Origin of the sequence: Herbaspirillum sp. AP02, from assembly GCF_015767275.1 — a bacterium.
GTDB lineage: Bacteria > Pseudomonadota > Gammaproteobacteria > Burkholderiales > Burkholderiaceae_D > Herbaspirillum.
In genome coordinates this window covers 57,672-113,381 of the sequence record NZ_JADWMY010000011.1, presented here as the reverse complement: position 1 = coordinate 113,381, position 55,710 = coordinate 57,672, and the positions used below count along the sequence as shown (strand labels likewise).

At 64.2% G+C, this 55,710-nt stretch carries 55 protein-coding genes (1 of these 55 cut by a window edge); 25 read left to right on the top strand and 30 right to left on the bottom strand.

What is annotated here, in order from left to right; genetic code table 11:
- On the bottom strand, window positions 1-491 hold the 5' portion of the coding sequence (locus I5R65_RS20015) for an exodeoxyribonuclease III (protein WP_180666904.1). The gene continues 286 nt to the left of window position 1, outside the view; 491 of the gene's 777 nt are visible here — the first part of the coding sequence; the start codon lies at window positions 489-491; the stop codon falls past the left edge of the window.
- A 173-nt stretch (window positions 492-664) separates the two neighbouring features.
- Here I5R65_RS20015 and pyrE point away from each other — a divergent pair, with 173 nt between their 5' ends.
- Entirely contained in the window at window positions 665-1,324 is a 660-nt protein-coding gene (gene pyrE / locus I5R65_RS20010) for an orotate phosphoribosyltransferase (RefSeq protein ID WP_180666902.1), read from the top strand.
- 68 nt (window positions 1,325-1,392) lie between these two features.
- Here the strand turns inward: pyrE and I5R65_RS20005 are convergent, their stop codons facing one another.
- From I5R65_RS20005 to I5R65_RS19980, 6 genes are all read right to left on the bottom strand, one after another.
- Window positions 1,393-1,890, bottom strand: a complete 498-nt coding sequence (locus I5R65_RS20005) for a LapA family protein (RefSeq protein ID WP_180666900.1) — start codon at window positions 1,888-1,890, stop codon at window positions 1,393-1,395.
- Window positions 1,891-2,095: 205 nt separating this feature from the next.
- Window positions 2,096-2,623 (bottom strand): peroxiredoxin, encoded by a 528-nt coding sequence (locus I5R65_RS20000; RefSeq protein ID WP_180666898.1) that lies wholly within the window; start codon window positions 2,621-2,623, stop codon window positions 2,096-2,098.
- Between the two features lie 158 nt (window positions 2,624-2,781).
- On the bottom strand, window positions 2,782-3,441 hold the full coding sequence (locus tag I5R65_RS19995; RefSeq protein ID WP_180666896.1) for a BON domain-containing protein: 660 nt from the start codon (window positions 3,439-3,441) through the stop codon (window positions 2,782-2,784).
- On the bottom strand, window positions 3,434-4,030 hold the full coding sequence (locus I5R65_RS19990; protein ID WP_180666894.1) for a phosphoheptose isomerase: 597 nt from the start codon (window positions 4,028-4,030) through the stop codon (window positions 3,434-3,436). The genes I5R65_RS19995 and I5R65_RS19990 overlap by 8 nt, the downstream gene beginning before the upstream one ends.
- Window positions 4,031-4,148: 118 nt before the next feature.
- Entirely contained in the window at window positions 4,149-4,517 is a 369-nt protein-coding gene (locus I5R65_RS19985) for a YraN family protein (RefSeq protein WP_180666892.1), read from the bottom strand.
- Window positions 4,518-4,524: 7 nt separating this feature from the next.
- A complete protein-coding gene (locus tag I5R65_RS19980; RefSeq protein WP_180666890.1) occupies window positions 4,525-5,805 on the bottom strand; it encodes a penicillin-binding protein activator in 1,281 nt (426 codons plus the stop codon).
- Between the two features lie 13 nt (window positions 5,806-5,818).
- Here I5R65_RS19980 and rsmI point away from each other — a divergent pair, with 13 nt between their 5' ends.
- On the top strand, window positions 5,819-6,724 hold the full coding sequence (gene rsmI, locus I5R65_RS19975; protein ID WP_180666888.1) for a 16S rRNA (cytidine(1402)-2'-O)-methyltransferase: 906 nt from the start codon (window positions 5,819-5,821) through the stop codon (window positions 6,722-6,724).
- 18 nt (window positions 6,725-6,742) lie between these two features.
- On the opposite strand, the gene I5R65_RS19970 is transcribed toward rsmI, so the two are convergent.
- The 6 genes from I5R65_RS19970 to I5R65_RS19945 form a co-directional block, all read right to left on the bottom strand.
- Window positions 6,743-7,984: a septal ring lytic transglycosylase RlpA family protein gene (locus tag I5R65_RS19970; RefSeq protein WP_370460925.1), complete on the bottom strand. Its 1,242-nt coding sequence runs from the start codon at window positions 7,982-7,984 to the stop codon at window positions 6,743-6,745.
- A gap of 175 nt (window positions 7,985-8,159) precedes the next feature.
- Entirely contained in the window at window positions 8,160-9,269 is a 1,110-nt protein-coding gene (gene rodA / locus I5R65_RS19965; protein WP_180666886.1) for a rod shape-determining protein RodA, read from the bottom strand.
- A 94-nt stretch (window positions 9,270-9,363) separates the two neighbouring features.
- A complete protein-coding gene (mrdA, locus tag I5R65_RS19960) occupies window positions 9,364-11,337 on the bottom strand; it encodes a penicillin-binding protein 2 (RefSeq protein WP_180666884.1) in 1,974 nt (657 codons plus the stop codon).
- Window positions 11,338-11,356: 19 nt separating this feature from the next.
- Window positions 11,357-11,866, bottom strand: a complete 510-nt coding sequence (gene mreD, locus I5R65_RS19955; protein ID WP_077234836.1) for a rod shape-determining protein MreD — start codon at window positions 11,864-11,866, stop codon at window positions 11,357-11,359.
- Window positions 11,863-12,960, bottom strand: a complete 1,098-nt coding sequence (gene mreC / locus I5R65_RS19950; RefSeq protein WP_180666882.1) for a rod shape-determining protein MreC — start codon at window positions 12,958-12,960, stop codon at window positions 11,863-11,865. The genes mreD and mreC overlap by 4 nt, the downstream gene beginning before the upstream one ends.
- A gap of 298 nt (window positions 12,961-13,258) precedes the next feature.
- On the bottom strand, window positions 13,259-14,302 hold the full coding sequence (locus I5R65_RS19945; protein ID WP_180666880.1) for a rod shape-determining protein: 1,044 nt from the start codon (window positions 14,300-14,302) through the stop codon (window positions 13,259-13,261).
- A gap of 367 nt (window positions 14,303-14,669) precedes the next feature.
- On the opposite strand from I5R65_RS19945, the gene gatC reads away from it, so the two are divergent.
- From gatC to gatB, 3 genes are all read left to right on the top strand, one after another.
- Entirely contained in the window at window positions 14,670-14,972 is a 303-nt protein-coding gene (gatC, locus tag I5R65_RS19940; RefSeq protein WP_180666878.1) for an Asp-tRNA(Asn)/Glu-tRNA(Gln) amidotransferase subunit GatC, read from the top strand.
- Window positions 14,973-15,056: 84 nt separating this feature from the next.
- Window positions 15,057-16,523 (top strand): Asp-tRNA(Asn)/Glu-tRNA(Gln) amidotransferase subunit GatA, encoded by a 1,467-nt coding sequence (gatA, locus tag I5R65_RS19935; RefSeq protein ID WP_180666876.1) that lies wholly within the window; start codon window positions 15,057-15,059, stop codon window positions 16,521-16,523.
- Between the two features lie 57 nt (window positions 16,524-16,580).
- On the top strand, window positions 16,581-18,044 hold the full coding sequence (gene gatB, locus I5R65_RS19930; RefSeq protein WP_370460928.1) for an Asp-tRNA(Asn)/Glu-tRNA(Gln) amidotransferase subunit GatB: 1,464 nt from the start codon (window positions 16,581-16,583) through the stop codon (window positions 18,042-18,044).
- Between the two features lie 60 nt (window positions 18,045-18,104).
- Here gatB and I5R65_RS19925 read toward each other — a convergent pair whose 3' ends face one another.
- Window positions 18,105-19,031, bottom strand: a complete 927-nt coding sequence (locus I5R65_RS19925; protein ID WP_180666873.1) for a cupin-like domain-containing protein — start codon at window positions 19,029-19,031, stop codon at window positions 18,105-18,107.
- Between the two features lie 156 nt (window positions 19,032-19,187).
- On the opposite strand from I5R65_RS19925, the gene I5R65_RS19920 reads away from it, so the two are divergent.
- Window positions 19,188-20,078, top strand: a complete 891-nt coding sequence (locus tag I5R65_RS19920) for a TauD/TfdA family dioxygenase (protein WP_180666871.1) — start codon at window positions 19,188-19,190, stop codon at window positions 20,076-20,078.
- Here the strand turns inward: I5R65_RS19920 and I5R65_RS19915 are convergent.
- The 10 genes from I5R65_RS19915 to I5R65_RS19865 all read right to left on the bottom strand — a co-directional run bounded on the left by I5R65_RS19915 (window position 20,042) and on the right by I5R65_RS19865 (window position 32,836).
- The gene (locus I5R65_RS19915; RefSeq protein ID WP_180666869.1) at window positions 20,042-21,637 is read right to left on the bottom strand and encodes a methyl-accepting chemotaxis protein; all 1,596 of its coding nucleotides are present in this window, start codon (window positions 21,635-21,637) and stop codon (window positions 20,042-20,044) included. The two genes, I5R65_RS19920 and I5R65_RS19915, sit on opposite strands and share 37 nt — an antisense overlap.
- A 280-nt stretch (window positions 21,638-21,917) precedes the next feature.
- Window positions 21,918-23,411 (bottom strand): M81 family metallopeptidase, encoded by a 1,494-nt coding sequence (locus tag I5R65_RS19905; RefSeq protein ID WP_180666867.1) that lies wholly within the window; start codon window positions 23,409-23,411, stop codon window positions 21,918-21,920.
- A 15-nt stretch (window positions 23,412-23,426) separates the two neighbouring features.
- Window positions 23,427-24,686, bottom strand: coding sequence for a Zn-dependent hydrolase (locus I5R65_RS19900; RefSeq protein ID WP_180666865.1), 1,260 nt, complete (start codon window positions 24,684-24,686; stop codon window positions 23,427-23,429).
- 39 nt (window positions 24,687-24,725) lie between these two features.
- Window positions 24,726-25,430 carry an ABC transporter ATP-binding protein gene (locus I5R65_RS19895; protein WP_180666863.1) on the bottom strand — a complete coding sequence of 235 codons (705 nt, stop codon included), beginning with the start codon at window positions 25,428-25,430 and terminating at the stop codon, window positions 24,726-24,728.
- Complete coding sequence (locus I5R65_RS19890; protein WP_180666861.1) at window positions 25,427-26,194, bottom strand: ABC transporter ATP-binding protein; 768 nt, start codon at window positions 26,192-26,194, stop codon at window positions 25,427-25,429. The genes I5R65_RS19895 and I5R65_RS19890 overlap by 4 nt, the downstream gene beginning before the upstream one ends.
- Window positions 26,191-27,192 carry a branched-chain amino acid ABC transporter permease gene (locus tag I5R65_RS19885; RefSeq protein WP_180666859.1) on the bottom strand — a complete coding sequence of 334 codons (1,002 nt, stop codon included), beginning with the start codon at window positions 27,190-27,192 and terminating at the stop codon, window positions 26,191-26,193. Before I5R65_RS19885 ends, I5R65_RS19890 begins: the two co-directional genes overlap by 4 nt.
- Before the next feature lie 22 nt (window positions 27,193-27,214).
- Complete coding sequence (locus I5R65_RS19880; protein ID WP_180666857.1) at window positions 27,215-28,081, bottom strand: branched-chain amino acid ABC transporter permease; 867 nt, start codon at window positions 28,079-28,081, stop codon at window positions 27,215-27,217.
- Between the two features lie 84 nt (window positions 28,082-28,165).
- Window positions 28,166-29,359, bottom strand: a complete 1,194-nt coding sequence (locus I5R65_RS19875; protein ID WP_180666855.1) for an ABC transporter substrate-binding protein — start codon at window positions 29,357-29,359, stop codon at window positions 28,166-28,168.
- A 627-nt stretch (window positions 29,360-29,986) separates the two neighbouring features.
- Window positions 29,987-31,480: a CoA-acylating methylmalonate-semialdehyde dehydrogenase gene (locus I5R65_RS19870; RefSeq protein WP_180666853.1), complete on the bottom strand. Its 1,494-nt coding sequence runs from the start codon at window positions 31,478-31,480 to the stop codon at window positions 29,987-29,989.
- A 27-nt stretch (window positions 31,481-31,507) separates the two neighbouring features.
- Entirely contained in the window at window positions 31,508-32,836 is a 1,329-nt protein-coding gene (locus tag I5R65_RS19865) for an aspartate aminotransferase family protein (RefSeq protein WP_180666851.1), read from the bottom strand.
- A 346-nt stretch (window positions 32,837-33,182) separates the two neighbouring features.
- Between I5R65_RS19865 and I5R65_RS19860 the strand changes: the two genes are divergently transcribed.
- The 4 genes from I5R65_RS19860 to I5R65_RS19845 all read left to right on the top strand — a co-directional run bounded on the left by I5R65_RS19860 (window position 33,183) and on the right by I5R65_RS19845 (window position 36,329).
- Entirely contained in the window at window positions 33,183-34,601 is a 1,419-nt protein-coding gene (locus I5R65_RS19860) for a PLP-dependent aminotransferase family protein (protein ID WP_180666849.1), read from the top strand.
- A gap of 139 nt (window positions 34,602-34,740) precedes the next feature.
- Window positions 34,741-35,277, top strand: a complete 537-nt coding sequence (locus tag I5R65_RS19855) for a hypothetical protein (RefSeq protein ID WP_180666847.1) — start codon at window positions 34,741-34,743, stop codon at window positions 35,275-35,277.
- A 171-nt stretch (window positions 35,278-35,448) separates the two neighbouring features.
- Complete coding sequence (locus tag I5R65_RS24495) at window positions 35,449-35,691, top strand: hypothetical protein (RefSeq protein WP_370460924.1); 243 nt, start codon at window positions 35,449-35,451, stop codon at window positions 35,689-35,691.
- A gap of 65 nt (window positions 35,692-35,756) precedes the next feature.
- Window positions 35,757-36,329, top strand: a complete 573-nt coding sequence (locus I5R65_RS19845; RefSeq protein WP_231395264.1) for a GNAT family N-acetyltransferase — start codon at window positions 35,757-35,759, stop codon at window positions 36,327-36,329.
- On the opposite strand, the gene I5R65_RS19840 is transcribed toward I5R65_RS19845, so the two are convergent.
- Complete coding sequence (locus I5R65_RS19840) at window positions 36,326-37,246, bottom strand: LysR substrate-binding domain-containing protein (RefSeq protein ID WP_180666843.1); 921 nt, start codon at window positions 37,244-37,246, stop codon at window positions 36,326-36,328. The genes I5R65_RS19845 and I5R65_RS19840 overlap by 4 nt on opposite strands.
- A 265-nt stretch (window positions 37,247-37,511) precedes the next feature.
- Here I5R65_RS19840 and I5R65_RS19835 point away from each other — a divergent pair, with 265 nt between their 5' ends.
- The 12 genes from I5R65_RS19835 (at window position 37,512) to I5R65_RS19780 (ending at window position 48,313) form a co-directional block, all read left to right on the top strand.
- A complete protein-coding gene (locus I5R65_RS19835; RefSeq protein ID WP_231395262.1) occupies window positions 37,512-38,540 on the top strand; it encodes an ABC transporter substrate-binding protein in 1,029 nt (342 codons plus the stop codon).
- 24 nt (window positions 38,541-38,564) lie between these two features.
- Complete coding sequence (locus I5R65_RS19830; RefSeq protein WP_180666841.1) at window positions 38,565-39,611, top strand: ABC transporter ATP-binding protein; 1,047 nt, start codon at window positions 38,565-38,567, stop codon at window positions 39,609-39,611.
- 1 nt (window position 39,612) lies between these two features.
- A complete protein-coding gene (locus I5R65_RS19825; protein WP_180666839.1) occupies window positions 39,613-40,473 on the top strand; it encodes an ABC transporter permease in 861 nt (286 codons plus the stop codon).
- On the top strand, window positions 40,470-41,270 hold the full coding sequence (locus I5R65_RS19820; RefSeq protein WP_180666837.1) for an ABC transporter permease: 801 nt from the start codon (window positions 40,470-40,472) through the stop codon (window positions 41,268-41,270). The genes I5R65_RS19825 and I5R65_RS19820 overlap by 4 nt, the downstream gene beginning before the upstream one ends.
- Complete coding sequence (locus I5R65_RS19815) at window positions 41,267-42,373, top strand: FAD-binding oxidoreductase (protein WP_180666835.1); 1,107 nt, start codon at window positions 41,267-41,269, stop codon at window positions 42,371-42,373. The genes I5R65_RS19820 and I5R65_RS19815 overlap by 4 nt, the downstream gene beginning before the upstream one ends.
- A complete protein-coding gene (locus I5R65_RS19810; RefSeq protein WP_180666833.1) occupies window positions 42,366-42,677 on the top strand; it encodes a (2Fe-2S)-binding protein in 312 nt (103 codons plus the stop codon). The genes I5R65_RS19815 and I5R65_RS19810 overlap by 8 nt, the downstream gene beginning before the upstream one ends.
- On the top strand, window positions 42,674-44,083 hold the full coding sequence (locus I5R65_RS19805; RefSeq protein ID WP_180666831.1) for an NAD(P)/FAD-dependent oxidoreductase: 1,410 nt from the start codon (window positions 42,674-42,676) through the stop codon (window positions 44,081-44,083). Before I5R65_RS19810 ends, I5R65_RS19805 begins: the two co-directional genes overlap by 4 nt.
- A gap of 113 nt (window positions 44,084-44,196) precedes the next feature.
- The gene (locus tag I5R65_RS19800) at window positions 44,197-44,523 is read left to right on the top strand and encodes a RidA family protein (RefSeq protein WP_180667065.1); all 327 of its coding nucleotides are present in this window, start codon (window positions 44,197-44,199) and stop codon (window positions 44,521-44,523) included.
- A gap of 121 nt (window positions 44,524-44,644) precedes the next feature.
- Window positions 44,645-45,019, top strand: coding sequence for a (2Fe-2S)-binding protein (locus tag I5R65_RS19795; protein WP_180666829.1), 375 nt, complete (start codon window positions 44,645-44,647; stop codon window positions 45,017-45,019).
- Window positions 45,009-46,421 (top strand): NAD(P)/FAD-dependent oxidoreductase, encoded by a 1,413-nt coding sequence (locus tag I5R65_RS19790; RefSeq protein WP_180666827.1) that lies wholly within the window; start codon window positions 45,009-45,011, stop codon window positions 46,419-46,421. The genes I5R65_RS19795 and I5R65_RS19790 overlap by 11 nt, the downstream gene beginning before the upstream one ends.
- Window positions 46,408-47,559 (top strand): FAD-binding oxidoreductase, encoded by a 1,152-nt coding sequence (locus I5R65_RS19785; protein ID WP_180666825.1) that lies wholly within the window; start codon window positions 46,408-46,410, stop codon window positions 47,557-47,559. Before I5R65_RS19790 ends, I5R65_RS19785 begins: the two co-directional genes overlap by 14 nt.
- Window positions 47,560-47,671: 112 nt before the next feature.
- Window positions 47,672-48,313, top strand: coding sequence for an HAD family phosphatase (locus I5R65_RS19780; protein WP_180666823.1), 642 nt, complete (start codon window positions 47,672-47,674; stop codon window positions 48,311-48,313).
- Window positions 48,314-48,322: 9 nt separating this feature from the next.
- On the opposite strand, the gene I5R65_RS19775 is transcribed toward I5R65_RS19780, so the two are convergent.
- The 3 genes from I5R65_RS19775 to I5R65_RS19765 all read right to left on the bottom strand — a co-directional run bounded on the left by I5R65_RS19775 (window position 48,323) and on the right by I5R65_RS19765 (window position 50,684).
- A complete protein-coding gene (locus I5R65_RS19775; RefSeq protein ID WP_180666821.1) occupies window positions 48,323-49,045 on the bottom strand; it encodes a DsbA family protein in 723 nt (240 codons plus the stop codon).
- A 75-nt stretch (window positions 49,046-49,120) separates the two neighbouring features.
- Window positions 49,121-49,732: an NAD(P)-dependent oxidoreductase gene (locus I5R65_RS19770; protein WP_180666819.1), complete on the bottom strand. Its 612-nt coding sequence runs from the start codon at window positions 49,730-49,732 to the stop codon at window positions 49,121-49,123.
- A gap of 52 nt (window positions 49,733-49,784) precedes the next feature.
- Window positions 49,785-50,684: an MBL fold metallo-hydrolase gene (locus I5R65_RS19765; protein ID WP_180666817.1), complete on the bottom strand. Its 900-nt coding sequence runs from the start codon at window positions 50,682-50,684 to the stop codon at window positions 49,785-49,787.
- A 123-nt stretch (window positions 50,685-50,807) separates the two neighbouring features.
- Here I5R65_RS19765 and I5R65_RS19760 point away from each other — a divergent pair, with 123 nt between their 5' ends.
- Window positions 50,808-51,734 (top strand): LysR family transcriptional regulator, encoded by a 927-nt coding sequence (locus I5R65_RS19760; protein WP_180666815.1) that lies wholly within the window; start codon window positions 50,808-50,810, stop codon window positions 51,732-51,734.
- 31 nt (window positions 51,735-51,765) lie between these two features.
- Here the strand turns inward: I5R65_RS19760 and I5R65_RS19755 are convergent, their stop codons facing one another.
- Window positions 51,766-52,326, bottom strand: coding sequence for a PAS and helix-turn-helix domain-containing protein (locus I5R65_RS19755; protein ID WP_180666813.1), 561 nt, complete (start codon window positions 52,324-52,326; stop codon window positions 51,766-51,768).
- A gap of 256 nt (window positions 52,327-52,582) precedes the next feature.
- On the opposite strand from I5R65_RS19755, the gene I5R65_RS19750 reads away from it, so the two are divergent.
- Both I5R65_RS19750 and I5R65_RS19745 read left to right on the top strand, forming a co-directional pair.
- Entirely contained in the window at window positions 52,583-53,278 is a 696-nt protein-coding gene (locus I5R65_RS19750; protein ID WP_006461144.1) for a CoA transferase subunit A, read from the top strand.
- A gap of 16 nt (window positions 53,279-53,294) precedes the next feature.
- Entirely contained in the window at window positions 53,295-53,945 is a 651-nt protein-coding gene (locus tag I5R65_RS19745) for a 3-oxoacid CoA-transferase subunit B (RefSeq protein ID WP_180666811.1), read from the top strand.
- 132 nt (window positions 53,946-54,077) lie between these two features.
- Here I5R65_RS19745 and I5R65_RS19740 read toward each other — a convergent pair whose 3' ends face one another.
- A complete protein-coding gene (locus tag I5R65_RS19740; protein ID WP_180666809.1) occupies window positions 54,078-55,631 on the bottom strand; it encodes a sensor domain-containing diguanylate cyclase in 1,554 nt (517 codons plus the stop codon).
- Window positions 55,632-55,710: the final 79 nt, after the last annotated feature.

Sequence of the window (55,710 nt, the reverse complement as noted above, 5' to 3'; positions counted from 1 at the left end):
CTCTTCCAGTTCTTCAGGTCGATTTCCTTGTGGGCGATGTTCCAGTCGCCGCAGATGACGACCTCGCGGCCGCTCTTTTCCAGCGCCATCAGGTGCGGCAGGAAGGCTTCCATGAAGCGGAACTTAGCCTCCTGGCGTTCCTCGCTGGACGAGCCCGAGGGCGCGTAGAGGGAAATCACGGTCAGGTCGCCGTAGTCGCATTCCACATAGCGGCCTTCGTCATCGAACTCGGTATTGCCAAAGCCGATGCGCACCGAGTCAGGCTGGCGGCGGCTGTACACGCCTACGCCTGAATAACCCTTCTTCTGGGCGTAGTGGAAATGGCCGACATAGCCGGCCGGGCTCAGGAAGTCATCGGTCATGTCGGCCGCCTGGGCCTTCAGTTCCTGCACGCAGACGAAGTCCGGCGCTTCCTTCTGCAGCCATTCGAAGAAGCCCTTCTTGGCGGCCGAACGGATTCCGTTGAGGTTGGCGGAGACGATTTTTGGCATGGGATTCCTGTTTGCTTGCTGCGGGAGAGTGTTCAATCAGGCCGGTAGCATAACCGATAGGATGAATCATTTAAAATGGCGGCCTGATGAAGGCTTTGCCACCTCCTTCGCCTTGCCTTCTGGCAAGCGGACAGGCCGGCCCTTCCGTTTTGACTCTTCCCGGGAAATGCATTGTGAGCAACTTGAGACAGGAATTCATTGAATTCGCGGTGTCGGCCGGCGTGCTGCGCTTTGGCGAATTCGTCACCAAGGCCGGTCGTACCTCGCCTTACTTCTTCAACGCCGGTCTGTTCAGCGAAGGCGCGACGCTGGCCCAGGTGGCGCGTTTCTACGCCCAGACCCTGCAGGATTCCGGCATCGAATATGACATGTTGTTCGGTCCCGCCTACAAGGGCATCACGCTGGCCAGCGCCACCGCCGTGGCGCTGGCCGGCATGGGGCGCAACGTGCCGTTCGCCTTCAACCGCAAGGAAGCCAAGGATCACGGCGAAGGTGGCACCATCGTTGGCGCCAAGCTGCAGGGCAAGGTCGTCATCATCGACGACGTGATCTCGGCCGGCACCTCGGTGCGCGAATCGGTGGACATGATCCGCGCCGCCGGCGCCACCCCCTGTGCGGTGCTGATCGCGCTGGACCGCATGGAGCGCTCGGGCAAGGATGGCGCCCTGTCTGAATTGTCGGCCGTGCAGGAAGTGGCCCGCGAATATGGCATGCCGGTCATTTCGATCGGCAACCTGGACGACCTGTTCGAGTACATCTCGACCGGTGGCGATGCGCGCCTGGCCCAGTACAAGGATGCAGTGGCGGCCTATCGCACGCGTTACGGCATCTAAACTGCATTAAAAAACGCCAAAAGGTTGCATCTTTGCGGATCCAGCCTTTTTGTATTGACGCCAGCTGATCACAGCGGCTTGATCACTCCCGCCACCTGCTGGCGCTGCAGCCGGTCATCAAGCTCGCCGACCTGGGCGGCCACCGCGTTCTCGGTCTGCTCCACCCGATGGTGAATGTCACGCTGCAAGGCATCCAGGCGTTGCCCCAGCAGGGTTTGCTGCTCGGTCTGGCGGCGCTGCAACTGTTCCAGCTCGGTCTTCAGGTAACTACGCAGGTCGTTGAAGCGCGAATGCTCGGCCTGGTCGGCCAGGGTACGCTGGGCTTCCAGCTGCTTGGTCAGGCGCCGGCTTTCCAGCATCACGCTGGTTTGCAGGGCCAGGATGTAGAGCAGGAAGAAGGCGGTCAAAACGATCACCACCGCCAGCATCACCGCACCCAGCGGCGCCTGGAACTCGGTGTAAATCAGCGAGAGGGTGGTAGTGGCCGTGAAGGCCGTCCAGTTGACGGCGGCGAAGATGGCGACCAGCGCCAGCAGCACGATCAGGAAAACGGTCCGGAATCTCATTGCAGCCTCCTGTTATGTTCTCGGTCATTGGGCAGGCATGAACGTTCAGCACGGCCGGGCCGCAGCGGAACGATGACAAATCGCTTGTCATGCCGACAAGGTGAATCTTTTGGACTTCCCGGGTAGAGGGGATGTTCCTTGGAGTTGTTCGCCGGAATTAAAAAAGCCGACCCATGGTCGGCTTTCGGGAAGGGGTGAGGCCCGCTCAGGCTGCTGCCAACGCCTTCTCCAGCAGCTGATGCAATTCAGCAAACTGCGGCTCGCCGACATAGCGCTTGATGATGTTGCCATCCTTGCCGATGACGAAGGTGGTCGGGGTCAGCTTGACGTCACCAAAGGCCTTGGCCAGCGTATCCTGCGGGTCGAGGGCGACCTTGAAGGGCAGCTTGCGGGTCTCGGTGTAGTTCACCACGTAGTTGGGCGGGTCATAGCTCATGGCCACGGCCACGAAGTCCAGGCCGCGATCCTTGAACTTGTTGTAGGTCTCGATCATCTGCGGCATCTCGCCCACGCAGGTGGTGCAGCTGGTGGCCCAGAAGTTGACCATCACCACCTTGCCGCGCAGGTCCTTGAGGGCCACCTGCTGGCCATCGAGCTTGGTAAAGGTGACATCGGGCGCGGCGTTGCCGGCGTTGACCTTGAAATAGGCGAAGGCGGCGATGGCAGCCACGCCGACCAGGGTTGCCAGCTTGATCATGAGGCCGCGTTTGGACGCATTTGCCGGTGCTTGCATGGAAAACTCCGTATTCCGGATTCGATGAGCGGGGCCAGGCCCCGGGACTGATCCGGCCATTATAGACCGCGGCGTCCAATCCTGCGGACCGCGCTCCAATGGAAAACCGCCGGACAGGCCGGCGGTTTGACTTGCATCAGAGACCTTGGTGCCACCGATCAGCTGGTGGATTTGTTCTCGCTGGCCGGCTTGCGCTGGTATTCCTTCAGTTCGTCTTCGCTGATGTATTCGAACAGCGTGACGACCTTGGTCACATCCGACACACCGCTGGCGATCTGGGCGGCGCGCTGGCCTTCGCGTTGGGTCACGCGGCCCATCATGTAGACGATGCCGCGCTCGGTCGTGATCTTGAAGGCGCTGGAATAGAGGGTCTTGTCGTCCACCAGGCTGGCCAGCACCTTGCTGGTGATGAGCGCGTCGCTGGAACGCGAGCCGAAGCTGGAGGATGGGCCGACCTGCAGCTCGTTGTACACCGTATCGACATTCTGCAAGGCCTTGATCTCGCGCTCGGCGGCAGCCTTGGAGGCTTCGTCAGGCACTTCACCGGACAACAGCACCTTGCGGTTGAAGGCAGTCACGTTGACATGTGAGCCGGCGGCCACGACTTCGGGAATACGGGCTTCGCCCTTGACCACGATCGATTTGTCCTCCGTCTGCGCGCCCAGGGTACGGCGGTCGGTGGCGGCGAAGGTGGTGGCCAGCGCACCGCCGGCCAATACCGCGAAACAACCCTGCAGGCTCAGGGCCAGCATGCCGCCCAGTGCGACTGCCGCCAACGGGCGGCGCAGCCGTGTGAACATCGATCGTGCATCACTCATTCGCATCATCTCCAAAAAGCGCGACGTCGATACCATCGCAAATGCAGTGCAGGGATACCAGATGCACTTCCTGGATGCGCGCGGTACGGTCATGCGGCACACAGATATGCACATCGGCATCGGTCAGGATCTTGCCGATCTTGCCGCCGCCCTTGCCGGTCAGCGCCACCACGCGCATGTCGCGCTCGTGGGCCACGTCGATGGCGGCCAGGATGTTGCCCGAATTGCCCGAGGTCGAGAAGACCAGCAGGATGTCACCCGCCTGGCCGAAGGCCTGGACCTGCTTCGAGAAGATTTCCTGGTAGCTGTAATCGTTGCCCACTGCGGTGAGGATGGAGGTGTCCGTGGTCAGCGCCAGGGCCGGCAGCGGCAGGCGCTCGCGTTCGAAGCGCCCCACCAGTTCGGCCGCGAAGTGCTGGCTGTCGGCAGCCGATCCACCATTGCCGCAGGCAAGAATCTTGTTGCCATTCGACAGCGCGGTGAACATAAGTTCAGTCGCCTGTTCAATCGGTTGCGCCAGTACGCTGGCTGCCTTGATCTTCAGGTCGGCACTTTCCTGGAAATGGGCGAGGATACGGGGATTTGTCATAGTGGCTGCGATTATAGAAGACTTGAACGGCGCCAAGTCCTGGCAATGGGTAAAGAGAAGTTTCCGCAATTCGGTGGCACATGATACGCCAGGACCCTCCGGCTGCAAATCCGCCCGTTCAGGTCTCGATGACGTTGCGCAGCCATTGTAACTGGCCGCCATCGACCGCGATGACGTCGAAACGGCAGGCCGGCATCTCCCGCTGACCCTGCAGCCAGACCTGGGCCGCCACCAGCAGGCGTCGCTGCTTGGCCGGTGTCACGCTGGCCGCCGCACCGCCAAAGGCCGCACTGGCGCGGGCGCGCACTTCCACGAAGACCACCGTGGCGCCGTCCTGCAGGATCAGGTCGATCTCGCCACCCTTGCAGCGGAAATTGCGTTCCACCAAGCGCAGGCCCTGGCGCTGCAGATGCTCCAGGGCCTGGTCCTCGGCAGCATCGCCGGTGCGCTGGCGCGAGGTACGGCGCAACAGGTCGCGCAGCGCCATGGTGGCGTCAGTACTGGTCCGCCATCGGCACCGGCCAGCCATCCTGATAGATGGCCTGGGTCTCCTGGCGCTGGAAATAGGTGGTGCCGCCACCGATCATGTTCACCGTCAGGCGCCCGGTGACGCCATCGATATCGAAGCCCGATTGCCGCTGCGCAATGCCATAGGCAACCCGGTAAGCATCGATGCCCAGCGCATACAGGCGCGCCAGGTCCGGGCTGGGACGCTCGTTGTCATTGATTGCCGGGCGTGGATAGCGGGCCACCGCCACGTTGTCGGGCTGCAGTTGCCAGGGGATGTCGACCAGGCGCACCCCGTCCAGCTCGGGCAGCTTGTCGTTGGGGTTGTCGCGCTTGAGGGTGTAGGGATTGATCTGCGAGGTACCGTACAGCGGCAGCTCGTTGCCCACGGCGCTGCGCAGTTGCACGGTTTGCGCCGCGTCCAGGGCGACGAAGATCAGGGCCGGTTTTTCCTGCTCCACGCGCTTGGCCAGCTGCGCCAGTCCAGGGGCCGAGAGGGCGTTGGCGGGGGTGCTCAGTTCCAGCGTCTCGACCTGCAGGCCGAGCTGGCGGGCACGCAGCTGGAAGGAGCGGGCGGCACGCTTTTGCCAGGCGATATTGGTCGAGATGGCGAAGATCTTGCCGGGCGCTTTTTCCTTTTCGACCCAGTTGGCCACCTGGCGTGCCTCTTCATCGATGGACAGGCCCACGGCCAGCATCTGCGCGGGCAGTTGCAGATCGGTCTCGCCATTCATGTCCGGCTGCGCCAATGCGACGGTGGGTTTGCTCACGCGACCGCTCTGGGCCACGGCGGTCACGGCGCTGCGCGAGAGCGGGCCGATCACGATGTCGTACTTGCCGGCCGCCTCGTCGTAGGCACGCTGCATGTCCGGTGCCGAATCCCCGGTCTCGACGATGGCCAGCTGGATGTTCTCCTTCTGGCGCGAATAGGCCGTCAGGAAGCCCGTGCGCACCGCGTCCGCGGCAGCTCCAAAGGCGCCGGTGCGGGAGGGCAGCAGCAAGGCCATGCGGATCGGGGCGGCGGCCGCAGGCGCTGCCGAGGGTGTCGTCAATACGCCGCTGGCGGCCGACTGCATCTCCGGCGAGGTCCCCGGCGGCAGCGCCAGCGGGGCCGGATCGGAGGTGGCCGAGGGCAGCGTGGGGGTAGCGGCCTGCGCCAGCAGGGGTACACTGTCGGCTGCTGCGGCCGGCAGCGCCACCATCCAGGGGGCCAGCAAACCGGCCAGCAGGGCCGCGTATGCGGTCATTTTCTTCGAACCTGTGAACATCCCGCCTCCTCCAATGAATCAGAATTCCAGCGTAGCTGCCTCCATCCTGCAGGATGCCGCCCAGCAAACCTATCCGGTGTCGGCATTATATGTGCTGGCCACGCCCATCGGGAATGTCTGCGACATCAGCCTGCGCGGCCTGCACCTGCTAGGTATCGCCGATGCGGTGGCCTGCGAGGATACGCGCAATACCAGCCAGTTGTTGCAGCGCTATGGCCTCTCCCGGCCCCTGTTGGCGACTCACGAGCACAACGAGCGCGAGGCCGCCGACAAGATCATCGAGCGCCTGCGCGCCGGACAGCGGGTGGCGCTGGTATCCGACGCCGGCACGCCGGCTGTTTCCGACCCCGGTGCCAAGGTGGTCGACGCGGTGCGTGCCGCCGGGTTCCGGGTGATTCCCATGCCCGGCGCATCGGCGGCGATTACCGCGCTGTCGGCATCGGGGCTGACCGATGCCCGTTTCCACTTCGTCGGCTTCCTGCCCAGCAAGACCCGCCAGCGCGAGACCGCGCTGCAGGAGTTGACCGGTCTGCAGGCGGCGCTGGTGTTCTATGAAGCCCCGCACCGTATCGTCGAGACCGTGCAGTCCCTGCTGCAGGTGTTCGGCCCGCAGCGCCAGGTGGTGCTGGCGCGCGAGCTGACCAAGCTGTTCGAGGACATCCACCGCTGCCCGCTGGGCGAGGCACCGGCCTGGCTGGAGCAGGACGCCAACCGCCAGCGCGGTGAGTTCGTGGTCTTGCTGGAAGGTGCGCAGTCGGTGCCGGACGAGGATGCGGAGGGCGAGCGCGTCCTGCGTATCCTGCTGGAAGAACTACCGTTGAAACAGGCCGCCGCCCTGGCCGCGCAGATCACCGGCCAGAAAAAGAACGCCTTGTATGAACGCGCCCTGCAACTCAGGCAGGACGCGCAAGAGGGATAGCGATAGTGGCCCGGCCGATCAGCGTTCGACGATGAAGGGCGTGCCGGCGCTGCGCTGGCGCACCAGCATGGCCGCATTCTGCGCCGCCGGGCGGGTCGGATAGGGGCCGGCATACAGGCGATAGAGCCCGTTGACCTGCACCGCCTGCATGTTGTCGACGATGCCGGACAGGCTGGGCAGCAGCTTGTCACGCGCCACCAGCGCATTGGCTTCTTGCGAATAGGCGCCGAACTGAAGGTAATAACCTGCCGTCAGCGGTACCGCCTGCGGCATTGCAGGGGAGGGGGCCGAACCGCTGGCCACGGCGTTGATGATCCCGCCGCCACCGGCCAGACCGGCGCCACCGGCAGCACTGCTGGTGCTGGCATTGATCGGCTGCACCGCTGCCACGGTGGGCTGGGGCGGCAGGCCTTGTGCGCTCACCGTATTGATTTCCACCGCGCCGGTGGAGACGCCGGCCCCATTGTCGGCAGCCCGGTTGATCGGATCGGCCACTGCCAGCGTGCTGCCGTTGCGGCGCGCATCGGCCATCCGCTGTGCTTCTTCCGGCAGGATGCGTTCGACTTCCAGCTCGCTGCTGCCCGTCCCCAGATAACCCAGCTTCAGGGCGGCCGTGTAGGACAGGTCGATGATGCGGCTGGAGTGGAAGGGGCCGCGATCATTGATGCGCACGATGACCTGCTTGCCGGTCTTCAGGTTGGTCACCCGCGCATAGGAAGGAATGGGCAGCGTGGGGTGCGCGGCCGTCATCTTGTACATGTCGTAGAGCTCGCCCGAGGACGTCTTCTGCCCGTGGAATTTCTTGCCGTACCAGCTACCGATGCCGCGCTGGATGAAAGGCTGGTTGCTGTCGGTAATGGGCACGTAGGTCTTGCCGAACACCGCATAGGGCCGACTGGCCGCCCGGGAGACCGGTTCCACCTGCGGTTCGGCATCGGCCACGTCGAGCAGGCCATCGGGGATGTGGTCACCCGGGCCGTCGTCCTTGTAGTAGCCGCCCCGTCCGGAGCCTGCCGCCGGCAGGGCCGGAGCGTTGGAGGGGCGACCGCCAGCGGCCTTGACCGGGGTCGAAGGCGCCTGTGCAGTCTGGCGCGGCGCCTGCTGGGTGGTGCCGCAAGCGACCAGCAGCAGCGGTAGCAGCAGGCTGCTCCAGCGCAGGGCAGCACCCAGGGAGGATGATCGGATAGCGCGGCCGGATGGCGCGCGCCGCGCCGCTCGGGACGCCGTCCCGCCGTGATGTTCGTAAGAAGATGTGCCCATGGCCGGTCCTTGGTCAAGAGTCGATGCGCCCTGCCTGGCAGAAGGCTTGTGCAGGCCGGAATGTCCGCCACGATACCAGAGTGCAATGCACCGAGGCTGACAACGCGTCAGCGCCGCAAGTTCAACCGCGGCGTCCGACTTGTCGGATGGATAATGAAAACAGCAGCTGGCAGCCTCAGCTCTGTACCAGCTTGCGATGGCGCTGGATGCTCATGAGGATGCCCGCCCCCAGCCCCAGCGTCACCAGCGCCGTGCCGCCATAACTCATGAAGGGCAGCGGCACGCCCACCACCGGCAGGATGCCGCTGACCATGCCCATGTTCACGAAGGCGTAGGTGAAGAAGATCATCGTGATGGCTCCACCCAGCAGACGCGTGAAGAGCGTCGGCGCATTGGCCGTGATCATCAGCCCGCGTCCGATCAGCAGCAGGTACAGCACCAGCAGGACGACATTGCCGATCAGCCCGAACTCTTCAGAGTAGACCGAGAAGATGAAGTCGGTGGTGCGTTCGGGAATGAATTCCAGGTGCGTCTGCGTCCCCATCAGCCAGCCCTTGCCGGTCACCCCGCCGGAACCGATGGCGATGGTGGACTGGATGATGTGGAAGCCCTTGCCCAACGGGTCGGAGGTCGGGTCGATGAGCATCATCACGCGCTGGCGCTGGTAATCGTGCATGAAGGACCACACCACCGGCAGGCTGGCCGCCCCGGCCACGCACAGGCCCAGCAGGATCTTCCACGGCAGCCCGGCAAAGAAGATCACGTAGAAGCCGGCCGCCAACACCAAGAGGCCAGTGCCCAGGTCGGGCTGGCGGATGATCAGGAAGCCCGGAATCAGCAGCAGGATCGCCGCCACCATGAAGGCATCCCAGCGCAGCATGCCCTCCCGCTTCTGGAAGTACCAGGCCAGCATCAGCGGCATGGCGATCTTCATGATTTCCGAGGGTTGCACCACCATGCCGATATTGAGCCAGCGACGTGAACCCTTCTTGATGATGCCGAACAGCGCCACTGCGATCAGCAGCGTCACCCCCACCGTATAGACCGGCACCGCCAGCCGCAGCAGCAGTTGCGGCGAGACGTTGGCGGCGGCCCACATGACGATGAAGGCCACCAGGATATTGCGCAACTGGTCTTCGACCCGGCCAGGGAAGTTCATCCCCGCCGAATACAGGGTGACGATGCCCACCGACAGGATCAGGAAGACGATCAGCGACAGCGCGCCGTCGAACACCGTCAGGTGCGGCTTGATGCTTTGCCAAAGGGGCGGACGTTGCAGGCTCATGCCGGCTCCTGGTGCTTGCTGCTCTGTTGCGATGTCGGGCCGTGCGCGCCGGGTGAACCCGCGCGCAGGCGTTCGGTGCGGATGCGGCCCGGCCTCATTCCTGCACGTCCGGCTGGACCGTGGGGGTATTGCTGGCGCCGCTGTCCTCGGAGGTGGGGCCCTCAACCGGGGTATCCGGGCTCACCACCTCGGGCGCGACCGACTTGATCGGTTCGTTGGGGCGCTTGCCCAGCATGAAGTAATCCATGGCCTTGCGCACCAGCGGCGCGGCTACGCCCGCACCCCAGCCGCCGTTCTCGACCACCGCCGCAATGGCGATGCGTGGTGCGTCGGCCGGCGCGAAGCCGATATACAGGCCGTTGTCATGATAGATGCGGGAGAGCTTCCTGGAATCATACTTCTGGTTCTTGGCGATGTTGACCACCTGCGCCGTACCGGTCTTGCCGCCTGAGTCGTAGGGGGCGCCACGGAAGGCGGCCGCGCCGGTGCCTTCCTTGACCACGCCGACCATGGCGCGCTTGATGAAGTCGATGTTTTCCTGCTTTAGCGGGATGCGGTAGCTTTCCTTGGGTACGGTCTCGGTGCGCTCGTGGGTCACGCCGTCCTCGACGATCTTGACCAGGTGTGGCTTCATCACCACGCCATTGTTGGCCAGGATGGCGGTGGCCTGGGCCATCTGCAGCGGCGTGAAGCTGTTGTAGCCCTGGCCGATGCCCAGCGACACCGTATCCCCGGCGATCCAGCGCTTCTGCTCGGGTTTGCGGAAGGCGTTGCGTTTCCACTCGGTGGAGGGCAGGATGCCGCGCTTTTCGTGTTCCAGGTCGATGCCGGTGATCTGGCCGAAGCCGAAGGGCTTCATGAAGTCATGGATGGCATTGACCCCCATGTCATTGGCCAGCATGTAGTAGTAGGTGTCGCAGGAGATCACCACCGAGCGATACATGTCGACCACGCCGTGGCCGCCTTCCTTGTCATCGCGGAAACGGTGGTTGCCCAGGATGAAATAGCCCGGATCGCGGATGGCGTCCTGCGGGCGACGGCGGCCCAGCTCCAGCGCGGCCAGCGCCATGAATGGCTTGTAGGTCGAACCGGGCGAATAGACCCCCGACAGCGGCCGGTTCAGCAGTGGCCGGTCGGGCGACTTGTTGAGCTCATCCCAGCTCTGCTGGTCGATGCCTTCGACGAACAGGTTGGGATCATAGGAGGGCTGCGAGACATAGGCCAGGATATCGCCAGTGGCCGGATTGATGGCCACCAGCGCGCCCTTCTGGTCGCCGAAGGCCTCTTCCACCACCTTCTGCAGCTCGATGTCGATGGACAGGATCAGGTTCTTGCCCGGCGTGGCCGGGGTGCGCGAGAGCGAGCGCACGGCCCGGCCGCTGGCGGAGATTTCCACTTCCTCGTAGCCGGTGGTGCCGTGCAACTGGTTTTCGTAGCTCTTTTCCAGGCCTTCCTTGCCGATGTAGTCGGTGCCGTTGTAGTTGGCTTCGTCGTCCGAATCGGCGATGCGCTCGGCGTCGCGCTGGCTGATGCGGCCGATATAGCCGATCACGTGTGCAGCGGTCTTGCCGTACGGATACTGGCGGAACAGGCGGGCCTGCACCTCCACGCCGGGGAAGCGATAGCGCTGGGCCGTGAACTTGGCCACTTCCTCGTCGGTCAGGCGGGTGCGGATGGGCACGCTTTCGAAGTTCTTGGATTCTTCCTGCAGGCGGCGGAAGCGGCGCCGGTCGCGCGGCTGGATTTCCACCAGCGTACCCAGCTCGTCGATCAGGTCATCGATGTTGGTCCGTATCTTGGAGGGGGTAATTTCCAGCGTATAGGCCGAATAGTTGCGTGCCAGCACCACGCCGTTGCGATCCATGATCAGGCCGCGATTGGGCACGATGGGCACCACCGAGATGCGGTTTTCCTCGGCCTGGGCGGCATAGGCATCGTGGCGCACCACCTGCAGCCACAGGAAGCGTGCCAGCAGCAGGCTGAAACAGACCAGCACCATGACGCTGGCCGCCAGCAGGCGCATGCGGAACAGCCTCAGCTCATGCGCGGTATTCTTGAATTCGGTCATGCTGCTTGCACCTGGCCCCTCAGATGGGGCGATTCTCGTCGCGATTCACGGCGCGGCGCTGCGGCGCCAGCAGCAGCAGGCTCACCACCGGCCACAGCAGGGCCGACACCAGGCTCTCGCTGAAATAGAACCAGTCGGGCGACTTGCCCGTGACCAGCAGCTGGATCACCAGTTGCACCGCCTGCGCCAGCAGCATCAGCGGCAGCACATGCAGCGCCTGGGTGCGCAGCGGGAACCACAGCACGCGGCGGTGGATCATGATGGCGAAATAGGACAGCAGGGTATAGGCCAGCGCGTTTTCGCCCAGCAGAGTGGCTTCGTTGACGTCCATCAGCAGGCCCATCAGGAAGGCCACGCTGATGCCGACCTTGCGCGGCTGGTGGATGTTCCAGAACACCAGCGCCAGTGCCACGAAGTCAGGCACCCCCACCATCTGCCCCCAGGGCATCAGGTTGAGCACGAAGGCCACGATCAGGCTGAACGCGATGAACAGCGGGCTGGCCGGCAGGAGGATGTATTGATTGTTCATCGTGCGGATTCCTTGGCGGCAGGCTTGGCGCTGCTGGCGGCCGGTTTGGTGGGCGCGGTGGCTGCAGTAGTGGCCGCTGCCGTGGACTTGGCGGCAGGCGTGGCGGCGGTGCCGTCGGCAGCACCCTTGCGTTCCTCGGCCGGCTTGTCCTTGGGGGTGGCATTGGCCTCGTCGGCGCTGTTGTCGCGGGTGCTGTCACGCAGGCGGCGCTTGAACAGCTTGGCCGACTTCTCGTCGATGACGTCAGGCTCCGGGCGCGGCGGCAGGTTCTGCTCCACCAGCAGGATCAGCAGCTGGCGGTGGCGGTCGATCCCGGCCAGGGGGCGGCAGACGATGCGGGCGAAGGAGTCTGCCGAACGCGTCTCCACCAGCGCCACGCTGGCCACCGACAGGCCCGGGGGATAGATGCCGTCGATACCCGAGGTCACCAGCACGTCGCCCTTCTGGATATCGGCGTTGGCTGGCATGAAGCGCAGGTCCAGCGCACCGGTCTGACCGCGACCATAGGCCACGCTGCGCAAGCCATTGCGCAGGACCTGGACCGGGATGGCCTGGTCCTTGTCGGTCAGCAGCGTCACCTCAGAGGTGAACGGGAACACCCGGGTCACCTGGCCCACGATGCCGACCTCGTCGATCACCGGCTGGCCCGCCGTCACGCCCTGCTGCGACCCGCGGTTGAGAATGATCTTGCGGGTGAACGGGTCGCGCGCGTCGTACAGGATTTCGCCGACGATGGACTTGACCGGTACCTTCTGCTGCATGTCCAGCAGCTTGCGCAACTGGGCGTTCTCCGCCGCCAGCAGGCGCTCCTGCTGCATCAGCTGGGCGTTGACGATCTGTTGCTGGCGCAGCGCGTGGTTTTCCCGCTGCAGCGAGGTCAGCGAGGAAAAGTAATCGCTCGAATTGGTGACGGCGTCACGCGGGATCATGGCAACCGACTGGAACGGATAGAGTGCGGTGCCCAGCGCCTGACGCAGCGTACCCAGTACGTGCATGCGGGCGTCGACCACCAGCATCACGACCGACAGCAATGCGAAGACGGTCACGCGCACCCGGGCCGAGGCGCCCTGCTTGAAAAGTGGTGGGATTTCCATGGCGTCAGGCCGCCGGCAGGGCCGCGTGGCGCGGCCGTCTGCAGGCGGAGAACTCACTTCCTGCGTCGAAAACGATAACAAAAAGGGGAGCCGAGGCGTTCACCCGACCCCGTTCCAGCCGTACCTGCCCCGGATGCGCGCGTGCTGTGCGCAGAGGGTGGCAAGTCGGTGTGGACTGGGTCATATCGAACGTATCGGTTCCCCGCTCATCCGGCGGTACATCGCCGCCGGTTCATGCTGATACTGCCAGTGGCCCGCCAGGCCTGAAGCTGCCGGGGCAGCCGTGGGCCAGGCCAGGTTATTCGGACGAGAAGATCGAACCCAGCTTGTCCATGCGGTCCAGCGCCATGCCCGAGCCGCGCACCACGCAGGTCAGCGGGTCTTCGGCCACGATCACCGGCAGGCCGGTTTCTTCCATCAGCAGGCGATCCAGGTCGCGCAGCAGGGCGCCACCACCGGTGAGCATCATGCCCTTTTCGGCGATGTCGGCGCCCAGCTCCGGCGGCGTCTGTTCCAGCGCGTTCTTCACGGCCGAGACGATGTTGTTCAGCGGATCGGTCAGGGCTTCCAGGATTTCATTGCTGGAGATGGTGAAGGAGCGCGGGATGCCTTCGGACAGGTTGCGGCCCTTGACTTCCATTTCCTTGACTTCCGAACCCGGGAAGGCCGAGCCGATTTCCTTCTTGATCGCTTCGGCAGTCTGCTCGCCGATCAGCATGCCGTAGTTGCGGCGGATGTAGTTGACGATGGCTTCGTCGAACTTGTCGCCGCCCACGCGCACCGAACCCTTGTAGACCATGCCGCCCAGCGAGATGATGCCCACTTCGGTGGTGCCGCCGCCGATGTCCACCACCATCGAGCCGGTAGCGTCGGAGACCGGCAGCCCCGAGCCGATGGCGGCCGCCATCGGTTCCTCGATCAGGTAGACCTGGGAAGCACCGGCGCCCAGGGCCGATTCACGGATGGCGCGGCGTTCCACCTGGGTCGAGCCGCAGGGCACGCAGATGATGATGCGGGGCGAGGGGCGGAACAGCTTGGAGTCGTGCACCATGCGGATGAACTGCTTGAGCATCTGCTCGGTGACGGTGAAATCGGCGATCACGCCGTCCTTCATCGGGCGGATCGCCTCGATGTTGCCGGGCACCTTGCCCAGCATCTGCTTGGCTTCCTTGCCGACTGCCTGGATGGTCTTCTTGCCGTTGGGACCGCCCTGCTGGCGGATGGCCACGACCGACGGCTCGTCCAGCACGATGCCATGGCCGCGCGCGTAGATCAGCGTGTTCGCGGTACCCAGGTCGATGGCCAGATCGTTAGAAAAGTAACTGCGGAGAAATCCAAACATGAGTTGTCCTGATGCGCCCGCCACGGGGCGCCTAGCTTTTTGATAGGGGGAGGGTGTCCGTTCATGCTGCGGCGACGCGAAAATCAGGCGCCTGCAAGGCATTAATCCGACATTCTACCTTATAATTCCAGAGAAACCAGCAAGCCGACCCGCCAAAAATATCCGCATCGCGAGACCTTCCGACCGCCATCTGGCGCGGGTTTGCCGTTTTTCACGCGATACATGCCATGACCCGGCCGGGTCGCTGCGCAAGCGGACCCGCCGGCGGCGCAGAAGCCCGGAAAACCGGAAAACCGCTTCTGGCCTCACTGGCTACGGGTCTTCCAATTTCAACATCATGCGGCGCGCCCGGCGCGTCCTTTCGACCATGTCACTAGCCCTTTCCGACGTCAAACGCATCGCCAACCTGTCCCGACTGGAGCTCACCGAGGCCCAGGCCGGGGAAACGCTGGAAAAGCTCAATGGCATCTTCACCCTGGTGGAACAGATGCGTGCCGTCGACACTTCCGGCGTGGAACCGCTGTCGCACCCGATCGCCGCCATCGAGCCGATGCTGGCGCTGCGCCTGCGCGAGGACGCGGTGACCGAGTCCAATCGCCGCGATGACTACCAGCAGCCGGCGCCGGCCACCCAGGATGGCCTGTATCTGGTGCCCAAGGTGATCGAATAGGCCCGGCACGCACCTCGCGCCCATCACCGAACCTGAACGTTCCCGGCCCAGCCGGCCATGCAAGACCGCAGCGTAACCAATTCCATGCACAAGCTCACCCTCAAAGAACTGTCCGCGCAACTGCAGGCGCGCAAGATTTCCGCCACCGAACTGGCGACCCTGTTCCTGGACCGCATCGAGGCCAGCGACCTCAATGCCTTCCTGCACGTGGATCGCGCCCTGACGCTGGCCCAGGCGCAGGCCGCCGATGTCCGCCTGGCGGGCAATGAGGCCGGCCCCCTGACCGGCATCCCGATCGCCCACAAGGATATCTTCGTCACCCGCAACTGGCGCACCACGGCCGGTTCGCGCATGCTGCAGGACTATGTGAGCCCCTTCGACGCAACTGTAGTGGAACAGTTCAACGCCGCCGGCACCGTCACCCTGGGCAAGCTCAACTGTGACGAGTTCGCCATGGGCTCCAGCAACGAGAACTCCTTCTATGGTCCGGTGAAGAACCCCTGGGACAAGACCGCCATCCCCGGCGGCTCCTCGGGCGGCTCGGCCGCCGCCGTGGCCGCGCGCCTGGCACCGGCCGCCACCGCCACCGACACCGGCGGCTCGATCCGCCAGCCGGCCTCGCTGTGCGGCGTCACCGGCATCAAGCCGACCTATGGCAGCGTCTCGCGCTACGGCATGATCGCCTTCGCCTCCTCGCTGGACCAGGGTGGCCCGATCGCCAAGACCGCCGAGGATTGCGGCCTGTTGTTGAACGCCATGACCGGCTTCGACGAGCGCGATTCCACCAGCCTGCAGCGCCCCAGGGAAGACTTCACCCGTTCGCTCCACCAGAGCCTGCAAGGCCTGCGCATCGGCGTGCCCAAGGAATTCTTCGGCGCCGGCCTGGCCGCCGACGTCGAAGTGGCCGTGCGCGGCGCGCTGGCCGAATTCGAAAAGCTCGGCGCCACGCTGGTCGACATCTCCCTGCCCAAGACCGAACTGTCGATCCCCGTGTATTACGTGATCGCCCCGGCCGAGGCCTCGTCCAACCTGTCGCGCTTCGACGGGGTGCGCTACGGCCACCGCGCCGCCGACTACAAGGACCTGGCCGACATGTACAAGAAGTCGCGCGCCGAAGGCTTCGGCGAAGAGGTCAAGCGCCGTATCCTGGTGGGCTCCTACGTGCTCTCGCACGGCTACTACGACGCCTACTACCTGCAGGCCCAGAAGATCCGCCGCCTGATCGCCCAGGACTTCCAGAACGCCCTGGCCGGTCCCGACCGCCAGTGCGACGTCATCATGGGCCCGGTCTCGCCCACCGTCGCCTGGGACCTCGGTGACAAGACCGACGACCCGGTGGCCAACTACCTGGCCGACATCTTCACGCTCTCCACCAGCCTGGCCGGCCTGCCGGGCATGTCGATTCCCTGCGGCTTCGGTCAGGGCGAAAAGAACGGCAAGCGCCCGGTCGGCCTGCAGATCATCGGCAACTACTTCGACGAGGCGCGCCTGTTGAACGTGGCGCACCAGTTCCAGCAGGCCACCGACTGGCACCTGCGCCAACCGGCCTGACCTGGCCTGAGCGGCCCCGCAGCCACCGTCACCAACAACAGCATTCGCAAGGACAACATCATGCAGTGGGAAGTCGTCATCGGCCTCGAAACGCACACCCAGCTTTCGACCCAATCCAAGATCTTCAGCGGTAGTTCGACCCGCTTCGGCGCCGAGCCCAACACCCAGGCCAGTCCGGTGGACCTGGCCCTGCCCGGCGTGCTGCCGGTCCTGAACAAGGGCGCCGTGGAACGCGCCATCCAGTTCGGCCTGGCCATCGGCGCCACCATCGCGCCGCGCTCGGTGTTCGCGCGCAAGAATTACTTCTACCCTGACCTGCCCAAGGGCTACCAGATCAGCCAGTTCGAGATCCCCGTGGTGCAAGGCGGCACCATGACGTTTGCCGTGGAGAAGGACGGCAAGACCGAGATCAAGACCATCAACCTGACCCGCGCCCACCTCGAAGAAGACGCCGGCAAGTCCCTGCACGAGGACTACCAGGGCATGACCGGCATCGACCTGAACCGCGCCGGCACGCCGCTGCTGGAAATCGTCACTGAACCCGAGATGCGCAGCGCCGCCGAAGCGGTCGGCTACGCCAAGGCCCTGCACTCGCTGGTGGTGTGGCTGGGCATCTGCGACGGCAACATGCAGGAAGGCTCCTTCCGCTGCGACGCCAACGTCTCGGTGCGCCCGGTCGGCCAGGAAAAATTCGGCACCCGCTGCGAGGTCAAGAACCTGAACTCCTTCCGCTTCCTGGAAGAGGCCATCAACTACGAAGTGCGTCGCCAGATCGAGCTGATCGAAGACGGCGGCACCGTGGTCCAGGAAACCCGCCTCTACGACCCGGACAAGAAGGAAACCCGTTCCATGCGCAGCAAGGAAGACGCGCAGGATTACCGTTACTTCCCCGACCCCGACCTGCCGCCGCTGGCCATCTCGCAGGAGTGGACCGACCGCGTCAAGACCACCATGCCGGAGCTGCCCGCCGCCATGCGCGAGCGTTTCGTGGCCGACTATGCGCTGCCCGAATACGATGCCATGGTGCTGACCCAGTCCAAGGGCATGGCTTCCTACTTCGAAGCCGTGGTCGCCGCCGCCGGGAAGGATCAGTCCAAGCCGGCCGCCAACTGGCTCATGGGCGACGTCGCCTCGACCCTGAACCGCGAAGATACCGACATCGCCGACGCCCCCGTCAAGGCCGCGCAACTGGCCCTGCTGCTGAAGCGCATCGCCGACGGCACCATCTCCAACAAGATCGCCAAGGAAGTCTTCGCCGCCATGTGGGAAGCCCGCTCCGACAAGGACGGCCTGGCCGACGACATCATCGAGGCCAAGGGCCTCAAGCAGATTTCCGACAGCGGCGCGCTGGAAGCCATCGTCGACCAGGTGCTGGCCGCCAACGAGAAATCGGTCGCCGAATTCCGCGCCGGCAAGGAGCAAGCCATCAACGCCCTGATCGGCCAGGCCATGAAGGCCACCCGTGGCAAGGCCAACCCGGCGCAGCTGACCGAATTGCTGCGCAAGAAGCTGGCAGGCTGATCCTTCATCACTGCGCTGCCCATGAACGGACCCCACCCCTGGCAACAGGCGTGGGGTTTTTCATGCGCCCGACAACACCAGCGGCCGCCCCCGCGCCCAGCGGTTGCTGGACAGCGAAAACGTCAGCGAACTGACCTGGTGATACCAGCCGGCCGGGATGTAGAGCATCTCCCCCGCTTGCACTTCGCAGCACACCAGCGCCGCCTGGCGCGCCAGCGGGAAGCGCTCCAGATCCGGGTGATCGGGATCGAAGGGCGAGCCGAACAGGATGGCGTTGGCCTCCTTCGGATACAGATACTGGTCGTGATGCGGCGGCGCCAGCCAGACCCGTTTGCGGCCCCACAACTGGGCAAAGACATTGTCGTCATAGTCGCAATGCAGCGGCGTGATGCAGCCGGCCGGGCCGATCCAGAAGCGTGGCGGCCCCATCTTCTCGAAGAAGGCGGGCCAGTGGCACAGGGCATTCAATGCCCGCAATTCCAGATTGCCGAGATAGGGCGGAAGGCCGCTCTCGTCCCGCAACGCCTGCTCCAGGTAGTCGACCAGCGTCATGTCCTGCATGGCCCGGTCCGGCGCGAAGGCGGTGTTGATGTAGTCCCCCACTCTTGCCCGCACCGGCAGGGCGCCGAAATGCTGGCGTAGCGTATCCATGTCCATCGCCGCCAGTGGCCAGCGGCTGGCCATGCCGGTCATGATGAAGGGCAGGCCGGCGCGGGCCCGCGCGCGGAATGCCGCGGTCTTCTGCGGACCGATGCGCGGGATCTCCTGCACCGTGGGCAGCACGGCACTGGCCTCGCGGATGGCCTGGCGCATCCCGGCCACGGAGGCCACGCCCCGTATCTGCGCATCACGCTGGTCACGCGCCTGTTTGCGCGCCGCCACTTCCTCGGCGCTCAGCCCGGCGACAGCGGTACGCGGCGGCAGCCTGCGCGTTTTTGACGGGGCCAATTCAGGGGAATGTGAAGGAAAGGGCGGACGCTGTTTCATCCGGGCTATTGTAGCGGCATGCCGTATCTCGCTCGGCGCATAAGGATATGAATTATTCTTCCTTGCTGGGTAGGAGCCCCGGGGGGTGTAATGACGACTTTCCTGCCCGGGCAGCCGCGTCCGGGATCGTCAGGCCAGAGCGCAAGAGGAGCCCCCATGTCGGTCGCCACACCGGAACGCACGCAGCAGACCCGTCAGCAATTCGAGATTCGTCCCATCGACGCCCCGCTGGGCGCGGAAATCCTCGGTCTCGACCTCAAGCTGCCCCTCTCCGACCCGGAACTGGCGCGCATCCGCAGCGCCCTGGTACAACACGGCGTGGTGGTATTCCGCGACCAGCGCATCACGCCGCAGCAGCACATCGACTTCAGCCGCCGCTTCGGCCCGCTGCAGGTGCATGTGCTGAACCGCTTCCACCTGGCCGGCCATCCGGAAATCCTGATCGTCTCCAACGTGGTCGAGGACGGCAAGCCCATCGGTCTGGTCGATGCCGGCGCCGACTGGCATTCCGACCTCTCCTACATGCCTCGTCCCAGCCTGGGTGCCTTGCTGCATTCGCAGGAGCTGCCGGCCGAGCGGGGCGACACGCTCTATGCCAACACCGCCGCCGCCTGGGACAGCCTGCCTGCCGCGCTGAAGACCTTGCTCGACGGCAAGCGTGCCGTGCACTCCTACGTCTATCGCTACGAGCGCCTGCGCAAGCTTTCGCCCTGGCGCGCGCCGCTGACGCAACAGCAGATCGACGAAGTGCCGCCGGTCGAGCATCCGGTGGTGATCACCCACCCCGAGAGCGGGCGCAAGATCCTCTTCGTCAGCGAAGGCTTCACCTCGCACATCGTCGGCATCCCGCGTGACGAAAGCGATGCCCTCCTGAAGGAACTGCACGCCCACATCACGCGCCCGGCCAATGTCTACACCCACCACTGGCAGGCGCATGACCTGGTGTTCTGGGACAACCGCAGCACCCAGCACTACGCCGCGATCACCCCGCAGCACCTGCGTCGCACGCTCTATCGCACCACGGTCGAGGGCAACGTCCCGCGCTGATCGATCACCACCAGTGCCGTCGCATCCAGGCGGAACACGCTGACCGCCTGCGTCAGCGCGCTCGCCTGGTCCTGCATGGAGCGCGCCGCGGCCGCGGCCTCTTCCACCAGCGCCGCGTTCTGCTGCGTGGCCTCGTCGATATGGGTGATGGCCAGGTTCACCTGTTCGATGCCGTCGCTCTGCTCCTGGCTGGCCAGGGTGATCTCGCGCACGATCTCGCTCACCCGCACCACGCTCTGCACCACTTCCTGCATGGTGCCGCCGGCCTGTTCCACCAGGCGGCTGCCATCGTCGACCTTCTGCACCGACTCGTCGATGAGCACCTTGATTTCCTTGGCCGCCGCTGCCGCGCGCTGCGCCAGCGAACGCACCTCCGAGGCCACCACCGCAAAACCGCGCCCCTGCTCACCGGCGCGGGCCGCTTCCACTGCTGCGTTGAGCGCCAGGATATTGGTCTGGAAGGCGATGCCGTCGATCACGCCGATGATGTCGGCAATCTTTTGCGACGAGGCATGGATCGCCCCCATGGTCTGCACCACCTGATCCACCACCGCGCCACCCCGGCTGGCGACCTGTGATGCCTGCGCAGCCAGTGCGTTGGCCTGGCGCGCGTTGTCGGCATTCTGCTTGACGGTGGAAGTCAGCTGTTCCATGGCCGAGGCGGTTTCTTCCAGCGAGCCGGCCTGCTGCTCGGTGCGCGCCGACAGGTCGAGGTTGCCGCTGGCGATCTGGGTCGAGGCGGTGCTGATGGTATCGGTCCCGCTACGCACGCGTGCCACGATGTCGCGCAGGTTGCCGTTCATGCGCTTGAGCGCGGAGAGCAGCTTGCCGGTCTCGTCGCGGCTGCTGCTGTCGATGCGCGAGGTGAGATCACCCGCCGCCACCGTCTCGGCCACCGCGATGGCCTGTGTCAGCGGCCGCGTGATGCTCAGCGTCAGCACCCAGGCCAGCAGCGCCCCCAGCGCGATCTCGATGGCGCCCAGGACGAGCAGCATGCTGCGTCCGGCGCGGTAGTTGTGATGGATCTCCAATGCCGCCGCGTCGATCGACTTCTTCTGGAATTCGGCATAGCGCAGCACGCTGTCGGCATAGTCATCCATCATCTTGACCAGCGTGGTATCGGTCATCACGCGTGCCCCGGCATCGTCACCGGCGGTCTTGATATCGAAGATCTTCTGCCGCGTGGCACGATAGGCGGCGCGCAGCCGGCCTACCTCGTCGAACAGCCGTTTTTCCTCGGGGTCCACGATGGCTGCCTCGACCCGCTTCTGCAGCTGGCTGATCTGGGCCGACTGGGCATCGATCTGTTTCTGGAAGTAAGCCTGGAAGGCATCGTCGTCGGACTTCATCACCGCCAGGGTGCGCACCCCGTTTTCCTTGATGGCGGCATGCCATTGCACGGAGTCGCGCTCCTTGGCCAGCGCCACGCGGGTCATGTCGTCGGAAGCGTCCCCGATGCTGCCCAGGCGCCACACACCCAGCCCCACCATCACCGCCATCAGCATCAGCAAGGAAATGAAGCCGATGCTCAGGCGCACGCCGATCTTGAGGTTCTTCATGTCTTCCTCCCAAGGTTGCCGCAACGGGCTGGCGTTGGTGAATAGTTGTCGTCGTGAGCGCCGCTGCGGAGATGCAATAAAGATATAAACGATTTCCCTGTCTGCGCACCCGGTCGTCAGAATCCGCGGGCAGATCGGGTCAGCCTACCATGGGCGGCGGGGATTGCACCATGTACTTTTGGGGGACTGTTGCGAGATGCCATTGCAGCATGGCAGGCACGGGTAGGCAGGCGGGCGGAACGGCAAGCAGCCTGCCAGGCCGCCTGCACGCTCAGAGGGGTTACCAGTCCATCCGCGCGTCCAGCGGATAGATGGGACGCCGTATCTTCTTGATGGGGAACAGCCTGAAATTGGCACTGGTCGGCCCGCCGCTGTCGGAATCGCATTCCACCAGCGCCCGGCTGATCGGCACGAATACCGGGCGGCAATACATGCGCGACTTCAGGATCAGGAAGGCCTGTTGTGCCGGGTCCAGCCCCAGGCTGGTGAACACGCCCAGGTCATAGGGCTCCACCCGCTCCTCGGTGACGACGATGCACGCCGCACCGATGTCCAAGAGCACACTGCGTCCCATCTGCAGGGTCGAGCCCGTATAGATAGGACCGGTGACCGTCACCCGGCCGTCGGTGATAGCCAGCACCTTGCCGGTATAGACCGGCGGAACCTTGTTGATGCCCTGGGCGGTCAGCGCGACCTTGTTGCCCACCGCCAGCGTGAGCTGTGCGCCGACGCCGGCGGCGACCAGCTGCGCCACCGCCTCGGGGTCGCTGATGGGGCCGACGGCAATGCCTTCCAGGCCCGCCGCCAGTGCCGCTTCCAGCACGTCCATGGTGTTGCAGGTGCCGCCGGACATGACGTTGTCGCTGTGATCCAGCAACAGCACGGGACCGCTGCCGGCTGCCTCGGCGAGCTGCCTGGCCTGCGCCAGCGATTGCGCCAGCGGCAGGCTGTCATAGACGAAGTCATCGCGTTCGGCCCAGATCTGGCGGGCGATTTCTTCCGCCACGGCATCGGCCAGCGCAGCATCGTTCTCGGCCACCACCACCACCGACATGCCGGCATCGTGGAAGTCCGACAGGGGGAAGCCTGCCAGCACCGAGACTGCCAGCACGCCCGGCCGCTGCTCGGCCTGCTTGGCCGCCTCCACCGCACGCTGCATGGCCGAGGCCGAGGTATTGCTGGTCAGCGTGGCCGACAGCACCGGCACCTGGCGCCAGCCCAGGCGCGGGCGTGATTTCTCCTGCAGCAGGGCCACCAGCAGACGACCGGCATGCTCACCGGTCTCGTACATGTCCACATGCGGATAGGTCTTGAAGCTGACGATCACGTCGGCATTGGCCACCATCCTGGGCGTGACGTTGCCGTGCAGGTCCAGCGCCACCGCCAGTGGCGTATGCGGGGCGATGCGGCGGATGCGTTCCAGCAGCACGCCTTCGCCATCGTCGGCGTTCTCCGCCACCATGGCACCATGCAGGTCCAGCAGGATGGCGTCGCAGCCGGCTTCGATGGCACGCACGATGCCGTCGCACATCACGGTATAGGCATCGGCCGCCACGGCGGCACTGGGATTGGCCCAGGCCGCCAGCGGCGTGACGATCTCCGCGCCCAATCCCTCGGCGATATCGATGAAGGCGCCCATGGCCGTGCGCGCTCCTTTCTGGTCACGGTAGGCCGCCTCGTCCCATTGCGGGGCGAAGGCGTCCAGGGGAGTGGGAATCGGCGAGAAGGTATTGGTCTCGTGATTCATGCGTGCAATGACGATTTTCGATTTCATGATCACTTTCCTGCATCAATCCCTGACCACGCCGGCACTGGCCAGCATGGCCTGCAGCAGCACGTTGCAGCCGGCTTCGAGGTGCTCGGGGCGGGCATCCTCGATCTCGTTGTGGGACACGCCGTCCTTGCACGGCACGAAGATCATCCCGGCCGGTGCCAGGCGCGCCGCGTAGATGGCGTCATGGCCGGCGCCGGAGACCACGTCCATGGTCTTGTAGCCCAGCGCCGCAGAGGCGGCGCGCACATTGTCCACGCAATCCGGATGGAAGGGGCAGGGCGGGAAGTAGGACACCCGCTCCAGCTCGATGGACAGCCCGGTCTTCTGGCGCATCGCCTCCAGGTAGGCCACCAGGTCTTCATGCATGCGGTTGAGCGATTCGTCGCTCACGTTGCGCAGGTCGATGGAAAACTTCACCTGCCCCGGGATCACGTTGCGGCTGTTGGGCATCACCTGCACCTGGCCCACCGTGCCACGGCCATAAGGCGGGTAGCGGTGGGCGATGGCCACCACCTCCTGCATGATGTAGGTAGATACCTGCAGCGCATCCTTGCGGATTTCCATCGGTGTCGGACCGGCGTGCGATTCGAAGCCGGTCACCGTGCAGTCGTACCAGGACAGCCCCAGCACCGCCGGCACCACGCCGATGACGGTATCGGCGTTTTCCAGCACCGGCCCCTGTTCAATGTGCGCCTCGTAATAGGCGCCGATGGGATGGTCGCCGCAGACCTGGTCGCCGATGTAGCCGATGCGCTCCAGTTCATCGCGCACCTTCTTGCCGTCGATATCGGTGGCGTTGTAGGCATGCTCCAGCGTGAAGGCGCCGCAGAAGACGCCCGAGCCCATCATCACCGGCACGAAGCGCGAGCCTTCCTCGTTGGTCCAGACCGCCACCTCGATGGGCGCCTCGGTCTGGATGCCGTGCTGGTTCAGCGTGCGGATCACCTCGATGCCTGACAGCACGCCATAGTTGCCGTCGAACTTGCCGCCGGTCGGCTGGGTATCGATGTGCGAACCGGTCATCACCGGCGGCAAGGTATTGTTGCGGCCGGGCCGGCGCATGAAGATGTTGCCGATCTGGTCCACCACCACGCTCATGCCCTCGGCCCGTGCCCAGGCGGTGACCAGGTCACGGCCCTGTTTGTCCAGGTCGGTCAGCGCCAGGCGGCACACGCCCCCCTTTTGCGTGCCGCCGATCCTGGCCAGCTCCATCAGTGAATCCCACAGACGCGCGCCATCGACGCGCAGGGTGGTGACTTCGGTCTTCGTTTCCATCATGGATTCCTTGTTTGGGTTTGACGCCTGCTCCTGCTGTCAGGCAGCAAGATTCACGCCAAGATAACGGTCCTTGACGCCATCGTCGGCCAGGAATGCCTCGTTGCTGCCGCTATAGACGATGCGTCCTTGTTCGACGATGTAATGGCGGTCCGCCAGTTGCGTACATACTTCCAGGTTCTGCTCGATCAGGATGATGGACATCCCGGTGGCCTTGATCTCCTTGATCTGTGCCACGATCTCGTCCACGATCACCGGCGCCAGACCTTCCACCGGCTCATCGAGCATCAGCACGCGGGGATGCGTCATCAGCGCCCGTGCAATGGCCAGCATCTGCTGCTCGCCGCCGGAGAGTTGGCCGCCGCCATTGCGGCGTCGTTCCTTCAGGCGCGGGAAGATGGTGTAGATTTCTTCCAGCCCCCAGGCCGACTCCTTGCGCGCCGCCATGGTCAGGTTTTCTTCCACGGTCAGCAGCTTGAAGATGCCGCGATGCTCCGGCACCAGGCACACCCCGCGCGCGGCGATCTTGTACGAAGGCAGGCCACTGATGCGCTGGCCCTCGAACAGCACCTGCCCCTGCGCCGGTGGCACCACGCCGACGATGCTCTTCAAGGTGGTGGTCTTGCCGGCGCCATTGCGCCCCAGCAGCGTCACCACTTCTCCGGCATCGACCTCCAGCGAAATGCCCTGCAGGATGTGGCTCTTGCCATAGTAGCCGTGAACGTCTTGTACTTGCAGGATCATGCCTTGCCTCCGGTGATCATGCTGCCCAGGTAGGCCAGCCTTACCCGTTCGTCGTTGCGGATCTCGGCCGGCTTGCCCTGCGCCAGGATCTGGCCCAGCTGCATCACGGTGATGCGGTCGGAAATATCCATCACGATGTCCATGTTGTGTTCGATCAGCACCACCGTATAGTCGCGGCGCAAACCGTGGATGAGCTGCTTCATCTCGGCGATGTCGTCGATGCCCATGCCCGAGGTCGGTTCATCCAGGAAGATCACCTTGGGTCGCCCGGCCATGGCCATGCCCACTTCCAGGCGGCGCTGCTGGCCGTGCGACAGTTCGGCGCAGGCGCGCTCGGCGACTGCCTGCAACGACAGACGCGTCACCAGTTCATCGGCCAGGGCGCAGGCCGACTCGAACTGCTCGGCCCGCTTCCACGGATTGAGCGCGGCCAGCGGGGCGCGTCCTTGCGCCGCCAGCCGCAGGTTTTCGCGCACGCTCAGGTTGGGGAACAGGCTGGTCACCTGGAACGAGCGCGCCAGTCCCTTCTGCACGCGCCGGTTACCCGGCAGGAGCGACACTTCCTCACCCTCCACCAGGATGCTGCCCTCGGTGATGGGCGTGGTGCCGGTCAGGGTATGGAACAGCGTGGTCTTGCCCGCGCCGTTGGGACCGATCACCGAATGCACGGTGCCACCCTCGATATCGAGCGTGATGCCGTTCACGGCGGTGAACTTGCCGTAGCGCTTGGTCACGTTGACCGCTTGCAGGATGGGGCGGCTCATGGGTGCTTCTCCTGGGTGACGGCGGCCTGCGGCTCGGCCTCCTTGGTCCTGGTGCCACGCACGCTGTCGATGATCTTCACGGCCAGCCCGAACAGGCCCTTCTGCATGTACAGGCTCACTGCGATCAGCAGCAGGCCCAGCAACATCAGCCAGCGCGGCCACAGGCTCGACAGCCAGTTACCCGCCAGCACGTAGAAGCTGGCCCCCAGCAGCGAGGCGAACAGGTTGCCGGTGCCGCCGATGACGGTCATCACCAGGATCGCTTCGCTGGTGTGGTACTCGATGTTGGACAGCGGCGCCACCCCGGTCATCATCGCGTGCAGGCCGCCAGCCAGCCCCGTGACTGCACCCGAGATGACGAAGGCCGCCAGCTTCAGCAGCCGCACGTCATAGCCCAGCGCCGAGGCGCGTGCCTCGTTCTCGCGCACCGCCAGCAAGGTCTTGCCCAGCACCGAATCGACCACCCGCTGCAACAGCCAGAACACCAGCACGAACAGGATGGCCACCACCGTGTAGTACTGCCACGACGAGGTGGTCGGCAACAGCGTCAGGCCGAACAGCGACAGCGGGGGACGCGGGATATCCAGCAGGCCGTTGTCGCCGCCGGTGACGTCCTTGAGCGTATAGGCCAGGAAATAGAACATCTGGGCGAAGGCCAGCGTCAGCATCACGAAGTAGGTGCCGCGCTGGCGGATCGAGAACCAGCCCACCAGCAGCGCCACCAGGGCGCCGCCCAGTGCGGCCAGCGCCAGCGAGGGCAGCAGTGCCAGCTTCAACTGCAGCAGCACCACCCCGGCGGTGTAGCTGCCCACGCCGAAGAAGATGCCCTGGCCGAAGGACATCAGCCCGGTGTAGCCCAGCAGCAGGTTGCAGCCCAGCGCGGCCAGTGCGAACACCAGCACTTCGGTGGCCAGCGTGCCGGAACTGAGCAGCAGCGGCAACAGCAGCACCACGGCGGCGGCCAGCAGGGTGTAACGGAAATGCGCAATCTGTTTCATGGAAACTCCCGTGCAGAAAAGCTCAAGCCGCGCCCGGCCGGCCCAGCAGGCCATTCGGACGCAGCAGCATGACGGCCGCCATGGCGACATAGATCATCAGGTGCGCGCCCTCGGACCAGACCGTGCTCATCACGCTCTGCACGATGCCCACCAGGATGCCGCCGATCAGCGCCCCCCAGAAGCTGCCCAGCCCACCGACCACCACCACCACGAAGGCAATCCCCAGGGCCTCCACTCCCATGAAGGGATCGGCACCGCGGATGGGCGCTGCCAGCGCGCCCGCCAGGCCGGCGGTGGCCGCCCCCAGCGCAAACACCAGGCTGAAGATGCGGTTGATGTTCAGGCCCAGCAGCGACACCATCTCGGTCGATTCCGAACCGGCGCGCACGATCGAGCCCAGGCGCGTGCCTTCCAGCAGCCACCACAGCAGCAGCGCCATCACGGCGGTCAGGCCGATGACGAACAGGCGGTACTTGGGATAGACAAAACCGCCCCACATCACCACCCCCTGCAGCAGGTCGGGCGGCGAGACATTGTTGCCCAGCGGCCCCCAGACGGAAATCACCGCTTCCTGGATCACCAGTGCCATGCCGACCGTGAAGAGAATGTGGAAGTGGTGTGGCAGCGCATACACGTGGCGCAGCACGAAGCGCTCCACCACCCAGGCGAACAGGCCCACGGCCAGCGGCGCCAGCAGCAGCGACCACCAGAAGTTCAGCCCCAGGTCGGTGACCTGGAAGCACAGGTAGGCGCCCAGCAGGAAGAAGGCGCCATGCGAGAAATTGACGAAGCGCAGCAGGCCGAAGACGATCGACAGGCCCACCGCCAGCAGGAAGTAGAGCATACCGATGCCTACGCCATTGGCGATCTGCAGCAGATAGATGTTCATGTAACCTCGTGACGAAGATGCAGCAAATGCGGTCCGTCCGCCATGCCAGCCTGCGCACGGACCGTCGATCTCAAACCGGCGACATCACAGCTTGCACTGCGTCTTTTCCAGCGCCAGGAAGGACTTGCCGGAGGAGACGATATCCGCATAGTCGTTCTTGTTGGCCATCTTGGACTTGGCCTTGCCCTTGAGCAGGTAGTAGTTCTTGATCACCTGGTGGTCGCCCTTGCGGATTTCCTCGGTGCCGGTCAGGCCCTCGTACTTCATGCCTTCCATGGCGGCGATGACCGCCTTGGGGTCGGTGCTGTTGGCCTTGATGATGGCGTCCAGGATGATCTTGGTACAGATGTAGGAACCGGCCAGGCTGTAGTTGGGATCGATCTTCAGGTTGTCGTTGACCAGCTTGACGAATTCCTTGTTGAAGGGCGCATCGATGGCATGCCAATACTGCGCGCCGAAGTAGACGCCGTCGCAGATGTCCGCACCCAGGGTCTCGAACTGTTCCAGCCCCGAGGCCCAGGCCATGAGGATGGTGCAGTTGTTCTTCATGCCGAAGCTGACCGCCTGGCGCAGCGTGTCCGAGGACTGGGAGCCGAAGTTCAGCAGCAGCAGCACATCCGGCTTGGCCGCCATGGCATTGGTGAGGTAACCCGAGAATTCCTTCTCGGTCAGCGAGTGGTAGCTGTTGCCGACGTGTTCGATGCCCTTTTCCTTGAAGATGTTCTTGGCCGCCGACAACAGGCCTTCGCCGAACACGTATTGCGGCGTGATGGTGTACCAGCGCTTGGCATTGGGCATCTTTTCCAGCAGCGGGCGCACGGTCTGTTCGATGGCACCGAAGGTCGGCACCGACCAGCGGAAGGTGGAGCGGTTGCAGTCGCTGCCGGTGATCTCGTCGGCACCGGCGGTGGTGATGAAGACCGCGCCGGCCTTGTCGGCTTCCTTGCCCATGGCCAGCGCCTCGCCGGAGAGGATGCCGCCGGCGAAGAAGCGCGTGCCCTTCTCGATGGTTTCCTGCATCTTGCGCACCGCCGTGGCCGGCTTGCCTTCGGTATCGAGGTTGGTATAGCTGGTGCTCTTGCCCAGCACCTTGCCGTATTTCTGCAGCGCCAGCTTCATGCCCATGTCGGCGAACTTGCCGTTGGCGGCGAAGGGACCGGACATCGGCACCGGGCAACCGAAGGCGATGCTCTCGGCCTGGGCAAACACATCGTGGTAGGTCAGTGCGCCGGGTGCGGCCAGGGCGGACAGTTTCAGGAAATTGCGACGGCTGATCATGCTTGATTCTCCCTCGAAGCTAACGATTGACAGATGACATCCATGGAAATGCGCAACACTGCATTACTGATGCGTCAACGCAAGTTCCATGCCCATCGCTCCCTTGAAACTTAGGAAACCTTGGACATCGATGGATTGCGTGGACGTGAAAAAGCCGCCGCCGCGAACGGGCGGAAAAGGCCGGGACCATAGGGGAAAGCTGCCTTCCGACAATGCCGGAAAGCAGAAACAGTGACTGCCAAAACGCTGTAACGGCGCGCATTTGCGCCGCGTGGCGTGAGCCTGCATGAGGGCTCCTCCTGCCGCTCCGATGAGCGTGTCTCCAGATGGATTGCCGTTCTCCCGTGCTGCCGGTGTGTGCCCACCGATCCGCCACGACGGTCTGTATTTTCTAAGATTTTCGCCAGCGTATCTGCTTTTGGTGCAGTCCGCGTTGACGATTCTTATCCTGCGGGTTCAGGGTCTCCTTGTTTGCACCAGCGGCTGACGTTTTCTGCACCATCGCCTGCGTAAGCAGGCATCATGCGTGCGCTGCATCATGCCATTTCCGGACGCTGCCCCAGCATACCTTCGCCAACGTCCGCACAAAAGAAAAACGGCATGAAAATTTCATGCCGTTGATCCTCTTTATTTCATCTGCGGGAAAGCGAATTCCGCACCTGCGCTGGCCGTATTGGGCCAGCGCTGCATCACCGCCTTGGCCCGGGTGTAGAAGCGCACGCCTTCCGGTCCATACATGTGATGGTCGCCGAAGAGACTGCGCTTCCAGCCGCCGAAGCTGCTGAAGGCCATCGGCACCGGCAGCGGCACGTTCACCCCCACCATGCCGACCTCGATCTGGCGCACGAACTCACGCGCCACGCCGCCATCGCGGGTGTAGACCGCCACGCCATTGCCATACTCGTGGGCGTTGATCAGTTCCACCGCGCTGGCGATGTCGGGGCAGCGCAGCACGCACAGCACCGGGCCGAAGATTTCTTCCTTGTACACCGTCATTTCCGGCGTGACGTGGTCGAGCAGGGTGCCGCCCACGAAGAAGCCCTTTTCGAATCCCGGCACCTGATAGCCACGGCCATCCACCACCAGCGTGGCGCCTTCTTCGACGCCACGGCCGATCAGGCCTTCGATGCGTTCCTTGGCGGCAGCCGTCACCACCGGACCCATCTCGGCACCGGCGGCCATGCCTTCGTTGATCTTCAGGCTGCGCGCGCGTTCGGCCAGGGCCGCCACCAGTTCGTCACCGGCGCTGCCGACGGCGACCGCCACCGAGATCGCCATGCAGCGCTCGCCGGCCGAGCCATAGGCCGCACCCATGAGTGCATCCACGGCCAGCTGCATGTCGGCGTCGGGCATGACCACCATGTGGTTCTTGGCGCCGCCCAGGGCTTGCACGCGCTTGCCCTTGGCCGAGCCACGGGCATAGATGTATTCGGCAATCGGGGTCGAACCGACGAAGCTGATGGCCTTGACCTGCGGGTGGTCCAGCAGCGCATCCACGGTGACCTTGTCGCCTTGCACCACGTTGAAGACGCCGTCAGGCAGGCCGGCTTCCTGCAACAGTTCGGCGATCAGCAGCGAGACCGACGGGTCACGTTCGGAAGGCTTCAGCACGAAGCAGTTGCCACAGGCGATGGCGATGGGGAACATCCACATCGGCACCATGGCCGGGAAGTTGAACGGCGTAATGCCGGCCACCACGCCCAGCGCCTGGCGCATCGACCAGGCGTCGATGCCACGGGCGATCTGGTCGGTGTATTCCCCCTTGAGCATCTGCGGAATGCCGGCGGCGAACTCGACGATCTCGATGCCGCGCGCCACTTCACCCTGGGCGTCCGAGAAGGTCTTGCCGTGCTCGCGCACGATCAGGCGGGCGAAGTCGTCGGCCCGTTGCTGGATCAGGTGCAGGAAGCGGAACATCACCCGCGCCCGGGTCAGCGGCGGGGTGTTGGACCAGGCCGGGAAGGCCGCCACGCCCGCCTTGACGGCAGCATCGACCTCATCGGCGGTACCCAGCGCGACCTGCGCCACCGGCACGCCCTGCGCCGGGTTGAAGACATCGGCGTAGCGCCCGCTCTTGGTATCGACGCGCTGGCCGCCGATGTAGTGTGCAATCTTTTCCATGAATCTTTCTTGCGTCGTAGTGAGGGATCAGGCCAGGGTCTTGAGGATGGCCGCGAGCTTGCCGAACAGTTCGTCGATCTGCTGCTTGTTGATGACCAGCGGCGGCGACAGGGCGATGATGTCGCCCGTCACGCGGATCAGGATGCCGTCGTTGAAGGCGCGCACGAAGGCGTCATAGGCACGGGCGCCGACGCGGCCCGGGATGGATGACAACTCGATACCGGCGATCAGGCCGATGGTACGCACGTCGATCACATGCGGCAGGCCGCGCAGCGCGTGCGCCGCTTCCTGGAAGTAGCCGGCCACGGCCTGGGCATTGTCCAGCACGCCCTCGGTCTCGAACACATCCAGCGAAGCCAGGCCGGCGGCGCAGGCCAGCGGGTGGCCGGAATAGGTGTAGCCATGGAACAGCTCGATGCCGTCCGGGCCGTTCATGAAGGCGTCGTGGATTTCCTTCTTCACGAACACCGCACCCATCGGCACCACGCCGTTGGTCAGGCCCTTGGCGGTGGTGAAGATGTCCGGTTCGACGTCGAAGTAGTCGGACGCGAAAGGCGTACCCAGGCGGCCGAAGCCGGTGATCACTTCATCGAAGATCAGCAGGATGCCGTGCTTGGTGCACAGTTCGCGCAGGCGCTTGAGGTAACCCTTGGGCGGGATCAGCACGCCGGTGGAACCGGCCACCGGCTCGACGATGACGGCCGCGATGTTGGAGGCGTCATGCAGGGCGACGATGCGTTCCAGCTCGTCGGCCAGGTGCGCGCCGTATTCCGGCTCGCCCTTGGTGAAGGCGTTCTTTTCCAGGTCATGGGTGTGCGGCAGGTGGTCCACACCCTGCAGCAGCGCGGTGCTGAAGGTCTTGCGATTGCCGCCGATGCCGCCCACCGACATGCCGCCGAAGCCCACGCCGTGATAGCCACGCTCGCGACCGATCAGGCGGGTGCGGGTGGCATTGCCCTTGGCGCGGTGATAGGCCAGGGCGATCTTGAGCGCCGTATCCACCGCTTCCGAACCGGAGCCGGTATAGAACACGTTGGCGAAGCGGTTGCCGGTGTAGGCCTTGAGGCGTTCGGCCAGTTCGAAGGCGCTGGGGTGACCCAGCTGGAAGGAGGGCGCGTAGTCCAGCGTGGCCACCGACTTTTGCACGGCCGAGACGATCTTGGGGTGGGCGTGGCCCAGCGGCACGCACCACAGGCCGGCGGTGCCGTCCAGGATGGCATTGCCGGCGTCATCGCGGTAATGCATGCCCTCGGCCGAGACCAGCATGCGCGGTGCGGCCTTGAAGTTGCGGTTGGCGGTAAAGGGCATCCAGTAGGCCGACAGGCTGGAAGGATGCGAATGGTCTTGACTGGACATGGCAGGCACCGATGGAAAAGGTAAAAGGAGAAACCAGCAGGGAGTGCTTGATTATTGCCAGACACTGGCAGTATTGTTAGCTACACTTTTGATTTTGATCTGAAACTGTATTGATAAAGGCAATAAACTGTATTGGGTTATCCGCCGGGAGCGTCATCGCGCAGGCGGCCGGTGCAGATGGCTCAGCAGCCTTTATCCAGCGGAGAATAGGGACGGAGAGGGCGGAAAACACGCTGGTCCGGCCGCCGTCATAAGAGCAATACAGTTCAGGTTTTCACAACACACATCCTCCGATTGCAGCAATGCAGTGGACATCATGGGCGATACTTCACCCGAAAGGATCAGCATGGCCAAGCTCCCGCGAGCGCCCCTGCAACTCGATCTGCAACGCAATACCGCGGCTCGCCTGGTCGAGCAGGTCGCCGACGGTCTGGCCGGGCTGATCGAAGCCGGCGAACTGCGCTCCGGCGAACGCCTGCCCTCGGTCCGCCAGTTCGCCCAAAGCCACGCCATCGGCGCCTCCACCGTGGTCGAGGCCTATGAACAACTGGTGGCACGCGGCATGTTGCTGGCACGCCGTGGCGCCGGCTTCTTCGTGGCCGCACGGGCTGGTCAGAGCGGCGCCCGTGCGGTGTTCGTCCCGCATGAACCGGTGATCGACTCGGCCTGGCTGCTCTCGGAAATGTTTGCCGACGAACGCGTGCCCATCAAGGCCGGTTGCGGCTGGCTACCCGGCAAGTGGCTCAACGACGAAGGCCTGCACCAGGCCGAGCGCCGCATCATCCGCTCGCCCGGCGCGCAGCAGGTGGGCTATGGCCACCCCTACGGCTATGCCCCGCTGCGCCAGCTGATCACGCAGTTCCTCGGCCACTGGGCGCTGGAGCTGGGCATCGAACAGGTGCTCACCACCCATGGCGCCACCCAGGCCCTGGACCTGGTCATCCGCACCATGACCCAGCCCGGCGACACGGTCATGATCGACGACCCCGGCTACTGCAACCTGATCGCCATGCTGCGCCTGGCCGGCCTGAACGTGATCGGCGTGCCGCGCACTCCGGGCGGGGTCGATACCGAGCAGCTGGAAACGCTGGCCCGGGCACACCGGCCCAAGATGTTCTTCACCACCAGCGTGCTGCAGAACCCGACCGGCACCTCCTACACCCCGGCCTGCGCCATGCGCGTGCTGCAGGCGGCTGAACGGCATGGCTTCTGGGTGGTGGAAGACGACATCTTCCGCGAACTTGGCCAGGCCACCGACCCCATGCTGGCAGCGCTGGATGGCCTGCAGCGGGTGATCTACGTGGGCAGCTATTCCAAGACCATCGCCCCCTCGCTGCGGGTGGGCTACATCGCCTGCCAGCGCGAACTGGCGCGGCAGATCGTGCATACCAAGATGGTATTGACCCTGACCAATTCGGAGATCAATGAAAGACTGGTGCATAACGTCCTGACCGACGGCCATCACCGGCGCCATGTGCAGACCCTCAATGCCACCCTGCTCAACGCCCAGGCCACCCTCAATGCCAAGTTGAGCGAAGCCGGCCTGACACCCTTCACGCCGGCCCGCGGCGGCATGTTCACCTGGGCCACCCTCGAAGGCTGCGCACTGTCGGCCCGCGAGATCGCCGACCGCGCCAGGCAGAAAGGCATCTGGCTGGCGCCGGGGGATTTCTTCCATCTGTCGGCACCGGACAAGACCAGCTTCCGTTTCAATGTGGGCTATGCGGATGTGCCGGAGTTGTTTGATTTCCTGCGGGGCTTGTAGGAGGGAGGGGCTCCGCACTGGAACCACGCCAGAAGATTTTTCCCATGCAGTGAGGTAGGATGAGCAGCGCTGGACAAAGCGCGGTAGCGATTATTGCGCATGCCACAAACATAAAAACAGGGGTGGAAAAAAGGTGGAAATGAAGAGCATCACTGCGGGGGGAGCGCCGACAAGGCATGTGCGTACGGTATTGATGATGTTCTGTCTGAGCTTGCTGGCCGCGTGTTCCGCCACCGGGCCACTTTTCAGCGAGGCGGGTCCGATTTCCTCGGACAAGGGGCGACTGTATGTATTCCGCCCCGACCTGCGTTACATGGGGGTGGTGAGCGCCGAGTTCAGGGTCGACGCCGTGCCGGCGATGCAGCTGGACAACAACGGTTATTCCTTTGTTGATCTCACGCCGGGGCCGCACGTCGTTGCACAGGAGTGGGGCAAGAAGTTCTATACCACTGGCGCCATCGTCAACAAGCCGATTTTTCTGATCGTCAAGGTCGAAGCGGGAAAGTCTTCGTATGTGATGCTGTCTTCCCAGGTTCAACAGCACAGCGATGGCGTCACACGCGAGATAAGGTATGGCTGGCGGTTGATTGAACTCTCAACGGTCGAAGGGCGCCGTCTTATTGATCAAACACGCTACCAACCCGCCGTGTCGGCGACCGCATCTACCACCGACTGAGGGATCGAGACTCTCACGGAGCGGTTTCGCCGCGCCCGTATCGCACTGGCATTCAACATCCGGCATGGCTCGCGTCAGGTTGACACGTGTCGCCCACCAGGCTGGACTACCTAGGACGACGATGATGGTTTCTCTACGATATGCGGCGGCATCCTTGCTCTGCTTCGCAACATGGATGTGCCTCTCGCCCTGCCGCTGCCGCCACCTCCTGACGAAGACATCCTGATGGCCACGCAAGTGCTACAGCTCAGGCAGATGATGTTGCCCCGGCAGTTTTCGCTCACCATGGAGACCTGGGTGGCCAGGCATGAAGATCTGCGCACCGCCGCACGTTGTGCGGTCACCTTTTCGGTGCTGGTGGCGGGCTTGAATTCCTATATGCGTAGCCAGCGCCGTGCGGCAACACGTCAGTAGCTGCAAGCGGGCAGGATCAGGCAGCCGGCCATGTGCAAGTCAACGTATCCGATGAGGAGAGAGTCTTGATCCTGTTGTCGACAAGTCGACTGACTTTAAGTCCACCCTTGCACCGCCAGGCCGACGAACTGCTCCGCTACTACGAGCGCAACAGGCTTCATCTGAAGCAGTGGGAGCCGGAAAAGGCGGATGATTTCTTTACCCTGGGTGCGATGGAAAGACGCATCCGCGACATGACACGCAGGATGGAAGAGCAGCAATCATTGCACCTGCTCCTGCGCGACAGATTCACGGACGTCATCCTTGGCGAGTGCGGATTTACCAATATCGTGCGCGGACCGTTCCAGGCATGTCATCTTGGCTTTTCGATCGACCAGCCATCCGAGGGCAGGGGCCTGATGCATGAAGGTCTCACGAGTGCGATTGATTTTGCTTTCTCGACACTGGGATTGCATCGCATCATGGCGAACTATCGGCCGGAGAACAGGCGCAGTCATGCCTTGCTGCAGCGTCTGGGGTTTGAGCAGGAGGGGCGGGCCGCTTCCTACCTGATGATCGACGGGGAGTGGCGAGACCATGTCTTGAGTTCGTTGATCAATCCGCTGGAACGCGATCCGGATGAACGCCGGGAATGCTAGGGACGGTCCTTACCCTCTTTGGCATAGCGCATTTGCTGCAATTGCAGTTCGTCCCGCAAGTCAGCCGCAAAGGTCTCTGCCAGCGCCAGTCGTTTACCCGGATAGGGAAAGATGATGGCACAACGCCCGTCCACGGCCTCCATGACCGGGCGCACCACCACATCTGCATTTGCAAACGGTTCGGCCGTCACGCGCGTGACAAAGCTCATTCCTACGCCAGCCGCCACCAGCGAGCAGGCGATCAGCGAGCTGGGTGTTTCGGCGACGACCCTGGGAAAGACATGCAGCTTGGAGAGTGCGTCGTCGATCTGATAGCGCATATAGCTGTGACGCGACAGCATGATCATCCGCTCGCCGTCCAGTTCCTTGAGGGAGATGCGCTTGCGACGTGCCAGCCGATGGGTAGCAGGCATGACCAGTGCGAGCTCCAGCGGCTCCAGCGGTTCGATGGAAATGGAGGGCTGCGATAGGGGCAGTTCCACCACGCCGATATCGAACTGCTTGGTCGCGATCATCTCCGCAATCTGCCGCGACGGCAGGGTCTGGATCAGTACCGACACCTGGGGACGCGCCGCGATGAAGCGGGCAACGGTGCGGGGAATCAGGCTTTGCGACAGGGCAGGCAATGTTGCAATGCGCAAGGCGCCTGCCTGCTGCAGGCCGATGTCATGGGCGACCTGGGCGATGCGATCGAGGTTGCCGTAGATCGGTTCGAGCTCGGCATACAGCGCCTGCGCCTCCGGCGTGGGGACCAGCTTGCGGCCGTGGCGCTCGAACAGCTGATAGCCGATGCGAATTTCCAGGTGCGCAATCGAGCGGCTCACCGCAGGCTGGGTCACGCTCATTATTTGCGCCGCACCAACCACCGTGCCCGCTCGCATGACGGAATAAAAGGCTTCAATCTGGCGCAAGTTCACTGAATGTCGCATATAACAATCTCGCTATCAAATGGCAAAAAATAATGCATCATCGCGGTGCAGCAATGCCCATTTTAGTGATTTAAAGCGGGTTGTAGCCCGATTTTGCACCGCGCCAGCACACATAACATTTAGGCATAAGCAGCGTATCAAATTTTAATGTCTTCAAAGCAGGTGAGTGCATAAACTAGAAAAACCTTAGCGGCAACGCAGTTTTTACCTAAGGCATTTCTTCTTCATGCTGACTTGTAAAGGGAACCTGGTGATGCGCAGAACTTTTGGTGTGATGGCGGCGTTGGCCCTGATGGCCACGTCAGGTGCAAATGCGGCCGAGACGATCTATGTCGGCGGTTACGGTGGCTCGGTCGAGCAGGCCTTCAAGGAAAAGATCATCCCAGCCTTCGAGGCAAAAACCGGCGCCAAGGTGGTGTATGTGCCGGGCAACTCGACCGATATCCTGGCCAAGATGCAGGCCCAGAGAGGCCACCAGGAAATGTCCGTGGCGATGATGGATGACGGCCCCATGTACCAGGCCGTGGGCCAGGGCCTGTGCGCCAAGCTCGATGACGCTGCTACCAAGGATATCTATCCGAACGCGCGCATGATCGGCGACAAGTCCATCGGTACTGGTTTCGTCGCCACCGGCCTGGCCTACAACAAGGAAGTGTTCGCCAAGAACGGCTGGAAGGCACCGACCTCCTGGCTGGACCTGGCCGATCCCAAGTACAAGCAGAAGGTGGTGATTCCGCCCATCATCAACGGCTACGGTCTGCTGACCCTGGTGATGATGGCGCGCCTCAATGGCGGCGGCGAGGAAAAGATCGATCCCGGCTTTGACGCCATGATCAAGAAGATCGCTCCCAACGTGCTGGCCTGGGAACCGTCTCCGGGCAAGATGGCGGAGATGCTGCAGACCGGTGAAGCGGCTCTGGTGGTGTGGGGCAATGGCCGTGTGCAGTCGGTCATCGACCAGGGCGCGCCGGTGGAATTCGTGTATCCCAAGGAAGGCGCGGTGGCATTGATGACCTCGGCCTGTGTCATTGAAGGTGCTCCGCAATCCAAGCTGGGCCAGCAGTTCGTGCAGAACCTGCTGACCCCCGAGGTGCAGACCCTCCTGGCGACCACCCAGGGCTATGGTCCGGTCAACAAGAACGTCAAGCTGTCAGCGGAAGTGATGAAGCGTGTGGTGTCGGGCCCCGACAAGGTCAATGCGCTGGTGGCGCCGAACTACGACATCATCAATGCCAAGCGCGCCGAGTGGACCAACCGCTGGAACCGCGCGGTTGAGCGCTGATCGACCGGGACCAGGGAACACTCCATGAGCTTCCTTACTTTGCAAGGACTGTCCAAGCGCTACGGCGACGTGAGCGCCGTCGGGCAGTTCGACCTGGCGGTCGAGAAGGGCGAATTCATCAGCCTGCTCGGCCCTTCGGGCTGCGGCAAGACCACCACCCTGCAGATGATCGCCGGTTTCGTGCAACCCACGACCGGCCGCATCCTGCTCAACGGCAAGAACATCACCGGCGTCAAGCCGGCCAGTCGTGGTCTGGGCATCGTGTTCCAGAACTACGCGCTGTTTCCGCACATGACGGTGGCCGAGAACGTGTCGTTCGGTCTCGAAATGCAAAGGGTGCCGTCGGGCGAACGCGCCAAGCGCGTGACCTCGACGCTGGAGCTGGTCCACCTTGGCGCCATGGCCAAGCGTTTTCCCAAGGAACTCTCCGGTGGCCAGCGTCAGCGTGTGGCACTGGCGCGTGCGCTGGCCATCCAGCCACCGGTGCTGCTGCTGGACGAGCCGATGGGTGCGCTGGATGCCAAGTTGCGCGAGGAGATGCAGATCGAGCTGCGCGCCCTGCAGCACCGGGTCGGCGTCACCACCATCATGGTGACGCACGACCAGGCCGAGGCGATGACGCTGTCGGATCGCGTGGTGCTGATGAACAAGGGGTGCGTCGAACAGATCGGTCGTCCCTTCGACATGTACGAGCAACCCAACGGACGTTTCTCGTCCACCTTCCTGGGCAAGGCCAACGTGTTCGAAGCCCTCCGTGGCGATGACGGTGCGTTCATCGAGGTCAAGGGCTGCCGTCTGCCTGTCCAGCAAGGCGATACGCTGGGCCCGATCGAGTACATCATCCGTCCGGAGAAACTGGAGTTCGCCAGCGCCGATGAGGCTTTCCTGCAGGGGCGGGTCGGTGCCCGCGTGTTTCTCGGCAACCACTGGCTGTATCAGATGGAGACGCCACTGGGCATGGTGCAGCTGACCCACGCCAATACCGGCCACCCGCAGTCTGCCGAGGGTGAGCAGGTGGGCCTGCGCTGGGCGCCGGAGCATGCGCGTCTGGTACCGCGCAAGGAGACCTGAGATGCAGGAAAAACCGAGCGCACTTCCCTACTGGCTGGCCTCGCCCAGCGCATTGATCGTCCTGGCCTTCGTGGTGTTGCCGCTGGTGGTGACGTTGTCGTTGAGCTTCTTCCCCTTCGTCGCGGGCGGCGCCACGGGCGACCATCTGACGCTGGCCAACTACGCCGACATCGCCAGCGACGACTATTTCTACACCATCTTCCTGCGCACCTTCGGCATGGCGCTGGTGGTCACGGCCATCTGCATCGCCATCGGCGTGCCGGAAGCCTACGTACTGAGCCGGCTCTCGCCGCAGTGGCGTGCCATCTCCATTGGCATCGTGCTGGGGCCGCTGCTGGTGTCGGTGGTGGTGCGTACGCTGGGCTGGGCCGTGCTGCTGGGCAATGAAGGGGTGATCAACAAGGCGCTGATGGCGATGGGTTTCATCACCAGTCCGATCAAGATGATGTTCACCTTCACTGGCGTGGTGATTGCCCTGGTGCATGTGCTGGTCCCGTTGATGGTGCTGGCGGTGTGGGCCTCGTTGCAGAAGCTCGATGGCGCGACCGAACAGGCGGCCGAATCGTTAGGGGCCGGGCTGTTCACGGTGCTGCGCCGGATCGTGTTCCCGCAGGTCATTCCGGGTGTGCTGTCGGGTGGGCTGATCGTCTTTTCGCTCGCTGCCAGTGCATTCGCCACGCCGGCCATCATCGGCGGCCGGCGCCTGAAGGTGGTGCCCACCACCATCTACGACGAATTCCTCGGTAACCTCAACTGGCCGCTGGGCGCTGCCTTGTCGGTGGTGCTGCTGGTGATCGTGCTGCTGGTTTCGCTGGGGGTGAACCGCCTGGTCGAGCGTCGCTACAGGCAGGTGTTCCAATGAACCGTCGCGCACCGTTTTCGCTGCTGGTGTTCCACTGGCTGTTCGCGGTCTTCATGCTGGCGCCGCTGGTGGTGGTGGTGATGGTCTCCTTCACCGACAAGGGCTTCATCTCGATGCCCTTCGATGGGGCATCCTGGCGCTGGTACGCAGCGATCCTGCAGGACGACAGCTTCATGGAGGCGTTCTTCCGAAGCCTGTGGCTGGGTGTGGCCGCCGCGACCGCCGCCACCGTGCTGGCCGTACCCGCCGGCATGGCCATCGCCTGGCACCGCTTCCCGGGGCGCGACATCCTGCTGGGCCTGCTGCTGTCGCCGCTGATGGTACCCAACGTGGTGCTGGGCATTGCCATCCTGCGCTTGCTGACACTGATCGATGCATCGGGATCCGCATGGGGGCTGACGATGGCGCATACCGTGATCGTACTGCCCTATGTGCTGCGCCTGGTGGTGGCTGCGGCCACCGGTTTCGACCGGACCATCGCACAGGCGGCAGAGGCGCTGGGGGCCTCACCATGGACCGTGTTCCGCCGGGTGGAGCTGCCGCTGATCATCCCCGGCGTGGCGGGAGGCTGGCTGATCGCCTTCATCAACAGCTTCGACGAGCTGACCATGTCCATCTTCGTCGCCTCCGCCGGCACGGAAACCCTGCCGGTCAAGATGTACAACCACATCGCCAACACGATCGATCCCTTGCTTGCCTCGATTTCGACGGTGCTGATCGTGCTGACACTGATCCTGATGGTGGTCCTGGACCGCTTCTACGGACTGGACCGCATTCTTGCTGGAAAGACCTCATGAGCTTGCGTGATATCGATACCCTGGTCATCGGCGGCGGCGTCGTCGGCATGGCCATCGCCTACGGGCTGGCCCGCGCCGGTGAACGTGTACGCGTGCTGGATGGCGCCGACGATGCCTTCCGCGCCGCGCGCGGCAACTTCGGCCTGGTGTGGGTGCAGGGCAAGGGCCTCGACAAGCCCGACTACGCGCGCTGGAGCATGGCCTCGGTCAGACGCTGGGGCGCCTTCGCCGGCCAGCTTACCGCCGCCACCGGCGTGGAGCTGGAACTGTCGCAGGTGGGTGGCCTGCAATTCTTCCTCGAAGAAGAGGAATTGCGCGCTTACGCACAAAAGCTTTCGGGCTTGCGCGACGCGCTCGGAGGTGACTATCCCTTTGATGTGCTGGACCCGCAGAGCCTCAAGGAACTGTCACCGCACATCGGCCCCGAGGTGGTGGGCGGCGTCTATGGACGACTGGATGGCCACGTCAGCCCCTTGCGCCTGCTACGGGCGCTGGTGCAGAACTTCCACCAGCTCGGCGGCGAGTTGCGCAACGGCGTGCATTGCAGCCGTATCGAACATCGCAGCGATGGCTTCCATGCCTGGACCGATGGCGAGGAACACGTGGCCGGCAAGATCGTGCTGGCAGCCGGCCTGGGCAACCGCAAGCTGGCACCGCTGGTGGGCCTGGAGGCGCCGATTGAGCCCAACCGCGGCCAGGTGCTGGTGACCGAGCGCATGCAGCCCTTCCTGCGCCATCCATCGGGGCGTGTGCGCCAGACCGGGGAAGGGGTGGTGCAGATCGGCGATTCCAAGGAAGACGCCGGCTTCGACGAAGGCACCAGCATCGACCAGCTGGCCTACATCGCCCAGCGCGCCTGCAAGTACTTCCCGTTGCTGGAGAAGGTCAACCTGGTTCGCACCTGGGGGGCCCTGCGCGTGATGACACCGGATGGCTTCCCGATCTATGAGCAGTCCGCACAGTACCCGGGCGCCTTCCTGGCCACCTGCCACAGCGGCATCACCCTGGCGGCCAACCATGCCGGCCCGATTGCCGACTGGATACGCGGCGCGCAGCCGCCGGCAGAAATTTCCACCTTCATAGCGGGGCGATTCGATGTTTAAGACAATGTTGACTGCAGCGGAAGATCCGCGACCGGTGGTCGAGATCAGCGTCAACGGCAAGGCGGTCCAGGCGCGTGCCGGCGAACCGCTGGCCACGGCGATGCTCAATGCCGGCGTGGTGCCGTTTCGCCACACGGCGGTGTCCGGTAGCGCGCGTGCGCCGCTGTGCCTGATGGGCGTGTGCTTCGATTGCCTGGTGGAGGTCGACGGCCAGCAGAACGTGCAGTCGTGCATGGTCCAGGTGCAGGCCGGCATGCAGGTGCAACTGCCGGAGGGCGCGCGTCGCCCGGGGGCGCCGACATGAGCGGATTCACCCATGACCTGATCGTGATCGGAGCCGGTCCGGCCGGGATGTCGGCCGCCATGACCGCGGCCGCCCAGGGATTGAAGACCTTGCTGCTGGACGAGCAGCCACGCGCGGGCGGTCAGATCTATCGCAATATCACCGAGGTACCGGAGCGCGTCGCTCGCCTGCTCGGTCCCGACTACCTGCACGGCCGCACGCTGGCGCAAGGGCTGGAACGTTGTGCTGTCGAGCGTCGGTTCGGCGCCATGGTGTGGGAAGTGGCCGATGACCTGACGGTGACCGTGCAACAGGACGGCAAGTCCTCGCGTGTGCGTGCACCGCAGCTCATTGCCGCTACCGGCGCAATGGAACGCCCCTCGCCGATACCCGGATGGACTTTGCCTGGCGTACTCAACGCCGGTGCGGCACAGATCGCGCTGAAGACCTCGGCCTCTGTCCCGCAGGGGGCGGTGGTGCTGGTGGGGGCCGGGCCGCTGTTGCTGCTGGTGGCATGCCAGTTGCTGGATGCCGGCGCGCAGGTCGCTGCCATCGTCCAGACCGCACCGACCGAGAACCGGCAGAAGGCCATGGCACATCTGGCCGGCGCCCTGGCGGCTCCGGCCTACCTGCTCAAGGGGCTCAAGATGCTGTGGCGCCTGCGTCGCGCCGGGGTGCCGATGTTTTCTGCCGCGACCGATGTGCGCATTATCGGTGAGGCGCGTGCCGAGGCCCTGTCCTTCCGCGCGAACGGCGGGGAGCAGCGAGTGTCCGCCGACGTCGTGTTGCTGCATCACGGGGTGGTGCCGAACACCCAGCTGAGCCGTCAGCTGCGCCTCGAGCACGCATGGGATGACGTCAACATGGCCTGGCGGCCGGTGGTCGACGCCTGGGGCGAGACCTCGCTGCGTGGCTTGCGCATCGCCGGCGATGGCGCCGGTATCGGCGGCGCCAGGGCAGCGGAACCGGCCGGCATCCTGGCAGCGCTGGGCGCCGCGCGCGTCATGGGACGCTTGAGCGAAGCCGCGTTCGCGGAGCAGTCGGCCACGGCACAGTGGCAACTGCAACAGCAGATGAAGATCCGTCCTTTCCTGGATGCGCTGTATCGCCCGCCGCAATGGCTGGCCAATCCGGCGGACGAGACCATTGTTTGCCGCTGCGAGGAGGTCAGTGCCGGACGCATTCGCGAGATGGCGAAGCTGGGCTGCCAGGGCCCGAACCAGACCAAGTTCTTCAGTCGCTGCGGCATGGGACCGTGCCAGGGCCGCATATGCGGGCTGACGGTGACGCAGATGCTCAGTACCGAACTGGGCAAGCCACCCGCCGACATCGGCGCCTATCACGTGCGCACCCCGCTCAAGCCGGTACCGCTGGCCTCGCTGGCGGCGCTGGCCGATCCGCACATGGTCCGGCAGGACGGCCATTGAACGGCCCGGAACGACGAGCCAGGCGGCTGACGGACCAACCAACTGATTCTGATTGATCAACCCTCCAGGAGAACACCTTGAGCACCATCGAGAGAAAGCACACCAACAGTCGCATGAGCAAGATCGTCAGCTACGGCGGACTGGTCTATCTGTGCGGTCAGACCGCCAACAACAGTCCGGCCGCCGAGGGCGATGCCACCGTCCAGACCACGGAAGTGCTGGCGCGTATCGACGGTCTGCTGGCCGAAGCAGGTACCACGCGTGACCGTATCCTCAGCACCACCGTCTACCTGCGCGACATCGCCGACTTTGCCGCCATGAATGCCGTGTGGGATGCCTGGGTGCCGGCTGGCACCGCCCCGGCGCGCACCACCGTCGAAGCCAGGCTGGGCGCTTCCAGCCTGCTGGTCGAGATGACCGTGGTGGCCGCCGCCGGCTGATCGCCGTCATCGCGCTGACCGGCGTTACCCACGGCGTCGCCTGTCCAGCGTGCGGCGCCTCTGACTGTCCTGACTATCCAGACTGTTCCTGCTGCTGAGGTATTCCTTTTCTTCTCCAACCATGTCCACTCCATGCCTGTTTGAACCTTTGTCCGGCGCCGGTGCATCATCGGTGATGGTAGAGGTCGTCTTCAACGGCGAGCCATTGCCTGTCCCCGCTGGTGTCAGTGTCGCCGCCGCCCTGCTGGCCGCCGGTGTACAGCGATTTCGCAAGTCGCCGGTGTCCGGCGCCGGCCGGGCACCCTACTGCATGATGGGGGCGTGCTTCGAGTGTCTGCTCGAGATCGATGGCTTGCCTGACCGGCAGGCCTGTCTGCTGCCGGTTAAGGCGGGTATGCGTATTCGCACGCAGGATACGCTGCCCGATGTGCTGGTCAGTGCGGGCGATACCGCAGCGGCGCTGGCACAATCGATGGAGGCAGTCCATGGACAGTAACGGTGGCAAGACCGTGGTGTTCGATACCGATGTCGCCGACGTCGTGGTGATCGGTGCCGGACCGGCCGGTATGGCCGCCGCCGTTGCCGCCCGTCGCCATGGTGCAAGCGTGGTGCTGCTCGACGAGCAGGCCGCAGCGGGCGGGCAGATCTATCGCGGCGTCGAACAGGCGCCGCCGGGACGGATGACGTTGCTGGGACCGGATTACGCGCACGGGGCCGCGCTGGCCCAGGCATTGGCCGGCTGCGGCGCGCGTCACATCACCGGTGCATCGGTCTGGCAGGTGACGACCGGGCGTCAGGTCAACTATCTGGTGGACGGCCGCGTACAGGCGATCAAGGCCGGCCGCATCATCTTGTGCACCGGTGCCATGGAACGGCCGTTCCCGATTCCGGGGTGGACCCTGCCCGGTGTCATGACCGCCGGTGCGGCACAGATCCTTCTCAAGGGGGCTGGCATGGCGCCGTCACAGCCCGTGGTGCTGGCCGGCTGCGGGCCGTTGCTCTACCTGCTCGGCTGGCAGTACCTGCGCGCCGGGGTGAAGATTGCCGCCATCGTCGAGACCACCCGCGGTGCCGACTATCGTCGCGCGCTTCGTTTTGCCGGCGCTGCGCTGGCGGGCTGGAGCTACCTGAAGAAGGGCCTGTCCCTGATGAGCGCATTGCGTCACGCCGGTGTGCCCTTCTACAGGAACGCGTCCGAGTTGCATGTGCTAGGGGCGGACAAGACCTCCGGCCTGGGTTTCGTGAGCCAGGGCCGGCTGCACAGGATCGAGACCGCGCTGGTGCTGTTACACCAGGGGGTGGTGCCCAACACGCAATTGACCTGGTCCTTGCGCGCCGCCCATACATGGGATGAGGCCCAGCTGTGCTGGCATCCTGTCACCGATGCCTGGGGCGAGCTCGATGTCGAGGGCATCTTCGTGGCCGGCGACGGTCGCGGCATCGGTGGCGCGACGGTGGCGGCCATGCAGGGCGAGCTGGCCGGCCTGGCCGTTGCCGCTCAACTCGGGAAATTGCCGGCATCGCAACGCGACCAGCTGGCTGTGCCATTGCATGCCGATATGCGCAAGCACCTGGGCATCCGGCCCTTGCTGGATGCGCTGTATCGCCCCCGGCCGGAGAACCGCATCCCGGCCGATGACACAATCGTCTGCCGCTGCGAAGAAGTCAGCGCCGGCGAGATCCGTGCCTATGTCAAGCTGGGATGCACCGGGCCCAACCAGGTGAAGAGCTATGGCCGTTGCGGCATGGGGCCCTGTCAGGGGCGGCTGTGCGGTCTCACGGTGACCGAGGTGATTGCCGACGCACGCGGCGTCGCGCCGCCAGAGATTGGCTACTATCGCATCCGCCCGCCGATCAAGCCGCTGACCCTGGGAGAGCTGGCCCATGAAGCCAAGTAATGCAGCGCTGCCGCGCGGCAGCGACGTCATCATCATCGGCGGGGGATTCCACGGTACTTCCAGTGCCTTCCACTTGTCCCGTGCCGGGGTCAAGGTGACGCTGCTCGAAGCCGAGTATTGCGCGCGCCATGCCTCCGGCGTCAATGCGGGCGGCGTGCGCACGCTGGGGCGGCACTATGCCGAGGTTCCCCTGGCGGTCGCTTCGCTGAAGCTGTGGCATCGGCTGCCGGAACTGGTCGGTGAGGACGGCACCTTCGTCCACAGTGGACAGATCAAGATCGCCGAGACCGAGCAGGAGCTGGCCGTCCAGCGCAAACGGGTGGCCGAACTCAACGCGCTGGGTTTCACCCACGAAGAGATCATCGGCGCTGATCGGGTGCGAGAGCTGCTGCCGGCGGTGGCCGATCATGTGGTGGGCGCCATCTGGGCCAAGGACGATGGCCACGCAGTTCCCTATCGGGCGGTGACGGCGTTCCGCCTGGCCGCGCAACGCCAGGGCGCGGTCTTCCATGAAGAGACCCCGGCGCTGAAGATCGAACGGCGTGGCGAGCAATGGTATGTGAGCACGCCCCGCGGCGTGTTCACCGCACCATGGCTGGTCAATGCCGCCGGCGCTTGGTCGGGTGGCTTTGCCAGCCAGGTGGGCGAGACGGTGCCGGTACAGGCCCAGGGGCTGATGTTGATGATCACCCAGCGGGTGCCGCATTTCGTCGATCCGGTGGTCGGTGCCGAAGGACGTCCGCTCTCTTTCAAGCAGTTCGCGAACGGTACGGTGCTCATCGGCGGCGCGCTGAAATGTCAGGCCGACGTGGTGCGCCGCTTCGGCGAGGTCGACTTCATGCAGCTGGCCAATAGCGCTGCCACCGTCACCGACCTGTTCCCGCACCTGCGCGGGGTCAACATCGTGCGCGCCTGGGCCGGTGTCGAGGCGTTCATGCCCGATGGCATACCGGTCATCAGTCTGAGCGGCAAGGCTCCCAATCTGGTGCATGCCTTCGGGTTCTCTGCGCATGGCTTCGAATTGGGGCCGATCGGCGGACAGATCGTCTCCGAGCTGGTGCAGAGCGGGGTCAGTTCGCTGCCGATCGGAGCGTTCGCCGTGGACCGCTTTTCCAGGGAGGCTGCCATCGCCGCCTGATGCTCAGTAATCCACCCTTGTCGATGTCGACGTTATCATGTCTGCCTGACGCCACGCGCCAGTAGCTATCCGGCAGGATACCTGCCCTTACCGATTCGACAGGGTTTGCACAATGACTTTTTCAGCACCAAGCGGCATCCGCGCCGTGGTCTTCGACTTCGGCGGCGTACTCTTCGACTGGAATCCCCAACATCTGTATCGCCAGCTGATCGCGGATGAAGAAGAACGCAACCATTTCCTCACCCACATCTGCTCACCCGAATGGAACGTGCAGCAGGATGGCGGACGCACGTTGGCCGATGCCACCGAACAACTGGTACGGCAGCATCCGCAGCACGAAGCCTTGATCCGCGCCTTCTATGATCGCTGGGTGGAAATGCTGCGCGGTCCGCTCCCGGAGGGCGTGGCGCTGTTGCGGGAACTGCATGCGCAGCAGGTACCGGTATTCGGCCTCACCAACTGGTCTGCCGAGACCTATCCGCATGCGCGGGACAACCATGATTTCATGCAGCTGTTCCTGGACATCGTGGTGTCGGGCGACGAGCGCTGCATCAAGCCCGAGCCGCGCATCTACCAGATCGCGCTGGAACGCTATGGACGCCACCTGCCGGCGCTGCAGCCGCAGCAGCTGGTCTTCATCGACGACGCACAAAAGAATATCGACGCCTGCCGGGCCCTGGGCTGGCACGGCATCCACCATGTCCAGGCAGGGCAGACCCGCTTGCAATTGCGCGCACTGGGTCTGCCGGTCTGAAGGTCGCGATCAGTCGCAACGGCCGGTCTGCACATCGCATTGGGCCGGCGTGCTCTCCTGCGCTGGCGGTGTGGTGGCGGTTTCGTCACGCAGGTACGCGGCCCACTGTTCGGGCTGCCCCAGCCAACGCCCGGTATCGAGCACTTCCAGCGTATCGCCCCGCTGCAGGACAAAGGTCGGGAAGCCGCGTCCGCCGACGTAGTTCAGCAATTCACGGCTGGCCGCGATGTGGGCATCCAGTTCTTCCTGCTCCACGCGTTGCAGTTCGGCGGCGAAGGTGGCGGCGTCGATGTCCAGCGCCTGCGCCAGTTCGGTCAGCGTGCTGAGCTCCGAAATCCGTCGCCCCTGCTGGTAATGCGCGCGCTGAATGGCCGCCAGCATGTCCAGTCCGGCTGCCTCGCCCTGGATGGACTGCACCGCCAGCACGGCGGCAATCGGTGGCGCCGAGTCGAAGACGGCATCGGTATCCTTGAGCAGTCCATTGAAATAATTCTCACCGAATGCCTGCCCGGTCATCTGCGCGATGCGGTGGTCGTGTGGCATCACGTAGTCGCGCAATTGTGCGTCGACGCGACGGCGGTTGCGGCCGGCCATCATGCCGCCACCATGGGCCAGCACCGGCAGCACGGTGCGCGCTGCGGCCACCAGCGGGGCGGCCCCATAGCACCAGCCGCACAGCGGATCGTGGATGTAGTGGAGCACGGTGTCGTGGACGGTGGCGGGGGTGGTCATGCTGGGGTTCCTCTTGAATAGATCGGCACCGGGCCTGAGGTCTTTTACACCATCAGGCCCGGCGTTCGGCGTGGCTCAGTAGCCTACCGTGAAACGCGTGCGGACGTGTTTCGGCTGTTCCAGTTCGTCCAGCAGGGCGACGGCGAAGTCTTCATAGGAAATCCAGCTCTTGCCGTCGGCGCCGACCAGCAGCTGGTCCTGGCCCAGGCGGAACTGGCCGGTGCGTTCGCCGGCGATGAACAGGGCCGAGGGCGACAGGAAGGTCCATTCCAGTTCCTGTTCGCCGCGCAGGGCGTTGAGGAAGTCACGGCCACCGGAGGCTTCCGGCTTGTACTCTTCCGGGAATTCCGGGGTATCGATCAGGGCCTTGCCGGGTGCGATTTCCAGGCTGCCGGCGCCGCCGACAATGGCCAGGCGCTTGACGCCCGCCGCCTTCACGGCCGGCAGCAGGTCGGCCGCGCCGAAGCTGGTGAAGCGACCGCTGGAGACGACCACGTCGGCCCCCTTGATGGCCGACGCCAGGCCGGCGGCATCCTTGACGTCCGCCGCGACCACGGTCACGCCGGTGCGTTGGGCGAGCTGGCCGGCATTGCGGGCGATGGCGACGACGTTGTGGCCGCGCCGCAGGGCTTCGTCCACGATGCGGCTGCCGACATTGCCGGAGGCGCCGATGAGTGCAATTTTCATGAGGTTTCCTTTCGAAGGTTGATGAGGAGCGGGCGAGTCTGGGTCAGCCGGTTCAGGGCCACTTCATCTCGCCCTTGATGACCTTGGCGGAGAGCTCCAGGGAGCTGGTGTCACCGAGGTCGGGATAGCGTTGTTTCATGGCGGCGACCAGGGCGTTGGCATCGGACGCCTTGGCGGCTTCGCTGTCAAAGGTCTTCAGGTAGTCGCGGGTGAAGCGCACCGAGGCGATATCCAGCGGCGCGCCGGGAGCGTAGTGGCCGGGTACGACGATGGCGGGCTTGAGTTTCTCGATGCGACCCAGCGTGCGCAGCCAGTCAAGGCGCGACTTCATGCTTTGCGTATCGGCCACCCAGACATGGATGTTGCCGGCCACGACCACGCCACCCACCACCGCCTTCAAGGAGGGAATCCAGACGAAGCTGCGATCCGGCTGCGGACCGTCCAGGCCGATGATCTCGAGCTTGCGGCCTTCCAGCGTCAGGCTCTGGCCCTTGAGGATTTCCGGCGTGATGGTGGCGCGGGGCGCGTTCTCACCCAGCTTGGGACCCCAGTAGGCCAGCTTGCCGGCCGCGCTTTCGCGGATATGCTGCACGGTGGGCGCGGTGGCCACGATCCTGGCGTCGGGATAGGCGGCGTGGATGGTTTCCAGGCCGAAGTAGTAATCCGGGTCGCCATGGCTGATGTAGATGGTGGTCAGTTTCTTGCCGCTGGCGCGGATCTTGTCCACCACTTGCTGCGCTTCGCGCAGGCCGAACTGGGCATCGACCAGGATCGCTTCACGTTCGCCCGAGACCAGGACCGAGCTGACCGGGAAGATCGCTTCCTTGCCGGGATTGTAGATATCGAGCTTGAGCGGCGTGGCGGCCGTGGCGGTACCCGTGCCGGACCAGGCCAGCAGGGCGGTGGTGGCCAGTGCCAGCAAGGGGCGCAGCAGGCGGGAGGATGAGGACATGGGGACTCCGTGGTTGAAATATCGGTACAGGGAGTCGCCATCATAGGATCGCTTTTGTTTTCGAAAAACAGCATAATCGATCACAGTTTGTTTCCAAAAACGTGCAGATAAAAAGGCGGCAACATGGATCGCTTGATGGCCATGCAGGTGTTCGTGACGGTGGTGGACGGCGGCAGCCTGTCGGCGGCGGCCGAGCAGCTGGACCTGTCGCGGCCGGTGGTGTCGCGCTACGTGGCCGAGCTGGAGGACTGGGTCGGGGCGCGGCTGCTGCACCGGACCACGCGGCGCCTGTCGCTCACGCCGGCCGGCAACGAACTATTGCCGCGTTGCCGCCAGATGCTGGAGTTTTCCGATGACATGCGCCACGCGCTGGACACGCCCGATGAAACACCGCGCGGGTTATTGCGCATCACCACCAGTACTTCCTTTGCGCAGACCCAGCTGATCCAGGCGGTGGTCGACTACGGGCGCCGCTATCCCGGCGTGGCGGTGGACCTGCTGGCGCTGGATCGCACGGTGAACCTGGTGGAAGAACGCATCGACCTGGCCATCCGCATGACCAACCGGCTGGAACCCAACCTCATTGCCCGACCGTTGGGCGTGTGCCGTTCGATCATCTGCGCCGCGCCGGATTACCTGGCCCACCACGGCATCCCGCGCAAGGTGGAAGAACTGGCCCTGCACAATTGCCTGACCCATTCCTATGTGGGGCGCAGCCTGTGGCAGTTCGATCCGAAGAAGGCAACTGGAAAGGGCGGCAAGACCCGGTCGCCGGCGAAGAGCCAGAGCGTTGCCGTGGGCGGCAGCATCAGCGCCAATGAAGTCACGGTGCTGCTGCAGGCGGTACTGGCTGGAGTCGGTATCGGCCACATGCCGGCCTATGCGGTGGCGCCGCTGGTGGCCAGTGGCCGGCTGGTGCAGTTGCTGCCGGACTTCGAGCCGCTGCAGTTGGGGATGTATGGCGTCTATGCCTCGCGCAAGCATATGCCGGCGACCTTGCGTACCATGCTTGATTTCCTGGCCCAGCGTTTCGCCGGGCAACCATTCTGAGCGGGGCAGGTCAGGCCACGGTCGGGTTCATTCAGGGGGTGATGCTGAGCAGCTTGTGCACCAGTTCGGAGGAGGTGGATGCGGCGAACTTGCGCATCAGGCGGGCGCGATGCATTTCCACCGTGCGCGGGCTCAGTTCCACCTGGCGCGCAATGAGCTTGCTGGTCTTGCCTTCCACCAGCAGCGCGGCGATCTCGCGTTCGCGTGGCGTCAGGCCGGGCGCGATGGGCCGCTTGGCGCTGACGTCCTCGAAGGTCCAGATGCCGGCGGCGTGCGGGTTGTCGCGGTTCAGGGCGTGGCCGGTGACGTGGCACCAGAACATCTCGTCATTGGAGCGCTTCATGATGCGCTCGTCCGAATAGAATCCCTTTTCGTTGAGGATGGGGACCAGGCGCAGGCCGGTGCGTTCGAACTCGTCGGCGGTGGGATAGATTTCCTGGAAAGACGTCTGTCGCAACTGTTCCACCTCGTAGCCGAACATCGCTGCCATCGCCAGATTGCCCTGCTGGATGACACGATTGTGCGAGACGCACATGCCGATGGGCGCGTGCATGAAAACCTGTTCGAAGTCGATAGGAAGTGGCTGGGTCATGAGTAATGCTGCGCTGTATGCCGCAAATGGCTGGCTAGGTCCCTCGAACCGGGCGGTGCTATGCTGCATTGCGCCAGGTATTTTTACCGTATTGTATGGCTTATTTCACCTGACCTATGATAATTGGCGCTAATCGGAGCCCGGCATTGCCATGGCGCAGCGCGAAAGAGAAGCTCCGATGCCATCCCTGTTTGAGCTGGTATCCCTACCAGCAGCTTGCAACCCTGCTCGCAAGACAAGAGCCGAAAGGAGACTCGTGAACAAAGTGTATCCAGACGCGGCCACCGCGTTGAAAGACATCGTCAAGGACGGTCAGACCATTGCGGTCGGCGGCTTTGGCCTGTGTGGCATCCCCGAGGCGTTGATCGCCGCCCTGCGTGATTCGGGCGCGCAGAACCTGACCGCCATCTCCAACAACGCCGGGGTCGATGGTTTCGGCCTGGGCCAGTTGCTGTCCACCCGCCAGATCAAGAAGATGATCGCCTCCTACGTGGGCGAGAACAAGGAGTTCGAACGCCAGTACCTGGCCGGCGAACTGGAACTGGAATTCACCCCGCAGGGTACGCTGGCCGAGAAGCTGCGCGCCGGCGGCGCCGGCATCCCGGCCTTCTTCACCAAGACCGGTGTCGGTACCCTGGTGGCCGAGGGCAAGGAAGTGCGCGAATTCGACGGCGAACGCTACGTGATGGAACGTTCGCTGGTGGCCGACGTGTCGCTGGTGAAGGCGCAGAAGGCCGACAAGGCTGGCAATCTGGTCTTCAACAAGACCGCCCGCAACTTCAACCCCAATGTCGCCATGGCCGGCAAGGTCACCGTGGTGGAAGTGGAAGAACTGGTGGAAGTGGGGCAGCTCGATCCTGACCAGATCCACACCCCCGGTATCTTCGTGCATCGCATCGTGGTCAACGCCACGCCCGAGAAGCGCATCGAACAACGCACCGTGCGCGCATAAGAGGAGACACGACAAAATGGCATGGACCCGAGATGAAATGGCTGCCCGCGCAGCCAAGGAACTGCAGGACGGCTTCTACGTGAACCTGGGCATCGGCTTGCCCACCCTGGTGGCCAACCACGTTCCCAACGATATCGAAGTGTGGCTGCAGTCCGAGAACGGCCTGCTGGGCATCGGCCCCTTCCCCACCGAAGACCAGGTCGATGCCGACCTGATCAACGCCGGCAAGCAGACCGTGACGACCATCCCCGGCTCGTCCTTCTTCAGTTCGGCCGATTCCTTCGGCATGATCCGTGGCGGCAAGATCAACATCGCCATCCTGGGCGCGATGCAGGTCTCGGCCAAGGGTGACCTGGCCAACTGGATGATCCCCGGCAAGATGGTCAAGGGCATGGGCGGCGCGATGGACCTGGTGGCCGGTGTGGGCCGCGTGGTGGTCCTGATGGAGCACGTGGCCAAGGCCAAGGATGGCAGCACCTCGCAGAAGATTCTCAATGACTGCAACCTGCCGCTGACGGGCGTGGGCGTGGTCAACCGCATCATCACCGACCTGGGCGTGATCGACGTCACCCCCGGTGGCCTGAAGCTGATTGAACTGGCTTCCGGCGTGACCAAGGAAGAAGTGATCGAGAAGACCGAAGCACCGCTGGATGTGAGCGAGGTCTGATCGAGGTCTGATCGAGGTCTGATCGAGGTCTGAGCGATTCGCCTGACGCCGGATTGCAAGGAAACAAGGGCGCCGTGAAAACGGCGCCCTTTTTTGTCACGGCGCTGGCGACGCCGCGCGTCGGTACGACATTCAATCCACCGCGCTGACCCGCACCGTATTGCGGCCATCGCGTTTGGCCCGGTACAGCGCGGCATCGGCGGCGTTGAGTACGTCTTCCACCCGATGATGCAACCCGCGTTGCAAGGTGGCCACGCCGACACTGATGGTCAGCACCCGCAGTGGGCTGGCGGCATGCACGATCAGCCGACTGTAGACGGCGTCGCACAGACGCTGCGCCATCAGGCGGGCACCTTCGGCGTCGGTCAATTCCAGCAGCACGACAAACTCCTCGCCGCCGTAGCGGCCGGCGCAATCGGTATGGCGGGGCAGGTTATCGCTGATGGTATGTGCCACTTCCTGCAGTACGGCGTCGCCAAGCTTGTGACCATAGGTATCGTTGTAGGGCTTGAAGTGGTCGACATCGATGAACAGTACCGAGAAGGTCGAATTGAGATTGCGCCGACAGCGCTCCCAGGTCGCCTGCAGGGCTTCGTCCAGGGCGCGGCGGTTGAGCAGGCCGGTCAGGCCGTCGGTCTGGGCCAGTTCTTCCAGGCGCTTCTCGATGGCCACGCGGCGACGCAGTTCCTGCCGCACGTGCGATAGCAGATAGGCGGACAGCAATGCGAAGATGAACAGCGAGATGATCACTGCATAAAGCGTCTTGCGCCAGCTCTTGAAGATGGCCTGTTCGGCATAGCCCACGAAGACGATCAGCGGTGACTCGGGAATGCGGCGGAAGGTATAGAGCCGTTCCACCCCGTCGCTGTTGGCGCGGGCGAAGAAGCTGCCTTCCTCGTGCTGCAGGGCGCTCTGGATGCGCTGGAAGTTCGCGCTGCCGCTCAGGTCGCGGCCGATTATCCGCTCGTCGTAGGGAACCCGCATGTAGGCCACGCCATCATCGGAGTACAGCGAGATGATGCCATCGGCACCCAGCGAAAGCCCTTCGAACAATTCCCGGAAATAGCTCAGGTCCAGTGCCATGACGGCGATCCCGCCGAAGCTGCCATCTTCGTTGAACAGACGTTTGGACAGCACCACCACCCGCACATCGTTGCCCAGGTTGGGCAGATTGGCCAGGACCGGTTTGGAGACATACAGCCCCGCATTGGCCGAATCGCGATGCACCGAGAAATAGGCGCGGTCACTGTAGTTGGGTGCGGCATCGCCCTGGCGACGACGCGAGCTGGCCTGGACCCGGCCATTGGCATCGATGATCGCCATCACCGCGATATGGCTGACATTGGCGGTACTGCCGAACAGGTAGGCATAGCGCTGGGCGTCATTCAGGCGCCCGGCGCCCAGCGGATGCTGGTAGCGATAGGCCAGCGTGTCCAGCGACAGCGACAGGACTTCCATATTGCGCGAAATCGCCCGCTGGGCGATCAGAGTCACGTTGCCGGCATTGTCCACGGCCGCCAGTCGCGTCTGGCGATAGCTCTGGTAAAGCGTGCTGGCACACATGGCGATCACCATCAGCATGGCGATGCCCAATACCACCACCAAGTATTTCTTCAACTGCTTGATTTTATTTCCCCCTGCTTGACCCCAGGCGCAATTAACGCATAAAGCAAAAAGAGCTTCCATCTTGATCGGAGGCAACGTGATTGAGTTGCAACAAAAGATGAACCGCGATCTTGCCGTTCCTGTCAGATGGGTTATCAAG

Bases quoted from the DNA above. Each gene is read 5' to 3' on its own strand.
- I5R65_RS19980 (WP_180666890.1), bottom strand. From the start codon at position 5,805: ATGTTCACAGGTTCGAAGAAAATGACCGCATACGCGGCCCTGCTGGCC.
- rodA (WP_180666886.1), bottom strand. From the start codon at position 9,269: ATGAGCCTGCAACGTCCGCCCCTTTGGCAAAGCATCAAGCCGCACCTG.
- I5R65_RS19945 (WP_180666880.1), bottom strand. From the start codon at position 14,302: ATGTTTGGATTTCTCCGCAGTTACTTTTCTAACGATCTGGCCATCGAC.
- I5R65_RS19820 (WP_180666837.1), top strand. From the start codon at position 40,470: ATGAACCGTCGCGCACCGTTTTCGCTGCTGGTGTTCCACTGGCTGTTC.
- I5R65_RS19760 (WP_180666815.1), top strand. From the start codon at position 50,808: ATGGATCGCTTGATGGCCATGCAGGTGTTCGTGACGGTGGTGGACGGC.
- I5R65_RS19805 (WP_180666831.1), top strand. From the start codon at position 42,674: ATGAGCGGATTCACCCATGACCTGATCGTGATCGGAGCCGGTCCGGCC.
- I5R65_RS19740 (WP_180666809.1), bottom strand. From the start codon at position 55,631: ATGGAAGCTCTTTTTGCTTTATGCGTTAATTGCGCCTGGGGTCAAGCA.
- rsmI (WP_180666888.1), top strand. From the start codon at position 5,819: ATGAATCAGAATTCCAGCGTAGCTGCCTCCATCCTGCAGGATGCCGCC.
- I5R65_RS19985 (WP_180666892.1), bottom strand. From the start codon at position 4,517: ATGGCGCTGCGCGACCTGTTGCGCCGTACCTCGCGCCAGCGCACCGGC.
- I5R65_RS19800 (WP_180667065.1), top strand. From the start codon at position 44,197: ATGAGCAAGATCGTCAGCTACGGCGGACTGGTCTATCTGTGCGGTCAG.
- I5R65_RS19970 (WP_370460925.1), bottom strand. From the start codon at position 7,984: ATGGGCACATCTTCTTACGAACATCACGGCGGGACGGCGTCCCGAGCG.
- I5R65_RS19990 (WP_180666894.1), bottom strand. From the start codon at position 4,030: ATGACAAATCCCCGTATCCTCGCCCATTTCCAGGAAAGTGCCGACCTG.
- I5R65_RS19780 (WP_180666823.1), top strand. From the start codon at position 47,672: ATGACTTTTTCAGCACCAAGCGGCATCCGCGCCGTGGTCTTCGACTTC.
- I5R65_RS19770 (WP_180666819.1), bottom strand. From the start codon at position 49,732: ATGAAAATTGCACTCATCGGCGCCTCCGGCAATGTCGGCAGCCGCATC.
- I5R65_RS19785 (WP_180666825.1), top strand. From the start codon at position 46,408: ATGAAGCCAAGTAATGCAGCGCTGCCGCGCGGCAGCGACGTCATCATC.
- I5R65_RS19880 (WP_180666857.1), bottom strand. From the start codon at position 28,081: ATGAACATCTATCTGCTGCAGATCGCCAATGGCGTAGGCATCGGTATG.
- I5R65_RS24495 (WP_370460924.1), top strand. From the start codon at position 35,449: ATGGATGTGCCTCTCGCCCTGCCGCTGCCGCCACCTCCTGACGAAGAC.
- I5R65_RS19860 (WP_180666849.1), top strand. From the start codon at position 33,183: ATGGCCAAGCTCCCGCGAGCGCCCCTGCAACTCGATCTGCAACGCAAT.
- I5R65_RS19790 (WP_180666827.1), top strand. From the start codon at position 45,009: ATGGACAGTAACGGTGGCAAGACCGTGGTGTTCGATACCGATGTCGCC.
- I5R65_RS19915 (WP_180666869.1), bottom strand. From the start codon at position 21,637: ATGAAGAACCTCAAGATCGGCGTGCGCCTGAGCATCGGCTTCATTTCC.
- I5R65_RS19810 (WP_180666833.1), top strand. From the start codon at position 42,366: ATGTTTAAGACAATGTTGACTGCAGCGGAAGATCCGCGACCGGTGGTC.
- I5R65_RS19925 (WP_180666873.1), bottom strand. From the start codon at position 19,031: ATGAAACAGCGTCCGCCCTTTCCTTCACATTCCCCTGAATTGGCCCCG.
- I5R65_RS20000 (WP_180666898.1), bottom strand. From the start codon at position 2,623: ATGCAAGCACCGGCAAATGCGTCCAAACGCGGCCTCATGATCAAGCTG.
- I5R65_RS19815 (WP_180666835.1), top strand. From the start codon at position 41,267: ATGAGCTTGCGTGATATCGATACCCTGGTCATCGGCGGCGGCGTCGTC.
- I5R65_RS19920 (WP_180666871.1), top strand. From the start codon at position 19,188: ATGTCGGTCGCCACACCGGAACGCACGCAGCAGACCCGTCAGCAATTC.
- I5R65_RS19825 (WP_180666839.1), top strand. From the start codon at position 39,613: ATGCAGGAAAAACCGAGCGCACTTCCCTACTGGCTGGCCTCGCCCAGC.
- gatA (WP_180666876.1), top strand. From the start codon at position 15,057: ATGCACAAGCTCACCCTCAAAGAACTGTCCGCGCAACTGCAGGCGCGC.
- I5R65_RS19775 (WP_180666821.1), bottom strand. From the start codon at position 49,045: ATGACCACCCCCGCCACCGTCCACGACACCGTGCTCCACTACATCCAC.
- I5R65_RS19890 (WP_180666861.1), bottom strand. From the start codon at position 26,194: ATGAGCCGCCCCATCCTGCAAGCGGTCAACGTGACCAAGCGCTACGGC.
- I5R65_RS19745 (WP_180666811.1), top strand. From the start codon at position 53,295: ATGGCATGGACCCGAGATGAAATGGCTGCCCGCGCAGCCAAGGAACTG.
- I5R65_RS19895 (WP_180666863.1), bottom strand. From the start codon at position 25,430: ATGATCCTGCAAGTACAAGACGTTCACGGCTACTATGGCAAGAGCCAC.
- I5R65_RS19830 (WP_180666841.1), top strand. From the start codon at position 38,565: ATGAGCTTCCTTACTTTGCAAGGACTGTCCAAGCGCTACGGCGACGTG.
- mreC (WP_180666882.1), bottom strand. From the start codon at position 12,960: ATGGAAATCCCACCACTTTTCAAGCAGGGCGCCTCGGCCCGGGTGCGC.
- gatC (WP_180666878.1), top strand. From the start codon at position 14,670: ATGTCACTAGCCCTTTCCGACGTCAAACGCATCGCCAACCTGTCCCGA.
- I5R65_RS19905 (WP_180666867.1), bottom strand. From the start codon at position 23,411: ATGAAATCGAAAATCGTCATTGCACGCATGAATCACGAGACCAATACC.
- I5R65_RS20005 (WP_180666900.1), bottom strand. From the start codon at position 1,890: ATGAGATTCCGGACCGTTTTCCTGATCGTGCTGCTGGCGCTGGTCGCC.
- I5R65_RS19795 (WP_180666829.1), top strand. From the start codon at position 44,645: ATGTCCACTCCATGCCTGTTTGAACCTTTGTCCGGCGCCGGTGCATCA.
- I5R65_RS19900 (WP_180666865.1), bottom strand. From the start codon at position 24,686: ATGGAAACGAAGACCGAAGTCACCACCCTGCGCGTCGATGGCGCGCGT.
- I5R65_RS19865 (WP_180666851.1), bottom strand. From the start codon at position 32,836: ATGTCCAGTCAAGACCATTCGCATCCTTCCAGCCTGTCGGCCTACTGG.
- I5R65_RS19875 (WP_180666855.1), bottom strand. From the start codon at position 29,359: ATGATCAGCCGTCGCAATTTCCTGAAACTGTCCGCCCTGGCCGCACCC.
- mreD (WP_077234836.1), bottom strand. From the start codon at position 11,866: ATGAACAATCAATACATCCTCCTGCCGGCCAGCCCGCTGTTCATCGCG.
- I5R65_RS19855 (WP_180666847.1), top strand. From the start codon at position 34,741: ATGAAGAGCATCACTGCGGGGGGAGCGCCGACAAGGCATGTGCGTACG.
- I5R65_RS19765 (WP_180666817.1), bottom strand. From the start codon at position 50,684: ATGTCCTCATCCTCCCGCCTGCTGCGCCCCTTGCTGGCACTGGCCACC.
- I5R65_RS19870 (WP_180666853.1), bottom strand. From the start codon at position 31,480: ATGGAAAAGATTGCACACTACATCGGCGGCCAGCGCGTCGATACCAAG.
- mrdA (WP_180666884.1), bottom strand. From the start codon at position 11,337: ATGACCGAATTCAAGAATACCGCGCATGAGCTGAGGCTGTTCCGCATG.
- I5R65_RS19885 (WP_180666859.1), bottom strand. From the start codon at position 27,192: ATGAAACAGATTGCGCATTTCCGTTACACCCTGCTGGCCGCCGCCGTG.
- I5R65_RS19835 (WP_231395262.1), top strand. From the start codon at position 37,512: ATGCGCAGAACTTTTGGTGTGATGGCGGCGTTGGCCCTGATGGCCACG.
- I5R65_RS19755 (WP_180666813.1), bottom strand. From the start codon at position 52,326: ATGACCCAGCCACTTCCTATCGACTTCGAACAGGTTTTCATGCACGCG.
- I5R65_RS19995 (WP_180666896.1), bottom strand. From the start codon at position 3,441: ATGAGTGATGCACGATCGATGTTCACACGGCTGCGCCGCCCGTTGGCG.